49 protein-coding genes and 1 riboswitch (2 of these 50 running past the window's edge) are annotated in these 57,050 nt (G+C 74.0%); of the genes, 22 read left to right on the forward strand and 27 right to left on the reverse strand.

Translation table 11 applies throughout. The annotated features are described in order from the left end of the window. On the reverse strand, positions 1-237 hold the beginning of the coding sequence (locus tag Cch01nite_RS13515) for a DUF6036 family nucleotidyltransferase (RefSeq protein WP_203755610.1). It extends 330 nt beyond the left edge of the window; 237 of the gene's 567 nt are visible here — the first part of the coding sequence; its start codon is at positions 235-237; its stop codon lies off the left edge, out of view. Next, positions 237-755 carry a helix-turn-helix domain-containing protein gene (locus Cch01nite_RS13520; protein ID WP_239070511.1) on the reverse strand — a complete coding sequence of 173 codons (519 nt, stop codon included), beginning with the start codon at positions 753-755 and terminating at the stop codon, positions 237-239. The genes Cch01nite_RS13515 and Cch01nite_RS13520 overlap by 1 nt, the downstream gene beginning before the upstream one ends. A gap of 113 nt (positions 756-868) precedes the next feature. On the opposite strand from Cch01nite_RS13520, the gene Cch01nite_RS13525 reads away from it, so the two are divergent. Beyond that, positions 869-1,471, forward strand: coding sequence for a hypothetical protein (locus Cch01nite_RS13525; protein WP_203755626.1), 603 nt, complete (start codon positions 869-871; stop codon positions 1,469-1,471). A 20-nt stretch (positions 1,472-1,491) separates the two neighbouring features. On the opposite strand, the gene Cch01nite_RS13530 is transcribed toward Cch01nite_RS13525, so the two are convergent. Further along, positions 1,492-3,372: a M48 family metallopeptidase gene (locus Cch01nite_RS13530; RefSeq protein ID WP_203755629.1), complete on the reverse strand. Its 1,881-nt coding sequence runs from the start codon at positions 3,370-3,372 to the stop codon at positions 1,492-1,494. A gap of 258 nt (positions 3,373-3,630) precedes the next feature. Here Cch01nite_RS13530 and Cch01nite_RS13535 point away from each other — a divergent pair, with 258 nt between their 5' ends. The 3 genes from Cch01nite_RS13535 to Cch01nite_RS13545 are packed head-to-tail and all read left to right on the forward strand — an operon-like array spanning position 3,631 to position 7,677. Then, a complete protein-coding gene (locus Cch01nite_RS13535; RefSeq protein ID WP_203755632.1) occupies positions 3,631-4,728 on the forward strand; it encodes a hypothetical protein in 1,098 nt (365 codons plus the stop codon). A 16-nt stretch (positions 4,729-4,744) separates the two neighbouring features. Next, a complete protein-coding gene (locus Cch01nite_RS13540; RefSeq protein ID WP_203755635.1) occupies positions 4,745-7,132 on the forward strand; it encodes a glycoside hydrolase domain-containing protein in 2,388 nt (795 codons plus the stop codon). Continuing rightward, positions 7,129-7,677 (forward strand): hypothetical protein, encoded by a 549-nt coding sequence (locus Cch01nite_RS13545; RefSeq protein WP_203755637.1) that lies wholly within the window; start codon positions 7,129-7,131, stop codon positions 7,675-7,677. The genes Cch01nite_RS13540 and Cch01nite_RS13545 overlap by 4 nt, the downstream gene beginning before the upstream one ends. Here the strand turns inward: Cch01nite_RS13545 and Cch01nite_RS13550 are convergent. Beyond that, the gene (locus Cch01nite_RS13550; protein ID WP_203755639.1) at positions 7,674-8,261 is read right to left on the reverse strand and encodes an HdeD family acid-resistance protein; all 588 of its coding nucleotides are present in this window, start codon (positions 8,259-8,261) and stop codon (positions 7,674-7,676) included. The genes Cch01nite_RS13545 and Cch01nite_RS13550 overlap by 4 nt on opposite strands. Positions 8,262-8,487: 226 nt before the next feature. Between Cch01nite_RS13550 and Cch01nite_RS13555 the strand changes: the two genes are divergently transcribed. Beyond that, positions 8,488-11,049, forward strand: a complete 2,562-nt coding sequence (locus tag Cch01nite_RS13555) for a flippase-like domain-containing protein (protein WP_203755649.1) — start codon at positions 8,488-8,490, stop codon at positions 11,047-11,049. Between the two features lie 80 nt (positions 11,050-11,129). On the opposite strand, the gene Cch01nite_RS13560 is transcribed toward Cch01nite_RS13555, so the two are convergent. The 8 genes from Cch01nite_RS13560 to Cch01nite_RS13595 form a co-directional block, all read right to left on the reverse strand. Further along, positions 11,130-11,507, reverse strand: a complete 378-nt coding sequence (locus tag Cch01nite_RS13560) for an SHOCT domain-containing protein (protein ID WP_203755652.1) — start codon at positions 11,505-11,507, stop codon at positions 11,130-11,132. A gap of 138 nt (positions 11,508-11,645) precedes the next feature. After that, on the reverse strand, positions 11,646-12,260 hold the full coding sequence (locus Cch01nite_RS13565; protein ID WP_203755655.1) for an RICIN domain-containing protein: 615 nt from the start codon (positions 12,258-12,260) through the stop codon (positions 11,646-11,648). A 300-nt stretch (positions 12,261-12,560) separates the two neighbouring features. Then, entirely contained in the window at positions 12,561-12,707 is a 147-nt protein-coding gene (locus Cch01nite_RS13570) for a hypothetical protein (protein ID WP_203755657.1), read from the reverse strand. Positions 12,708-12,724: 17 nt separating this feature from the next. Continuing rightward, a riboswitch (cyclic di-GMP riboswitch) is annotated at positions 12,725-12,799 on the reverse strand. A 254-nt stretch (positions 12,800-13,053) separates the two neighbouring features. Further along, on the reverse strand, positions 13,054-13,572 hold the full coding sequence (locus Cch01nite_RS13575; protein WP_203755659.1) for a GyrI-like domain-containing protein: 519 nt from the start codon (positions 13,570-13,572) through the stop codon (positions 13,054-13,056). A gap of 136 nt (positions 13,573-13,708) precedes the next feature. Beyond that, complete coding sequence (locus Cch01nite_RS13580) at positions 13,709-13,879, reverse strand: CsbD family protein (protein ID WP_203755661.1); 171 nt, start codon at positions 13,877-13,879, stop codon at positions 13,709-13,711. A 106-nt stretch (positions 13,880-13,985) separates the two neighbouring features. Continuing rightward, positions 13,986-14,408 carry an SRPBCC family protein gene (locus tag Cch01nite_RS13585; RefSeq protein ID WP_203755663.1) on the reverse strand — a complete coding sequence of 141 codons (423 nt, stop codon included), beginning with the start codon at positions 14,406-14,408 and terminating at the stop codon, positions 13,986-13,988. Positions 14,409-14,490: 82 nt separating this feature from the next. Next, a complete protein-coding gene (locus tag Cch01nite_RS13590) occupies positions 14,491-15,441 on the reverse strand; it encodes an RDD family protein (protein ID WP_203755665.1) in 951 nt (316 codons plus the stop codon). Between the two features lie 54 nt (positions 15,442-15,495). Further along, complete coding sequence (locus Cch01nite_RS13595; RefSeq protein ID WP_203755667.1) at positions 15,496-16,128, reverse strand: TetR/AcrR family transcriptional regulator; 633 nt, start codon at positions 16,126-16,128, stop codon at positions 15,496-15,498. A 99-nt stretch (positions 16,129-16,227) separates the two neighbouring features. Between Cch01nite_RS13595 and Cch01nite_RS13600 the strand changes: the two genes are divergently transcribed. After that, positions 16,228-17,316 carry an epoxide hydrolase family protein gene (locus Cch01nite_RS13600; protein ID WP_203755669.1) on the forward strand — a complete coding sequence of 363 codons (1,089 nt, stop codon included), beginning with the start codon at positions 16,228-16,230 and terminating at the stop codon, positions 17,314-17,316. Between the two features lie 18 nt (positions 17,317-17,334). Here the strand turns inward: Cch01nite_RS13600 and Cch01nite_RS13605 are convergent, their stop codons facing one another. Next, positions 17,335-17,913 (reverse strand): 1-acyl-sn-glycerol-3-phosphate acyltransferase, encoded by a 579-nt coding sequence (locus Cch01nite_RS13605; RefSeq protein WP_203755671.1) that lies wholly within the window; start codon positions 17,911-17,913, stop codon positions 17,335-17,337. Between the two features lie 140 nt (positions 17,914-18,053). Here Cch01nite_RS13605 and Cch01nite_RS13610 point away from each other — a divergent pair, with 140 nt between their 5' ends. Continuing rightward, positions 18,054-18,638 (forward strand): DinB family protein, encoded by a 585-nt coding sequence (locus Cch01nite_RS13610; RefSeq protein WP_203755673.1) that lies wholly within the window; start codon positions 18,054-18,056, stop codon positions 18,636-18,638. Between the two features lie 105 nt (positions 18,639-18,743). Here Cch01nite_RS13610 and Cch01nite_RS13615 read toward each other — a convergent pair whose 3' ends face one another. The 4 genes from Cch01nite_RS13615 to Cch01nite_RS13630 form a co-directional block, all read right to left on the reverse strand. Next, positions 18,744-21,032, reverse strand: a complete 2,289-nt coding sequence (locus Cch01nite_RS13615; RefSeq protein WP_239070515.1) for a beta-xylosidase/alpha-l-arabinosidase — start codon at positions 21,030-21,032, stop codon at positions 18,744-18,746. A gap of 84 nt (positions 21,033-21,116) precedes the next feature. Continuing rightward, positions 21,117-22,019 carry a carbohydrate ABC transporter permease gene (locus Cch01nite_RS13620; protein ID WP_203755676.1) on the reverse strand — a complete coding sequence of 301 codons (903 nt, stop codon included), beginning with the start codon at positions 22,017-22,019 and terminating at the stop codon, positions 21,117-21,119. Continuing rightward, a complete protein-coding gene (locus tag Cch01nite_RS13625) occupies positions 22,016-23,047 on the reverse strand; it encodes a carbohydrate ABC transporter permease (RefSeq protein ID WP_239070518.1) in 1,032 nt (343 codons plus the stop codon). Before Cch01nite_RS13625 ends, Cch01nite_RS13620 begins: the two co-directional genes overlap by 4 nt. A gap of 5 nt (positions 23,048-23,052) precedes the next feature. Further along, positions 23,053-24,366: an ABC transporter substrate-binding protein gene (locus Cch01nite_RS13630; protein WP_203755686.1), complete on the reverse strand. Its 1,314-nt coding sequence runs from the start codon at positions 24,364-24,366 to the stop codon at positions 23,053-23,055. Between the two features lie 141 nt (positions 24,367-24,507). Here Cch01nite_RS13630 and Cch01nite_RS13635 point away from each other — a divergent pair, with 141 nt between their 5' ends. After that, positions 24,508-25,494, forward strand: a complete 987-nt coding sequence (locus tag Cch01nite_RS13635; protein ID WP_203756242.1) for a LacI family DNA-binding transcriptional regulator — start codon at positions 24,508-24,510, stop codon at positions 25,492-25,494. A 54-nt stretch (positions 25,495-25,548) separates the two neighbouring features. Here Cch01nite_RS13635 and Cch01nite_RS13640 read toward each other — a convergent pair whose 3' ends face one another. The 8 genes from Cch01nite_RS13640 to Cch01nite_RS13675 all read right to left on the reverse strand — a co-directional run bounded on the left by Cch01nite_RS13640 (position 25,549) and on the right by Cch01nite_RS13675 (position 35,047). Then, positions 25,549-26,811, reverse strand: a complete 1,263-nt coding sequence (locus tag Cch01nite_RS13640) for an NAD(P)/FAD-dependent oxidoreductase (protein ID WP_203755701.1) — start codon at positions 26,809-26,811, stop codon at positions 25,549-25,551. Continuing rightward, positions 26,808-27,866 (reverse strand): semialdehyde dehydrogenase, encoded by a 1,059-nt coding sequence (locus Cch01nite_RS13645; protein WP_203755705.1) that lies wholly within the window; start codon positions 27,864-27,866, stop codon positions 26,808-26,810. The genes Cch01nite_RS13640 and Cch01nite_RS13645 overlap by 4 nt, the downstream gene beginning before the upstream one ends. Positions 27,867-27,970: 104 nt before the next feature. Then, positions 27,971-28,837: an NAD-dependent epimerase/dehydratase family protein gene (locus tag Cch01nite_RS13650; protein WP_203755708.1), complete on the reverse strand. Its 867-nt coding sequence runs from the start codon at positions 28,835-28,837 to the stop codon at positions 27,971-27,973. Positions 28,838-28,854: 17 nt separating this feature from the next. Further along, positions 28,855-29,835 (reverse strand): aldo/keto reductase, encoded by a 981-nt coding sequence (locus tag Cch01nite_RS13655; protein ID WP_239070521.1) that lies wholly within the window; start codon positions 29,833-29,835, stop codon positions 28,855-28,857. A 72-nt stretch (positions 29,836-29,907) separates the two neighbouring features. After that, on the reverse strand, positions 29,908-31,977 hold the full coding sequence (locus Cch01nite_RS13660; protein ID WP_203755710.1) for a penicillin-binding transpeptidase domain-containing protein: 2,070 nt from the start codon (positions 31,975-31,977) through the stop codon (positions 29,908-29,910). Between the two features lie 227 nt (positions 31,978-32,204). After that, positions 32,205-33,515, reverse strand: coding sequence for an FAD-binding oxidoreductase (locus Cch01nite_RS13665; protein ID WP_203755713.1), 1,311 nt, complete (start codon positions 33,513-33,515; stop codon positions 32,205-32,207). A 75-nt stretch (positions 33,516-33,590) separates the two neighbouring features. Continuing rightward, a complete protein-coding gene (locus Cch01nite_RS13670) occupies positions 33,591-34,136 on the reverse strand; it encodes a TetR/AcrR family transcriptional regulator (protein ID WP_203755716.1) in 546 nt (181 codons plus the stop codon). Beyond that, complete coding sequence (locus Cch01nite_RS13675; protein WP_203755720.1) at positions 34,133-35,047, reverse strand: SDR family oxidoreductase; 915 nt, start codon at positions 35,045-35,047, stop codon at positions 34,133-34,135. Before Cch01nite_RS13675 ends, Cch01nite_RS13670 begins: the two co-directional genes overlap by 4 nt. 155 nt (positions 35,048-35,202) lie before the next feature. On the opposite strand from Cch01nite_RS13675, the gene Cch01nite_RS13680 reads away from it, so the two are divergent. Continuing rightward, complete coding sequence (locus Cch01nite_RS13680; RefSeq protein ID WP_203755723.1) at positions 35,203-36,342, forward strand: epoxide hydrolase family protein; 1,140 nt, start codon at positions 35,203-35,205, stop codon at positions 36,340-36,342. Here Cch01nite_RS13680 and Cch01nite_RS13685 read toward each other — a convergent pair. Then, positions 36,329-36,646 (reverse strand): PAAR domain-containing protein, encoded by a 318-nt coding sequence (locus Cch01nite_RS13685; RefSeq protein ID WP_203755726.1) that lies wholly within the window; start codon positions 36,644-36,646, stop codon positions 36,329-36,331. The genes Cch01nite_RS13680 and Cch01nite_RS13685 overlap by 14 nt on opposite strands. 13 nt (positions 36,647-36,659) lie before the next feature. Continuing rightward, complete coding sequence (locus Cch01nite_RS13690) at positions 36,660-37,991, reverse strand: COG1470 family protein (RefSeq protein ID WP_203755729.1); 1,332 nt, start codon at positions 37,989-37,991, stop codon at positions 36,660-36,662. Between the two features lie 169 nt (positions 37,992-38,160). Between Cch01nite_RS13690 and Cch01nite_RS13695 the strand changes: the two genes are divergently transcribed. From Cch01nite_RS13695 to Cch01nite_RS13755, 13 genes are all read left to right on the forward strand, one after another. Next, positions 38,161-38,784: a response regulator transcription factor gene (locus Cch01nite_RS13695; RefSeq protein WP_203755732.1), complete on the forward strand. Its 624-nt coding sequence runs from the start codon at positions 38,161-38,163 to the stop codon at positions 38,782-38,784. Positions 38,785-38,950: 166 nt separating this feature from the next. Beyond that, positions 38,951-42,394, forward strand: a complete 3,444-nt coding sequence (locus tag Cch01nite_RS13700; RefSeq protein WP_203755735.1) for a DUF11 domain-containing protein — start codon at positions 38,951-38,953, stop codon at positions 42,392-42,394. Positions 42,395-42,591: 197 nt separating this feature from the next. Further along, positions 42,592-45,963: a DUF11 domain-containing protein gene (locus tag Cch01nite_RS13705; RefSeq protein WP_203755738.1), complete on the forward strand. Its 3,372-nt coding sequence runs from the start codon at positions 42,592-42,594 to the stop codon at positions 45,961-45,963. A gap of 4 nt (positions 45,964-45,967) precedes the next feature. Next, positions 45,968-46,651: a Pvc16 family protein gene (locus Cch01nite_RS13710; RefSeq protein WP_203755740.1), complete on the forward strand. Its 684-nt coding sequence runs from the start codon at positions 45,968-45,970 to the stop codon at positions 46,649-46,651. After that, a complete protein-coding gene (locus Cch01nite_RS13715; RefSeq protein ID WP_203755745.1) occupies positions 46,648-48,714 on the forward strand; it encodes an ATP-binding protein in 2,067 nt (688 codons plus the stop codon). The genes Cch01nite_RS13710 and Cch01nite_RS13715 overlap by 4 nt, the downstream gene beginning before the upstream one ends. 17 nt (positions 48,715-48,731) lie before the next feature. Beyond that, a complete protein-coding gene (locus tag Cch01nite_RS13720; RefSeq protein ID WP_203755747.1) occupies positions 48,732-49,310 on the forward strand; it encodes a GNAT family N-acetyltransferase in 579 nt (192 codons plus the stop codon). Between the two features lie 12 nt (positions 49,311-49,322). Further along, positions 49,323-49,862: an isochorismatase family protein gene (locus Cch01nite_RS13725; protein ID WP_203755759.1), complete on the forward strand. Its 540-nt coding sequence runs from the start codon at positions 49,323-49,325 to the stop codon at positions 49,860-49,862. Between the two features lie 119 nt (positions 49,863-49,981). Continuing rightward, a complete protein-coding gene (locus Cch01nite_RS13730) occupies positions 49,982-50,704 on the forward strand; it encodes an eCIS core domain-containing protein (protein WP_203755762.1) in 723 nt (240 codons plus the stop codon). A gap of 301 nt (positions 50,705-51,005) precedes the next feature. Then, positions 51,006-52,562 (forward strand): phage tail sheath family protein, encoded by a 1,557-nt coding sequence (locus tag Cch01nite_RS13735; protein ID WP_203755765.1) that lies wholly within the window; start codon positions 51,006-51,008, stop codon positions 52,560-52,562. 26 nt (positions 52,563-52,588) lie between these two features. Continuing rightward, the gene (locus tag Cch01nite_RS13740; protein ID WP_203755768.1) at positions 52,589-53,038 is read left to right on the forward strand and encodes a phage tail protein; all 450 of its coding nucleotides are present in this window, start codon (positions 52,589-52,591) and stop codon (positions 53,036-53,038) included. Then, positions 53,038-53,496: a hypothetical protein gene (locus tag Cch01nite_RS13745; RefSeq protein WP_203755770.1), complete on the forward strand. Its 459-nt coding sequence runs from the start codon at positions 53,038-53,040 to the stop codon at positions 53,494-53,496. The genes Cch01nite_RS13740 and Cch01nite_RS13745 overlap by 1 nt, the downstream gene beginning before the upstream one ends. Next, positions 53,493-53,651 (forward strand): DUF6760 family protein, encoded by a 159-nt coding sequence (locus Cch01nite_RS13750; RefSeq protein ID WP_203755772.1) that lies wholly within the window; start codon positions 53,493-53,495, stop codon positions 53,649-53,651. Before Cch01nite_RS13745 ends, Cch01nite_RS13750 begins: the two co-directional genes overlap by 4 nt. 1 nt (position 53,652) lies before the next feature. Continuing rightward, positions 53,653-57,050: the 5' portion of a hypothetical protein gene (locus Cch01nite_RS13755; protein WP_203755783.1), read on the forward strand. It continues 304 nt past the right edge of the window; only the first 3,398 of its 3,702 coding nucleotides appear in the window; its start codon is at positions 53,653-53,655; its stop codon lies off the right edge, out of view.

A 57,050-nucleotide genomic window follows, 5' to 3' on the forward strand; every position in this document is an offset into this window, starting at 1 on the left:
CTCGAACGGCGAGAACTCCCCCGCCACTCCCTCGATCAGGTCGGCCAGCCGCACCGTCTCGTCGTTGTCGTCAGCGATGGGGAGAATGTCGATCTCGACCGACATCGTCGCCTGCGCGGGGAGCTCCTCCTCGCGGAACGTCCCGAGGATCGACTGCGAGCCGACGACGATGACCTCCGGCCGGCCGATGATCTGGCAGGCGGTCCGAATCGCGTGCTCGAGCTGGTCGCGCCGCATCAGGCCACTTCCGCAAGGATCTTGAGTCGATCCCCCTGCGGCAGGAGGCCCCCCATCGGTGAGACCTCCCGCATCTCGATGGAGTCGCGGTCGAGCCCGGTCATCACGCGCTTCATGCCGAGCACGTCGCGCTCGCCCACGAGCGAGACCCATCGCTGCAGGTTCCGTTCGTGCGGTTGCCCGGTGATGCCGTCGCGCATGCGCTGCAGGTTGCGCTCGACGACGGGAAGCCAGACCGGGAGCGTCTCACGCGACAACAGGCCCGACAGCCTGCGGTGGAGCAGCCACGACCGGCGTTCGGAACGCGTCAGGTCCGGCTCGACCGGCCGGCGAACGACCTCGAGCCGGTATCCCATGCACGACAGCAGCCTGTCGAGCTGTTCGTCGCTGAGCTCGACCCGGCCGGAGAGGAACTGGCTGATGCTGGGCTGGTGCACCCCGCTGATCCGGGACAGCTCCGACTGGGTGATGCCCGTGGAACGCATCACCCGGCCCAGCAGCTCACCGCGATCCTTCACGTGACGACGATAGCACTGGTTGCTATATCGCCGCATCGGTCCCCGACAAGCGGCGCGAGTTGGTGCACCTGTCGTAGCGCTGCCTCCGACCGTCCGACCGTAGTCTCGGCGTCGTGCACGAGGTCCCGCCGCGGCTGCCCTGGCAGATCCCCGTGCGCTCCGACGAGCTGGTCGCCTCCGCTCTCGTGCAGGCCGACCCCGCGACGCTCGGCTCCCGCGAGCCGCGCCGCAACGGGCTGCCCGACGCGGTCGTCGCGGAGCGGCACCGCACCCTGCGGGCGCTCGTGCGGGCCCGAGCAGCCGCCGAACCGGACGTCCTCGCCCGGCTGGACGACCTCGAGCGCCGCGGCCCCGACACCTCGTGGACCGTCTGGCAGACCAGCCTGGCGCTCGTCCACGCCGACGACGACGCCGCCGTGGTCGACGCGGCCCTGCAGACGTGGGAGGCGCTCGGGTCGAACGCGTACGCCCTGCAGTTCAAGGACCGGCCGGGCACGTACCGGGGGTTCGTCGAAGGACGAGCGTGGTCGGGCATCTCCGTCCTCGGGGGCGTCGCGATCCTCCTGGCCGGCGCCGAGGCCGACGACCGCTACGGCATCCCGTGGTGGCTCGCCCTCCCGGTCGTGGTCGGCTGGGGAACGCTGGTCTGGACGGTCTTCCGGGCCACCTACCGCAGGCGCGAGCGCCTCGCCGGCACGGAGCTGCCCCACTTCTAGCGGTCTCGCGCTCGACGGTCCTAGGCCGGGACGTCGGCGTCCAGGGACGCCGACCGGGCGGACGACAGCAGCGCGCCGATCAGCGCGTCGTCGCTGTCCTTCGTCAGCCGGTCGCCGGACCACCGCTCCTTGAGCGTGAGGGTCGTCCCGTCGTGCAGGGTGACGGTCACCTTCACCGGGGTGCGCTTGTGCACCTCCGCGGCGGCGACGTCCTCGAAGGAGACGAACCGGTGCCGCGCGGCGAGCTCCACGGCCGGCACGCGCGCCAGCAGCACGAGCCGCTCCTTGCCGCCGTCCGTGTTCTTCGTGCTGGGCACGACGACGAGGCCGTTGTCCAGGACCAGCACCTCCGCCGGCTTCCCGTCGACGTCGACCGTCGCGAGCCCGCCGATCACGTCGCCGCCGTGCGCGGTCGCGGCCTGCGACACCTGCCCGGCGCGGTCGACGTCGATGCCCAGCCCGGCGAGCGCGGCCCGTGCCGCCGGCACCGAGCCGGGGACGGCCGCGAGCGCGACGACGCCGTCGAGCGCGAGCGGCTCCCCGTCCCGCCCGACGAGCACCGCCGGCCCGGACCACGAGTGGCGCCACGTCCCGACCCCCGCCTGGACGGCCGCCGAGCCGATCACGACACCGAGCGTGAGGCCGGCGGGGGTGTCCCCGTCCTCGTCCGGACCGGCCGCGGGGTCGAACCCGAGGCCCCGCAGGACGAGGTCGAGGCGGCCGGCGGCGACCAGGTCGAGCACGGTGGCCAGCGTCGCGCGGGGCTGCCCGGCCACGCGGGCGGCGACGCGGTAGACGGAGTCCGCCGTCCGCTGCGACGACTGCGCGCGCGACGTCGCGGTGAACGCCTCCCAGTCGAGCCGCACCCGGTCGCCGAACGCGACGACCTGCTCGGCGAGGGCCGCCGCGGCGTTGTCGAACCCGGGCACCAGGCCCGTCGCCGGGCGGGTGTCACGCGCGACGGCCACGTCCGGCATCCGCTCCATCGCGGCGACCCGGGCGGCGATCGACGGGTGGCTGTCCCACCGGGACTGCTCGGCGGGCGGGGCGTCGAGCCGCATCGTCTGGAGCTCGTCGCCGCGGGCCGCGAGCAGCAGGCCGAAGCCGCCGAAGAACCCGGCGGCCGTCGGTGCGTACCCGGCCTCCCAGCCGGCGTCGAGGTACGCCCCGCCGTAGAACCCCCACGCGCGGTCGATCAGCGGCAGCTCGCGCAGCGTCCCCTGGGCGACCGGGCGACCCGCGACACGCACCGACAGCTCGTCGGCCTCCAGCTCCTGGCGGCGGCTCACCGTCGCGGACGCGAGCAGGTACAGCCGCGCGTACCCCTGCAGGAGCCAGCCGACGACGTTCCCGGACAGCTGCTCGATCGTCGCGCCGATCGCCGCCCGGCCGCGGTACGTCAGGGGGCCGAGGCGGGTGTGGCTGTTCGAGTAGTGGCCGAGCTCGTGCGCGAGGACCGACCGCAGCTGCGACACGTCGAGCGCCTGCATCAGCGGCACCCCGAGATAGAGGCGACGACGGCCGCCGACGAGCCCGAGCATGCGGGCGTCCTCCGAGACCGCCGCGTTGACCTCGGGCACCAGCCGGATCTCGTCGGGCACCCGGGTCTGCGCGAGCACGGCGAGCTCGTCGACCACGGCCCACAGCGCGGGTGCGTTCGCCCGCGAGACCTGCAGCCCGGGCTCGGCCTGCGGCCGGGCCCGCGCGACCTTGACGAGCGCCACGACGACGGCGACGGCCGCCGCGAGCGCGAGGAACGCGAGCTTCGCCCCGCCGGACCCGGAACCCGCCCGGAACGCCAGCACCGACAGCCACCCGAGCCCGGCGATCAGCCCGAACGCCACCACGTAGAACCCTGCGAGCAGGAGCAGCGACACCGCTGCCCGGACCGTCGTCGTCATCGCCCATCCTCCGCGCCGCACCCTGCGCGCGCCGCTCGCGCGAGGACCGTGCGCGGAGCCTACTGAGACGCGGCCGCCCGCAGGACGGAAATCGGCCCCGGACCGGACGGTTCGCCCGCGGCCGCCGACGGAGATGTGTTTCCGCACGTCGAACGGGTCCTGCGCTGTCCGACTCTTCGGTATGTTTCGGGCGGCCGGGGGCGTCGGACGTGTCCGTGGCTGCCCCGGAAGGCCACCGACACGAGGGTGAGGCGATCCATGACGGCCGGTGCAGGACGCAGGCAGGGCCCGACGCGCAGGACGGTGCTGTCGACGGCGCTCGCGGGTGTGGCGGGGGCGCTGCTGTCCTCCCCGGCCGGCGCGGCTCCCCGGCCTCCGGGCCTCGGGCCGATCGGCCTGCCGGGTCGCCTCGAGCTCACGCCGCTCGAGCACGCGGACCTGCAGACGTACGCCGCCGACTGGTCGGTGCGCCACGTCCTCGACCTGCCGTTCGCGGTGCGGGTCGCCGGCTTCGTCTCGGGCCCCGGGCCGATCAGCGTCACCCTCGGGTTCGACCCCCGCGTGCTGGAGGCCACGCCCGTCGCGCAGGTCGCGTCCGGCGGGGTCACGTGGGTCGCGACGACGACCGCGGTCCGCTCCCGCGCGGACGGCACCGCGACGGTGTCGTTCGACGTGGTCCGCCCGGAGGGCCTGCCCCGTCGGCGGCTCGACGCGTCGGTGGTGCTGCCGCTGCGCCGGCTCGACCTGTACCCCGCGGAGAACATCGGCGCCCCCCTCCCGCTGTCCGTGCAGATCGACCGCCCGGGCCGGCTCGAGCGCCGGCTCCTGTCCTGGTCGGTCGCGTCGCAGACCCTGCCCGCGGCGCCGTGGGGGGCGGAGGTGAGCGCAGCGTGGGCGTCGGGCACGGTCGCCGTCGACGGCAAGGAGGCGGGCTACCGCACCCCGGTCGCGATGCGCATCCGCAGCATGGGCCCGCAGCCGGTGCCCGCGGGCGCTCTCGTGGTCGTCGACCTCGACGGCCGCGTCGTCACGGACGTGGCCGTGCGCAGCGCGACCGTCGACGGCGTCGCCGTCGAGGCGGTCCCCGCGACGGACCTGTCGCGCGACACCGACCTGCTGCGCGGCACGTGGGCGCTCCCGGTCGCGGTGCCCGCCGGGTCCGTGATGAGCCTGCAGCTCGACGCCGCACCCGTCGACGGGGCACCCCGCGTCGAGGGCCTCCGGCTCGGCGCGGCGGCCCTGGTCGCGCCCGCCGGCGACGAGCGGCAGGTCCGCACCACCGGCAGGTACACGGCCGTGGACCTCACCACCGCGGGCACTCCGACGACCGACGGCGTGGCCGTCGGCTCCATCTGACGAAGGGTTCGAACGGGTGGATTCCCAGGTCATGATCGTCCAGAAGTGGCTCAACCAGACCTACGGGGCTGTCTCGGGCTTCCCGACGGTCGAGGAGGACGGCCGCACCGGGTGGAAGACGATGTTCGCGCTGACCCGGGCCCTGCAGGTCGAGCTCGGCATCACGGCGCTGTCCGACGCCTTCGGTCCCACGACGACCTCGCGCTTCGAGAGCCAGGTCGGGACGATCACGAAGGACACGACGCAGACGAGGGTCAAGCAGATCCTCATGGCGTCGCTGTGGTGCAAGGGGTACTACGGCGGTGACGTGAAGACCGGCGAGTACACCGACGACATCGCCGCCACGTGCAGCAACGTCAAGCGGGACATGGGGTTCGGGGCGTCGCCGACGCCCGGGATCACGGTCAAGCTCATGAAGAGCCTCCTGACGATGGACGCGTACAAGCTCGTCCCGGGCGGCGACTCGTCGATCCGCGCGGCGCAGCAGTGGCTCAACGGCATCTACATCGGCCGCAAGGACTTCTCGCTCGTCGCGTGCGACGGGATCTTCGCGCGAGACGTCCAGAAGGGCCTGATGCTCGCGATCCAGTACGAGCTCGGCATGGCGGACGGCGTCGCGAACGGCACGTACGGGCCGGCGACGCAGTCCGGCCTCAAGGAGCGCGCGACGGTCCAGGTCGGCGACGTCGACTCCACCCGACGGTTCGTGCGCCTGTTCCAGTGCGCGCTCACGTTCAACAAGCGGCCGGTGCCGCTCGACGGCCAGTTCGGCGCGGGCACCAAGTCGGCAGTGCTGGAGTTCCAGGCCTTCGTCGAGCTGCCGCTCACCGGCCGCGGCGACTACGCCACGTGGGCGTCCCTGCTCGTCAGCACGGGCGACCCCGACAGGCCGGGTGCGGCGTGCGACACGAACGTGCCGCTCACGACGCTGAACGTCTCCGCCGTGAAGGACGCGGGCTACAAGGTCGTCGGCCGGTACCTCAACGGGGTCACGAAGCGGATCCAGGCGCCGGAGATCGAGCTCATCCACGACATGGGCCTGTCGTTCTTCCCCATCTTCCAGGAGTACAACAACGACCCGAAGTACTTCACGGAGGACATCGGGTTCCGGCACGGCTGGTCCGCGGTGCTCCGCGCGCGTCAGCTCGGCATCAAGCCGGGCGCCATCATCTACTTCTCCGTCGACTTCGACGCGACCGCCGGCGACATCGACACGCTGATCATCCCGTGGTTCGAGCAGGTGCGGTCGGGCGTCGACCGGGCGCGCGAGGGCGAGTTCCGGGTCGGCGTCTACGGCCCGCGCTACGTCTGCCAGCGCGTGTGCGACGCCGGCCTCGCCGTCAGCTCGTTCGTCGGCGGCATGTCGCGCGGTTGGAGCGGCAACCTCGGGTACGCGCTCCCGACCACCTGGGCCTACGACCAGATCCAGGGCCTCACCCTGGGGTCGGGCACCTCGTCGATCCTCATCGACAAGAACGTCCTGTCGCCGCGCGCGGAGCCCCTGTCCGCGAACGACGTCCTGCCGACGCCCATCGTGTCGAAGGTCGAGGGCGGCGTCGGGGTCCGGGTGGCCGACGAGCTGTTCTGGCAGCTCACCGAGCTGTCCTACCTCGCCGAGGTCGCCGTCGAGCACACCGTCACGGAGCTGCTCCTGCGGCCGTACCGCCACGACCTCGTGCTGCACTACCTGCAGCGCGACCGGTACTGGGGCCCCGACTGGAAGGGGGTCACCCCGCTGCCCGAGTACATGAACTCGGAGCTCCTCGAGCTCGGCTCCGCGAGGTCGAACTTCCTCGAGCTCGCGTCCCCGACCCCGCCGAACGCCCTGTACGAGGGAGACCTCGCGCACTTCGCGGCGACCACCCGCGCGTACCTGATGTGGGGTGAGGGCGTCCCGCACGACACCGTCAACCTCGGCGACCTCAGCGGCTGGGGCCTCGACCTGGCGACGTTCTGGGCGCAGTACGTCGTGGCGCGCAACGCCGGGGAGCTGGACCTCGAGCAGTACCTCGCGGAGCGGCTCTGCACCTCGGTGGAGAGCCTGTTCTCCCGGGAGGACCTGGTCGCCGACATCGACGCCTACCTCGCCTACCGGCGGCTCGGCGACCGGGACGTCAGCGACGTCATCCGCGAGATCCTCGTCGAGTGCGACGCCGACCCGACGTGGCGGTACCGCCACTTCTGGGAGGACCGGTTCGGAAGCGACCGCGACGCGCTCCACGGCGCCATGCGGCACATCTTCGATGCCGTCCCGCTGAGCCTCGCGACGTACTGGAAGATGGACTTCCAGCGTCCGCCCGGTGAGCCCGACCACCAGGCGCTCGTGCCTCAGGACGAGCTCGACCGCGAGTTCGGGCTCCTCGCGGACGCGTTCGAGCGGGTGGTCAGAGGTCTGGACGTGTGACGAACGCCGACGCCGAGCGCCCGGCGGGCCGGACGTGGCCGCCGGCCGGGCTCGTGCTCGTGTGGCTGGTGTGCGCCGCCGTGCAGACCACGGCGGCGCTCGTCTGGCTGCCGCGCGCCGCGGTGTGCCGGCCGGCGGGCAGCGGGGGCGCCTCGAGCGCGTTCGTGACCCTCGCCCTGGTCCCGGTCACGGTGCTGCTGGCCGCTGCGTGGGCCGCGGCACGCGCCGCCGACCGGCCCGGAGCCGCGGGCTGGTCGGCGGTCCTCACGACCCTCGCCGCCTTCGGCCTCACGCTCCAGCTCGCGGTGAGCGCGTGGCTCCTCGCCCTGCTGCCGGACGACTCGACGACCGGCGGGCAGGCCGCGACGCTGCTGGCGGCGTGCGCGGCGCCGACGGTCACGGTGCTCGTCGTGTCCGTCGTGCTCCGGGTCCGGTCCGCCGTCGGGCGGGGAGACCGGCGTCGGGACGCGTGGACGGCCGCCGGGTGCGCGCTGGCCGTGCAGGGGTGCGCGCTCGTCGTCGCGGCGGTGCTGCGGGGCTGCTAGATCGTCGCGGACCCCCGGCCCACGGCCCGGGAGAACGCGCGGGTCGCGAAGCCGCTCACCACGAGCAGCACGCCCGCGACGAACGCGAACAGCCCGAAGATCACCATGACCACGGCGACGGTCTCCTGCGGGTTGACGAGCATCAGCAGGCCGATGAGGAAGGCCACGAGCCCGGAGGCCAGCACCCAGAACCAGCCGATGTCGCGCGCCCGGTACAGGGTCGCGGCGGCGATGACGCCGAGGACGCCGATGACGAGCACCCAGATCGCGATCAGGTAGAAGATCGTCTTCGCCGTCTGCGGCGCCCAGACGATGGCGACCAGTCCGAACACGACGCTGACCAGGCCGAGCACGGCCCACCAGATGCCGCCCTCCTCGTGCCGGTTCGAGAACCACTGCGCGAGGGTGAGGATGCCGTCGACGACCGCGAAGATGCCGAAGACCCACACGAGCGCGATGGCGGTGTCGAACGGGTGGGCGAGCATGAGGAACCCGACGACCAGCAGGAGGATCCCGCGGACCACCGGGAGCCACCAGATCCCGCGCAGCCGGGCGTCGACGTCGGTGCCGAGCTCGTCGGTCATCGGACCTCCTCAGGGCGTCACGCCCGGCGGAACCCCGGGCGGGACCCGCCCGCCTGCCACGGTGCTCCTCGTCGCCACGCTAGCGCTCGGGACCAGCACGGACACCCGCAGGCGCGTCGGCTCGGGGCGGTGACGCGGAGCGTGCCGCGGACTGTGACGCGATCGCGACCGTCGACCGCGCCGTATCGCCCGGGCACGCACGACCCGGTTGCCTAGACTCGCCCGTATGTCCGCGCCGACGCCTGCTCGTCGCGCGGCCGCGGACCCCGCGGTCGCGGACGGGTCCGACGTCCCGGTCGAGCCCGGCCCGGAGCCGGAGGCACCCGAGGACGCGGTCAGGATCGACGACGTCCCGGCGGTCCGGGTCCACCACCCGAGCGACCTCATCGGCATGGTCGTCGCGGCCGTCGGTGTGGTGCTGGTGATGGTCCTCGCGACGTACGCGCAGCACACGACGGCGGGCGTCGCCGAGGACGTGCAGGGGTTCGCGACGCTGCTGCAGCGGATCCTGTTCATCCCGGTGCAGGTGCTCGAACGGCTCGTCACGCTGGCCGTGCCGCTGCTCGTGTTCGGCGAGCTCGCGATCCGCCGGCTCGGCCGGCAGGTGCTCGAGGGGCTGATCGCGGCGACAGCCGCCCTCGTCGTCAACTACCTGCTGTACGTGCTCGTGCAGCAGGTTGGGTCGGACGACCTGGTGCACGGGCTGTCGATCCGGCACGGCGGCGACTGGGTCCTGACCGTCCCCGGGTACCTCGCGATGCTCGCGGCGCTCCTGACGGTCGTGGGCCCGCGGGACCGCCGCCGCACGGTGATGTGGTCGTGGAACCTCGTGTGGGTCGTCGTCGGCGTGCTGGCGATCACGGCGCGGGTGTCGTTGCCCGGGCTGCTGATCGCGCTGCTCGCCGGCCGGGTCGTCGGGCAGGCCGTCCGGTACGTGTCCGGGGTGCAGTCCGAGCGCGCGTACGGCACGAGCCTCGTCGCCGGCGTGCGCCGCGCGGGCTTCGAGCCGGTGCTGCTGCAGCGCGTGCCCGACGAGACCACGCAGGCCGAGGCGGAGCGGCTGGTCCGCGCGGGTGGCCGGCCGCCGGAGCTGCACGGCGACCCCGAGTCGCGCGCGCTGAACCGCTCGACGCGTCACCGCGTCTACCAGATGACGACGGCCACGGGCGAGGAGCTCGACCTCGTCGTCATCGACCGCGACCGGCAGGTGGTCGGCTCGCTCGCGCGGCTGTGGCGCTCGATCCGGATGCGCGGGCTGGAGGGCCGGTCGGTCGTGCCGCTGCGGCAGGCCACCGAGCGGGCCGCCCTGCTGTCGTACGCCGCCCGTGCCGCGGGCGTGCGCACGCCGAAGCTGCTGAGCATCGCCGAGGCCGACGAGTCGATGCTGCTGGTGCAGGAGCGTCCGGGGAACGCGCTGCCGCTCGCCGACATCCCGGCCGAGCGCCTCTCCGACCGCGTGCTGCGGGAGGTCTGGGCGCAGCTGCAGCTCGCGCACGACGCCGGCATCGCCCACCGGGCGCTGACCAGCGACGTCGTGCTGGTCGACGCCGTCGTCGGGCAGCCCATGGTGTGGCTGACGGGATGGGAGCAGGGCGACGTCGCGTCGTCCGACCTGGCCCGCCGCATGGACGTCACGCAGCTCGTCGCGCTCCTCGCGCTGCGGGTCGGCGCCACCCGCGCGCTGGAGTCCGCGGTGGCCGTCCTGCCCGATGCCGACATCGCCGCGATCGGTCCGCTCCTGCAGACGATGACGCTGCCCCGCGAGACCCGCGACGAGATGCGCGCCCACAAGCCCGTGCTCGCCGAGCTGCGCTCCGCGCTCGTCGCCCGGATGCCCGAGGCGGACGTGGAGCCGCAGCAGCTCGTCCGGTTCGGGGCGCGCACCGTCATCACGATCGGGCTCACGGTCGTGGCGGTGTTCGTCATCCTCACGAGCATCAACGTCGAGCAGATCGAGGCGGCGCTCGCGGAGGGCGACTGGCGCTGGTCGGCCCTGTCGTTCGCGCTCGGGCTGTCGACCTTCGTCGGGGCCGCGGTCGCGTTCGTCGCGTTCTCCCCCGTCAAGCTGTCCCTGTGGCGCGCGACGCTGGTGCAGGCCGCCGCGACGTTCGTCGCGCTCGCCGCCCCGGCCGGCATCGGACCCGCCGCGCTCAACCTGCGCATGCTGACCCGGCGCGGCGTCAGCACGAGCCTGTCGGCCGCGACCGTCGCGCTCGTGCAGGTCAGCCAGTTCGTCGTGACGCTGGGCCTGCTGCTCGTGCTGTCGCTGCTGTCCGGCACGTCGGAGTCGCCGCTGCCGGTCGACCCCGTGGTGCTGCTGGTCATCGGCATCGTCGCCGCACTCGTCGCGGCGTCGCTGCTGATCCCGAAGGTCCGGCAGTGGGTGCTGTCCAAGACGCTCCCGACGCTGCAGCAGATGTGGCCGCGGCTCATCGAGGTGCTCGGCCAGCCGTGGCGCCTGGCGCTCGCCGTCGGGGGGAACCTCGCGATGACCCTCGGGTACATCTTCGCGTTCGAGGCCGCCATGCAAGCACTGGGCCAGAGCGCGAGCCTCGTGCAGGTCGCGCTCGTCTACCTGACGGGCAACACCACCGGGGCGATGGTGCCGACGCCCGGCGGGATGGGCGCGATCGAGGTGGCGCTCGGCGCGTCGCTGTCGAGCTTCACGAGCATCAACGCCGGTGTGGCGTTCTCCGTCGTGCTCCTCTTCCGCGCGCTGACGTACTGGCTGCGCATCCCGTTCGGGTGGGCCGCGATGCGCTACCTGCAGAAGCAGGGCGACCTCTGACCCTGCCCGCGGACGGGCCCTGACACGACTCCGGGTCGGCGCGTCGTGGACGGACCGACCCGGAGGCACGGACGGACGGGTCAGGCGAGGGCCTTGGCCTTGAGCTGGTCGAACTCGGCCTGGTCGATCACACCGGCGTCCAGCAGCGCCTTGGCGTCGCTGATGTGCTCCGCGGGCGACTTGCCGGCCACCTCGCGGATGTACGTGTCGGTGTCGGCCTTGGCCTGCTTCACGGCGTGGAGCTGGCGGTCCGCCATCCCGTTGCCGCGCGCGATCACGTACACGAGCGCCGTGATGAACGGGAAGACGATGAGGAAAACGATCCAGACGGCCTTCCACCACCCGCTGAGGGCTCGGTCACGGAAGAGGTCGGTGAGGATCTGGAACAGGATCACGAGATAAGCGAAGAACACGAACCACCAGATCAGCAGCCAGAACCAACTCCAGAAGCTGTCCATGCGACCTTCTCTCGGTTGCGAGCCGCCCCGAGTGGCGAGCCCGGTGATTCGGAGGCTAACCGAGAACCGTACGAACGGCGCAAGGGGGACGCACCGGATGGTGCCCGGCGCCGCGGGGTGCGGCGCCGGGCCCACCTGTCAGTAGAACGCCTGGTTGCCGCCGCCCTTGCAGCCCCAGAGCTGGAGCAGGACGCCGTCCGTCGTGCCCTGTCCCTGGACGTCGAGGCACTGGTTGGTGTTGACCAGCCGCCACTGGTACCCGTCCGCCGTCCCACCCGGTGTCTTGACCGTGCCCAGGTAGTCCTGGTCCCAGAGCTGGTAGGTGTCGCTCGTGCTGCACGTCTTCTGCTTCACGAGGGTGCCGTTGGCGGTCGCGCCCCACGCGCGCAGGCACTTGCCGGAGTAGTAGTTGCGCCACAGGTACGAGACGGAGCCGTCGGCCCACGTCTTCTTGTGGAGACACCACTTCTGGCTGTCCCCGTCGTACCAGTGCCAGATGTGCGCCTGGGTGCCGTCGGCGGTCGACGGCCCCTTGATGTCGATGACCATGCGGTGCTCGGCGGCCCGGCCGGCGGCGGCGGCGCCCCACCAGTGGGCCTGGTCGCCGACGTTCCAGTCGGAACCGAACTTGGCGCTGCAGATGCTGGCGGCCTGTGCCGAGCTCGCCGTGACCGCGACCGGGACCGTGAGGCCGGCCAGTGCGACCACCACCGCGAGGAGGCTCCGCAGGAGGGAGCCGTGCAGAGTTTTCATCCGTCACCCCTTGTGCTTCGTCGCGGCCGCCGAGCTGCGGTCCCGTCCGACGTCGGGGACGCTAGCCACGGCTGCCGGGAGCCCGGCCGGGAATGCCGCCCCGGTTCCGTCCCGGATGCGTCCCGCGGGCGCTGACCTGCGACGACGCAGACTCCTCGTCGCGGGGGTCTCGGCGTCCGCGGCGCCGGCTCGACCTGGCCCGACCTGGCCCGACCTGGCCCGACCTGGTCAGACATGCGAGAACGCCGGCCCCCGACAGCGGGGACCGGCGTTCTGCGGTGCTGGTGGGTGCTGCTGTCCTCAGGCGGCGAGGTGCTCGCGCTGCGCCGGCACGAGGTCCGAGACGCTGCGGTGCGCCGCGAGCTGCGCCCAGGCCTGCAGGCGCGCCGTCGGGAGGACGAAGGGGGTGTTCGGGGTGGGGTCGACGGAGAAGCCGCGCTGGTCCATGAGACCGTCCTGTCCTGTTCGGTAGCCCGGCTGACCCTGAGGGCCCCGTGGCTTTGCGTCCCCTCCTCGCGGAGGGTTTGCCGTTTCGCTGACAGAGCCGACATTAGAGCAAGATGAGACAGCGCGGAAGCGGTTCACCGTGACAAAGTCGGACATCCGTCCACTTTCACCCGCTCGGGCGGATGGCGCCCGTGTCCTGGGGGTATGCGCGAACTGCCCGATCATGGTCGCGGTCCCACCTGCGACGTCGCTCCTCGCGTGCAGGTGTCGACACTCGACCCCCCGATCGGATGTCACCCGGACGGCCCATCGCCCGGTGAAGCGTGTCACGCCCGCCGGTCCGGGCTCAGGCGCTCGGGGGGTCCGCCAGCCGGAACGCGAGCTGCGTCTCCCACCGGGACATGTCCGGCTCGACGCGGGGGTCGGTCAGCAGCAGCTCGAGCCGGCACCCCCACGCGTCGCCCTGCGGGGTGTCGCGCCGGTCCCACACCCAGCCGTGCCCGTCGCCGTACGCCAGCAGGTCCGCGGTCACCTGGACGAGCTCGTCCGGGTGACCCACATGGGTCGTCACCGCGTACGTGCCTGCCGGGAGGACGCCCGGCGTCACGTCGCCGTCGGGGTGCGCGAGCCGCTCGTCGACGGGCACCCCCGCCTCGACCAGCAGCTCCCGCTCCATGTCGATCACGTGGTACCGGAAGAACGGCGGACCGGCCGGCGCGAGCGAGTGCGCGTCGAGCCACCCGAGCACGTCGGGCAGGCGGTCGGCGACCAGGTGGAACGTCGTCATCGTCACCGGCCGGCGGATGCCGACGTACGTCACCTCCGGACGCGCGACGAGCACGGGTACCGACACGGCCCGGTCCATGACGCCTCCTGTCGACGTGGCGTGCCCCAGCGCCGGGCATCGGCCCCGTCGAACGCTACGGGGACCGCCGCCCACGCACCAGGGACACGCGACGGCCCCCGCCTTCCGACGGGGGCCGTCACCTGCGCTGCAGCTGCTACTTGAGGGCGTCCTTGACGTCCTCGCCCGCCTGCTTGAGGTTCGCCTTGGCCTGGTCCACCTTGCCCTCGGCCTCGAGGCGCTCGTCGTCCGTCGCCTTGCCGACGCCCTCCTTGACCTTGCCCTTCGCCTCTTCCGCGGCGTTCGAGATCTTGTCGTCGAGACCCATGTGTCGCACCTTCCGACCGTGTCGAGGGGCCGCTGTTCGACCCGCACCAGTTCGTCTCGACGTTATGTCGGGCCCGCGCAGGTCGCATCCGGAGGTCCCTCGACGGTCAGCCGGTCACGGCCTCCGCCAGCGCCCCGAGCATCTGCTGGTACATGCCCGACGAGTGCTCCGCCTCCTCCGGCGAGGCCGCGTTGTCCTGCACGAGCGTGACGGTCGTGCCGTCGTCGTGCTCGTCCAGCGTGAACGTCAGGTGGTGGTAGCTCTCGGGGACGTCGGGCCGGCCGCCGAGCGGCGAGAAGTGGCTGTAGCGCAGCAGCCGGGGCCGGTCGACCTCCTCGACGGTGCCGTGGTCGCGGAAGTGCTTGCCCTGGAACTCGCCCTCGAACACGATCGGGGTGCCCACCTCGTACGTGCTGGTGATCGTCGCGCCGAGGAAGAACCGGGCGTCCGGGTCGACGAGCGTCCGCCAGATCTCGTCGGCCCCCGCCGCGATCGTCGTCCGCGCGCGGGCCACGTAGGTCTCGGTCATGGTGTCCTCCGTCCGGACGTGGCCGGCGCCGGCTGCGCGCGGCTTCCGTGCGACGGTAGCCACGCGACCGCGCCGCCGCCCGTCAGCCGAGGACGTGGTGGACCGTGCAGACCTGGACGGTGGCGCCGTCGGGCGTCGTGACCTCGGCCCGCCACGTCCAGTCCGACCCGTCACGAGCGAGCTCCCCGGGCGGGATGCTCACCGTCCAGGTCCCCTCGGCCTCCCCGGCGTCGTCGGCCACCCCGTCCACCGTGGTGGTGTGGTTCGTCTCGGAGCCGTCGTCGGCGGTGATCCTCGAGGCCAGCTCCGTGCCGTCGGGCGGGACGGTGCCGGGCGGGTAGGTCCAGGTCGCCGTGAGGTCGTCCGTCGGGCTGCCGGCCCGCGTCACCCCGAGGCGAGTGGTCGACGACGTCGACGGGACGCGCAGGTCCACCCGGGACCCGTCCGACGCGGTGCACGGGAACGTCGACCCGCCGGAGTACGACGTCGACCCGCCGGTGGAGAGGCCGACGGCGATCGTGCACAGCGCGGCGGCCGCGGCCGTCCAGGCGTCGACGCCGCCGACGCGCGGCCCCGGGCGCCCGAGCACGACGTCGGTGCCGGCGGCGCTGTCCGCGATGGTGCGGCGGCGCTCGTGCCACAGCGGGCGGAGATAGCCGATCCAGCAGATGGCGTCGACGATGTGCGCGACCTCGCGGCCCAGGGTCCGCAGGACGCCGATGGGCCGGCCGGTCACCTCGTGGACGACGCGGATCCCGGCGACCCGCTTCCCGGGGGTCGCGCCGGTGAACGCCTGCAGCGCGAGCAGCACGGCGCCGGCGACGAGCACCTCACGCCCGGGAGGCGTGGCACCGGCCGCACCGGACGAGCCCCACCACGCGATCCCGTGCAGGTAGCCCTCCACGACGAACGCCGTGCCCGTGAGGATCGCCGAGTCCAGGAGTGCCGCGACGACCCGGCGGGTCCACGACGCGAACTGCGGGACGTCGACACCCGTCAGGAGGTCGCCCGGCGGCTCGTCGAGGATCGTCACGGCGGAATCGTGACAGGTCGGACCGGGTCGGCGGGCCGGAACGGGGGTCCCGGATCAGCGGCGCGGGACCCACCGGGCGCCGAGCTCCGCACCGGTCGGCGCCGGGCCGGGCAGCGTGCCGGTGGCCGCCTGGGGGCGCAGGGCGTCGAGCAGCAGCGTGAGGTAGCGGTCGCGCAGGACGGCGGTGCGGGCGGGGTCGTCGAGCCGGACGGCGGTGACCTGCTCGAAGACCATCGCGAGGTCGGTCGTCTCGAGGTCCGCGCGCACGGCGCCTGCGTCCTGCGCGCGGCGGAAGATCGCGTCGCCCCGGGCGGTCGCCTCGGCGGAGAGCTCGCCGAGCTCGGGCGTGGGCGTGAACGTGCCGGCGAGGTGGACGGTGAGCGAGTGCACGTCCTGGGCGATGACGCCGCGGACGAACGCGTCGAGCTGCGCGGCGGGGTCGTCGAGGCGCTCGGCCTCGTCGGCGGCCTGGATGAACCGGCGCAGGCCGTCGGCGCACAGCGTGGCGAGGAGGTCCTCCTTGCCGGCGTAGCGGCGGTAGAGGGCGCTGACGCCGACGCCGGCCTCCTGCGCGACGGCGGCGATCGGGGCGTCGGGGGTGCGCATGAACACGGTGCGGGCGGCCTCGAGGATCACCTCGTCGTTGCGGGCGGCCTGCGCGCGGCGGCCGCTGAGGGGCGTCGTCATGGGATCGACCGTACCACTGGACCGGAATGCTTCGTTCCGTTAGTCTGGACGTGTCGCGGAACGATGTGTTCCGTTCCGATTTGGTCGATGGAGGCTCCCATGTCCGGCACCGAGATCCGCCCCTTCCGCATCGACGTCCCGCAGGCCGAGCTCGACGACGTCGCCGACCGGCTCGCCCGCACCCGGTGGACCGACGAGATCCCCGGCTCCGGCTCCACCTACGGCGTGCCCGTCGGGCAGGTCCGCGCGTGGGCCGACCACTGGCAGCACCGGTTCGACTGGCGCGCGCTCGAGGCCCGCCTCAACGCGTACCCGCAGTTCACGACCGAGATCGACGGCCAGCAGATCCACTTCCTGCACGTCCGCGCGCCGCAGCCGTCGGGCACCGCCCTGATCCTCACCCACGGCTGGCCGGGATCCGTCGTCGAGTACCTCGACGTGATCTCGCCGCTCACGGCCGCCGGGTACGACCTGGTGATCCCGTCGCTGCCCGGCTTCGGGTTCTCCGGCCCGACGACCGAGGCCGGCTGGGACGTCCACCGCACCGCGCGCGCCTGGGTCGAGCTCATGCACCGCCTCGGGTACGAGCGGTACGGCGCCGTCGGCAACGACGGCGGCTCGATGATCTCCCCCGAGGTCGGTCGGCTCGACCCGGAGCACGTCGTCGGCGTGCACGTCACGCAGCTGTTCTCGTTCCCGTCCGGCGACCCCGCCGAGCTCGCCGACCTCACCGCCGACGAGCAGGCCGCGATCGAGCACCTGCAGTGGTTCTGGGAGAACCTCGGCGCGTTCAACGTGATGCTGTCCCAGTCGCCGCAGACCGTCGCGCACGCGCTCGCCGACTCCCCCGCCGGTCTGCTCGGCTGGAACGGGCAGCTCCTCGTCGGGCTCGACGACGACTTCGTCGTCGCCAACGCCGCCGTCTACTGGTTCACCCGCACCACTGGCTCGTCGGTGCGGTTCTACCGCGAGATGGCGCACTCGACGACGCACCCGTCGGGGCCGACGACCGTCCCGACCGCCCTCGCCGGGTCGACCAACGACTTCCTCTCGATCCGCCGCTTCGTCGACCGGGACCACGCGAACGTCGTCCGCTGGAACGTCTACGACACCCCCGGCCACTACGCCGCCCACCAGGCGCCCGACGTGCTCGCCGGCGACGTCGTGGAGTTCTTCGCGGGTCTCTGAGGCCCGTGCGAGGGGCTCTCAGTCGCCCGGGAGCTCCTCGCGCAGCCGCGGCTCGGTCCGGCGGGACGGCACCGCACCGGCCTTGTCGGCGTAGAACGCCCGGATGACGTCCATGTCCGCCGACACGTCGCCGGTGAGCCGGATCGTCGGGCCGAGGCCCGTCGTCCTCGTCGTCCGGTCCACGTACCCGAGCGTCACCGGCAGGTCGCACGCCCGCGCGATCCGGTAGAAGCCCGACTTCCAGCCGTGCCCGGACCGGGTGCCCTCGGGCGTGACGACCAGGTAGAACCGCTCCCCCGCCGAGATCCGCGAGACGAGCTCGTCGACCAGCCCGGCCGGGTCGCGACGGTCCACCGGGATGCCGCCGAGCCCCCGCATCAGCGGGCCCGCGATGCCCTTGAACAACGTGTGCTTGCCGAGCCACCGGAACCGCAGGTCGCCCTCGCCGCCGATCGCGAGCATCAGCACGAAGTCCCAGTTCGACGTGTGCGGGGCGCCGATGAGGATGCCGGCGCCGTCCTGCGGCAGCCGCTCGGTGACGAGGTTCCACCGGCTCAGGCGCCAGTAGGCGCGGGCGGCGGTGCGGCGCAGGCTCATCGGTCGATCACCGCGTGACCGTAACGGGTCGCGGGCCTCCCGGTCGCCTCCCACGCTCTGCGGCGCGTCACGCCGGCCGAGGCGTGGGACGACGATCTCGACGGGCGACGTGTCGGAGGCGTGCGGCAGAGTGGCTCGTCATGGACGAGAAGGAGACGCTCCACCAGTACCTCCGGATCCGCCGCGACGACCTGCTGCGCAAGCTCGACGGGCTCGGCGAGTACGACGTGCGGCGCCCGATGACCCCCACGGGCACCAACCTGCTCGGGCTCGTCAAGCATGTCGCGAGCGTCCAGGTCGGCTACTTCGGCGAGACGTTCGGCCGCCCGTCGGACGTCGTGCTGCCGTGGCAGGTCGAGGGCGGCGATCCCGACGGCGACATGTGGGTGACGGCCGCGGAGACGCGCGACGACGTCCTCGACCTGTGGCGCCGCTCGTGCGAGCACAGCGACGCGACGATCGACGCCCTGCCGCTCGACGCCGTCGGGCACGTCGCCTGGTGGCCGCCCGAGCGCGAGCAGGTGACGCTCCACCAGATCCTCGTGCACATGGTCGTCGAGGTCGCCCGGCACGCGGGCCACGCGGACATCGTGCGGGAGAGCATCGACGGGTCGGTCGGGAACGGCCCCGGGGACCCGAACATCCCGGGCAGGACCGCCGACGACTGGGCGGCCTACTGCGCCCGGATCGACGCCGCCGCACGGGAGGCGGCCGGAGCCGCATGACGACCGAGGGCGGCTGACCCGGATGGGCTGACCCGCCCGGTCAGCCCATCCGGACCACCCCCGGTCGGCTCGTCCGGCCAGCCCGCCGGACGAGCACGCGGGGCCTCAGGCGGGCAGGACCTCCGCACGGGACCAGCGCGCGTCGGCGGTGGTCACGTGGTGGACGTCGCCCACGACGGTGACGGCGGCCTCGGTCTCGCGCGTGGAGCACGACGGGCCGACCCAGAGCTCGACCCTGCCCGGCTCGACGACCCGCGCGAGGTCACGGTCGGCGAAGGCGAGACGCGTCGTCGGGACCGTGAGCTCGACGACGGCGCTCTGCCCGGGCTCGAGGTGCACGCGGCGGTAGGCGAGGAGCTGCGCGACGGGACGCGTGACGGACCCGACGACGTCCCGGCCGTAGAGCTGGACGACGTCGGCGCCGGCGCGCTCACCGGTGTTGGTGACGGTCACGCGGGCCACGACCTCGCCGTCCGACGGCACCTCGGGCGCCGCCGTCAGGTCGGTGTGCGTGAACGTCGTGTACGACAGGCCGTGGCCGAACGGGAGCGCGGGCGTGCTGCGCAGGTTCGTGACGTCGCCGTCGCCGCCGAGCTGCGGGTGCAGGTACGAGAACGGCTGCGCACCGGCCGAGCGCGGCATGCTGACCGGCAGGCGGCCCGACGGGTTGACCCGGCCGCTGAGCACACCGGCGATCGCGGTGCCGCCCTCCTCGCCCGGGAAGAACGCCTGCACGACGGCAGCGCACCGGTCGAGCGCCCAGTCGACGGCGTACGGGCGGCCCGTGAGCAGCACCAGCACCACGGGGGTGCCGGTGGCGAGCACGGCCTCGACCAGCTCGCGCTGCACGCCCGGCAGCTCCAGGTCGTCCCGGTCGCAGCCCTCGCCGACGGTGCCGCGGCCGAACAGCCCGGCGTGGTCACCGACCACGAGCACGGCCACCTCGGCGTCGGTGGCCGCCGCGACGGCCGCGTCGAAGCCGCTGCGGTCGTCGTCGTCCACCGCGCAGCCGGGCGCGAACACGAGCTCGGCGCCGGACAGCTCGGCCGCGAGGGCCTGCCGCACGGTGGGGACGTCGATGCCGCTGTCCACGCCCGGGTGGTGCGCGAGGACGTGGTTCACGAACGAGTAGCAGCCGAACAGGGCGGCCTCACGGTCGGCGTTCGGGCCGATCACGGCGATCGTCGAGGGTCCGGCGGCCAGCGGGAGCGTGCCGTCGTTCGACAGCAGCACCACGGACTCCTCCGCGAGCCGTGCCGCGATGCGGCGGTGCTCGGGACCGTCCAGGTCGACCTCGGTCGGCGGCTCGTCGTCGAACGTCGCGTCGAGCAGGCCGAGCTGCTGCTTCTGCGTGAGGGCGCGCAGCACGGCCCGGTCGACGAGCGCCTCGTCGACCTTCCCGGCGCGGATCGCGTCCGCGAGCGGCGAGAGGAACGCGTCGCCCGTCGGGAGCTCGATGTCGACACCGGCCGCGAGGGCCAGACCGGCCGCCTCGCCGAGGTCGCTCGCGATGCCGTGCAGGATCTGCAGGAACGCGACCCCGAAGTAGTCGGCGACGACCGGACCCTCGAAGCCCCACCGGTCGCGCAGGACGCCGGTGATGAAGCGGGGGTCGGCCGCGACCGGCACACCGTCGATCTCGTTGTACGACGACATGACCGACGCCGCCTGGCCGTCGAGCAGCGCCATCTCGAACGGGACGAGCAGCACGTCCTCGACCTCGCGCGGCCCGGCGTGCACCGGCGCGAAGTTCCGCCCCGACTGCGACGCCGAGTACCCGACGAAGTGCTTCAGCGTCGCGTGCACGCCGGCCGACTGCAGGCCGCGCACGTACGACGTGCCGAGTGTGCCGACCACGTACGGGTCCTCCGCGATGCACTCGTCGACCCGGCCCCAGCGGGGATCGCGGATGACGTCGAGCACCGGGGCGAGGCCCTGGTGGATGCCGAGCTGGCGCATCGAGCCACCGATCACGGCGCCCATCTCCGTCACGAGCTCCGGGTCGAACGACGCGCCCCACGCCAGCGGCGTCGGGAACGTCGCCGCCCGCCACGCGGAGAGCCCCGTGAGGCACTCCTCGTGGACGAGCGCCGGGATCCCGAGCCGCGTCTCGCGGACCAGCTTGCGCTGCTGCTCCCACAGCGTCCGTGCACGCTCGACGGCGTCGACCGGACGCGTGCCGTACACGCGGGTCAGGTGCCCGAGGCCGTGCAGCGTCGCGGTGTCCAGCCCCTGCTCGACGGTGAACTCGCCCTGCAGGGGGGCGACGGTCTCGCCGTCGCCCTTCTCCCAGAACCCGACGAGCTGGGCCAGCTTCTCCTCGAGCGTCATGCGCTCGAGGAGCAGCCGCGGCCGGTCGGCCACGTGGTCAGGGGAAAGCTGGAGATCCGTCACGGATCGACTCCTTGTGAGCACTGGTGGGGCACGTGCGCGCGCGACGATCGGCCGCGCGCCGCACGGAAGAGGGCGTGGCGGGCGTCAGCCCTTGACGGCGCCCTGAAGGCCGTTGACGATCTGCTTCTGCATCGCGAGGAAGAAGATCAGCGCCGGGATCATCGCCAGCGACGTGAACGCGAAGACGCCCGCGATGTCGGAGGAGTGCTCCGAGGAGAAGTCGGCCACGCCGAGCGGGAGCGTCTTCATCTTGTCCTGCAGCAGGAGCAGCGGGAGCAGGTACGCGTTCCACGAGCCGACGAACGCCAGCACGCCGACGGTGACCATGCCCGGCTTCGACAGCGGCAGCAGGATCCGCCAGAAGAACCCGATGCGGGACGCGCCGTCGAGCAGCGCGGCCTCCTCCAGCTCGTTCGGCAGCGCCTGCAGGAAGGGCCGCAGGATCACGACCGTCACCGGCAGCGCGAACGCCGCCTGCGGGAGCGCCACCCCCCACCAGGTGTTCCCGAGGTGGAGCTCCTTGGTGATGAGGATGAACAGCGGGATGATCGCGACCGTCGCGGGGAAGAGCAGGCCCATCACGAAGACGAGGAAGATCTGCTCGCGACCCTTGAACCGGTAGCGGGCCAGCGGGTACGCCGCCATGATCCCGAACACGACCACGATCGTCGTGGTGATGATGGCGATGGCCGCGGAGTTGCCCGCGTACCGCCAGAAGCTCGGGTTGGTCAGGACGCCGACGTAGTTCTTGAGCACCCACGGGTCGGGCAGGGCCGCGGGGTCCTCGGCGAGCTGCCCGTTGGTGCGGAAGCCGCTGAGGATGCCGTACAGCACGGGACCGAGCGTCAGCGCGATCACCACGAGGGCGATGCCCCAGACCAGCGGGTTGCCACCCTCGAGGGAGGTCTTCTTCTTGTGGAAGCCCTGCTCCTTCGCCGTCATGGCGACGTGCGGCGGCTTCGACGGCGACACGGTTCCGGCGCTCATCGCTTCTTCCTTCCAGGAGCGGAGGTCAGGTTGTCGCGGCTCAGGATGAAGCGCTGGTAGAGCAGTGCCGCGACGAGCGAGACGACGAAGAGGATCACGGACGCCGCCGACGCGATGCCGTAGTTGGACCGCTTCGTGCCCTCGATGATGAGGAACGTCGCCATCGTGTTCGTGGAGTTGGCCGGGCCGCCGCCGGTGAGGATCCAGACCATGTCGAACAGCTGCAGCGAGCCGATCATCGACAGGAAGGCCCAGGTGCGGATCGTGGGGCCGAGCAGCGGGATCGTGATCCGGCGCTGCACCTGCCACCAGCTCGCGCCGTCGATCTGCGCGGCCTCGTAGAGCTCCTCGGGCACACTCTGGAGGCCGGCGAGGAAGAGGATGATCGCCAGGCCCAGGTACTTCCAGGTCAGGACGAAGATGACGGTGGCGAGGGCCCACTTCGGGTCGCCCAGGAAGCCTTGCGCGGGGCCGTGCAGCCCGACGGTCGCCAGGATCGTGTCGACCACGCCGTACTTCGGCTGCAGCAGCTGGAACCAGATGACGCTCGCGATGACCTCGGCCAGCACGTACGGCACGAAGATGATGGTCCGGAGCGCGCTCTGACCCTTCATCTTGCGGTTGAGCAGGAGCGCGATCGCCAGACCCAGCGGGAGCTGGATGAGGATGGAGGCGATCGCGATGATGATGTTGTGCTTGAACGCGTCGATGAAGACGTCGTTCTGCAGGACGCTGACGTAGTTCTTCAGGCCGACGAAGTCGACCAGCGGGCCGTAGCCCTTCCACCGGTACACGGAGAACTGGACGGCCTTGATGATGGGCCAGACCACGAAGAACAGGAACAGCAGGAGTGCGGGCGCCGTGAAGAAGAGGATCTCCAGGCGCTTGCGGACGGCCGGGCCCATCCCACGGCGTCCGCCCGCGGCCGGGGCCGCCGGCCGCGCGTGAGCGCGACCGGCGACCTCGACCAGGGTGGACGTCGCAGGCGAGGCGGAGGCGCCCACGGGGGCGTTCGCTTCGTCTGCCACGTCGATCACTTCTCCGAGTCAGCCGCGGCCTGGGTGGCGTCGACGATGTCCTGCGGGGACGCCTGACCGGCGAACAGCAGGGCGATCTCGTCGTTCATGGCGCCACCGACGGACGCACCGAACGCCGTGTCGAAGTACAGCTGGACGTACGGGGCCGCGTCGCGGACCTTGAGCAGGCTGGCCAGCGCCGGGTCCTTGACGTACTGCGACGCCGTCGGGTTGGTCGGCAGACCCATGTCCTGCTCCGCGAAGCCCTGCTGGACCTTGTCGGACAGCAGGTAGTTCACGAAGTCGACAGCAGCGTCGGGCGCGTCGTTCGACACGGCCCACGCGTCGCCGCCACCGAGAGCAGCCGTGGCCTCACCCTTGTCGCCGGGGAACGTCGGGAACGGGAACCAGCCGGTGTTCTCGCCGAGGCCCTTGCCGTCCTCGGTGAGGCCCTGCATGACGCCGGGCTCCCAGTGGCCCTGGAGCTCGGTCGCGACCTTGCCGGTGGCCAGGAGGCCCGAGGCGGAGGTGGCGCCGGTCTGGGCCGGGGTGGAGAGGAAGCCGGAGTTGAACGGCTCGGCCTTGAGGATCGTCTGGAGGTTCTCGCCCGCCTTGACGAAGCACGGGTCGGAGAAGTCGAGCGTCTTGACCGACTCCTGCAGCGTCGACTCGGAGCACGCGCGCAGGGCCGTGTAGTACCAGTAGTGCGCGGCGGGCCACTTGTCACCGGCGCCGACGGAGATCGGCTCGAAGCCGGCCGACGCGCCGGTCGTCTTCAGCTTGGCGATGTCCGCGGCGAAGTCCTCCCACGTGGCGGGGGGCTCGGTGATGCCGGCCTGCGCCCAGAGCGCCTTGTTGTACCAGAAGCCGACGACGCCGAGGGAGAACGGCAGACCGTAGGTCTTGCCGTCGACCTGCCAGCCCGCGACCGAGCCACCGATCTTGTCGATGGACTCCTTCGCCGACTCGGAGATGTCCTTGGTGATGCCCGCGGCGACGTGGTCCTTCAGCTCGCCGCCACCACGCTCCATGTAGATGTCGGGCGTGTCGCCGGACTGGAACGCGGCCTCGAGCTTCGTGACCATGTCCTCGTGCTGCATCGCGGAGATCTCGATGTGCACGCCGGGGTTGTCGGCCTCGAAGTCCTTCGCGACCTGCTCGTAGTAGCCCTTGCCGGGGTCGGTGTTGCTGTTGTGCCACCAGGTGATCGTCGTCTCGCCACCGCTGGTCGAGTCGTCGTTGCCTTCGGCGTCGCCGCCGGAGCTGCACGCTCCGAGCAGTGCGAGGCTCATGCCCAGCGCCAGGGCGCCAAGGACAGGTGTCCTCTTCATCTTCGAACTCCTCGTCGTCACTGAGAGGGATGGACGCGGCAAGAGTTGCAGCCAGTTGGTCGCATGTCAAAAACGTTATCGAGAACGTTATCGAACCGTTGCGTTATGCTCACCGGCGTGGAGCCGATCCCCCGCGTGAAGATGGCCGACGTCGCCCAGATCGCCGGTGTCTCCGTCGCGACCGTGTCGAAGGTCGTCAACGGACGCTACGGCGTTGCCCAGAGCACCCTCACGCGCGTGCAGGAAGTCATCGACCAGCTCGGCTACGAGACGAGCCTCGGTGCCCGTAGCCTGCGCAGCTACCGCACGAACGTGCTCGGCATCCTCGTCGCGGAGTTCGAGCCGTACAGCACCGAGCTCCTCAAGGGCGCCTCCGGCGCGGTCGGCCCGACGGGGTACGAGCTGCTCGCCTACTCGGGCGGCGGCGCGGGCGGCGCGGACGTCGGCTGGGAGCGGCGGTACCTCTCGCGGCTGTCCGGCACGCTCATCGACGGCGCGGTCATCGTCACTCCGACGGTCGTCGAGGCAGTGCCCGGCGTCCCCGTCGTGGCCGTCGACCCGCACACCGGCCCGTCCGGCTTCCCGACGGTCGACGCCGACAGCTTCGGCGGCGCCGTGCTCGCCACCGAGCACCTCCTGCGCCTCGGGCACCGGCGGATCGGCTTCCTCGGCGGACGCCCCGACCTCGAGTCCGCGACGCTGCGCGAGTCCGGGTTCCGGCACGCGATGGCCGCCGCCGGGGTGACGGTCGACGAGGCGCTCGTCCTCGTCGGCGGCTACCGGCCCGAGACCGCGGACCAGCCCGCCCACCAGCTGCTCTCGGAGCCCGAGCCGCCCACCGCCGTGTTCGCCGCGAACGACCTCTCCGCGATCCGCGTCATGGAGGTCGCCCGCTCGCTCGGGCTCCGCGTGCCCGAGGACCTCTCGGTCATCGGCTTCGACAACGTCCCCGAGTCCGCCATGGCGACACCGCCGCTCACCACGATCAGCCAGCCGCTGCAGCAGATGGGCGCCGAGGCCCTGCGCATGCTCGTCGACCTCATCGACGGCAAGGAGCGCTCGACCCACAGCCGGCTGCCGACCGCGCTCGTCGAGCGCTCGTCGTGCGCACCGCCGCGCACCCGCTGACCCCAGCCCCATCCACCCAGGGTCGGTGAGAACCCTGTGCGCGCGCGACCCCCGCTACGCCCGGACGACGTCGGCACGGTGCCGGCCGCCGCGCACGGCCCTGCCCGACCCCGCGCGCACGAGCGCGAACGGGATCCGCACGGCACGCGACCGTGACGGCATGAACCGCAGGAAGAACCCGAGCCGCAGCAGCCACGCGACCCACCCGGTGATCGGCACCCCGTACAGGTCGGCGACGCCGCGGCCCGTGCCGAACGACGCGGCCGCGCCCAGGCCGAGGTAGCGGAACGGCCGACCGGGCCGCCCGCGCAGGGTGTGCGCGACGTTGCGGCCCACCTGGTCGCCCGCCTTGATCGCCCACAGCGCGTTCGCCGGGACGGGCGTCCCGGAGCGGGGGTGCAGGACGGCGGCGGCGTCGCCCGCGGCCCACACGTTCGACGCGCCGCGGGCAGCGACCGGGGTGACCCGCAGGTCCCGCTGGGTGAGGATCCGGCCCCGGGCGTCACGGGCCAGCGGCTCCAGGCCGGGCAGCGGCACCGGGCGCTGGCCGGTCGTCGCCAGGACGGTGCCCGCGGGGATGCGCGTGCCGTCCGACAGCGTCACCGCGTGCGCGTCGGCGGCCACCACGCGCGTGCCCGTGCGGACGTCGACCGCGAGCCGGGCGAGCTCCGCGACGCAGCGGGCCGCCAGCCGCGGCTGCTCGTCGTGCAACGCCGGGACCACCCGGTCACCGCCGTGGACCAGCACGACGGACGGTGGCGGGGTCGGCCCGACCCGGTCCGCGAGCGCGGCGGCGAGCTCGACGCCGGCCAGGCCGCCGCCGACGACGACCACCGGCCGCCCGTCGTCACCGGCGGCCGCGGCCTGCTCGGCGAGCGCCCGCAGCCCGCCCGGGCGGCGCAGCGTGACGCCCCGGTCGGCGAGCCCCTCGACGTCGTCCAGCGGTTCGGCGGCGCCGGTGCCGACGACGAGGGCGTCGTACCGGACGGTCGCCTCGGCGGACCCGTCGGCGGGCGCGTACGTGACGGCCTGCCGGTGCAGGTCGACGTGCCGGACCCGGGCGTGCAGCACCCGCGCGTACGGCATGGCCTCGACGAGCGGCGTCTGCGTCAGGTGCGCGGGCAGCCGGCCGGCGGCGACCTCGCCCGTGAACCCGTGGAAGTTGTGCACGTCGTCGGCGCTGACCACGACGATCTCGACGTCACCGCGGCGGACCCGTCGGCGCAGCCGCCGGACGATCGCGCCGTACGCGTGCAGGGTCACGTACCCGCCACCGAGCAGGACGACCCGCCTCGGCGTGCCGGCCGCGACGCTCACCGCGCACCCGCGACGACAGCCGCGCGCTCCTCGAGCGGCCGGCCGAACGACGTGGCCGGGGCCGCCGCGAACCCGTGCCGGGCGAACCGCCCCGCGAGGTGACGCACGTGGTCGACCTGGTCCGGTGTCGGGACCCCCAGGGAGAAGTGGCCTTGATGGCCGTCCAGACCGAGGAGCGCGGTCTCCGCGAAGCACGCGTACGCGCGACCCTGCGGCAGCCCGATGTTCCCGCCGCGCAGCCGCATGTCGGGCACCGCGACGACACCGCCGTCGACGACGGTCACGTCGGGCCGTTCGTCGAGCAGCTTCGGTGAGGTGTTGCGCGGCTGGGTCGCGTCCAGGACCAGCGCGCCGGGAGCGAGGTGCTCGGCGCGCAGCAGGGCGTCGGCGGACGCGGTGAGCAGGACGACGACGTCGCAGCCGCGCACGTCGTGCAGGTCCGTCGACACGGCGGTCGGGACACGCCGGTGCGTCTCGGCGGCGAGGGTGCCGAGCTTCGCGGCCCCGCGGGCGACCAGCAGCAGCTCGTCGGCGGCCCGCGAACGCGCCAGCAGACGGACGAGCGCGGTGCCGACGCTGCCCGTCGCACCGACGACCGCGACCCGTCGCCGGCCCGCGTCGCCGAGCAGGGTGAGGAGCTGGTCCTCGACGACGGCCGCCGTGAACGCGTTGCCGTTCGTGACGCCCACGTCGGTCCGGTCCCGCAGCGTGACGCCGCCCGCGGTCACGGTCGCCGTCAGCGCGCCCAGCCCGACGACCCCCGCGCCGAGCCGCGCCGCGTGGTCGATCGCCCGGCCCACCCGGGCCCGCCCCTCGTGCGGCTCCCCGAGCAGGTGCCGCGCCCCGAACGGCACGAGCACCACGTGCCCGACCGGCTCCGGACCCTCGTCGGGCAGGTGCACGCGGGCCATCGAGAACGGCGGGAGCGGCAGCCACCGCACGGCCCGCTCGACGACACCCTCCGGCAGCCGGCCGAGCGGCCGCCACACCCGCGCGAGGTCCTCGGCGATGCGGGCGCGCGGATGGACGAGGAAGGCGAAGGGGAGGGCGCTCATGAGGGCTCCAGGCGGGAGTCGGCTGCGTGCGTCCCCTGGCGGGTCGCACCCCTCAGGTGGCCTGACCTGGGCTCCTGATACCGCCCGGACCGGGTGAGGTGCCGTCAGACCTCGGCGCCCGGCAGGCGCGAGCGCCACGTGTGCGTCGGCTCGTAGCCGAGCAGTCGGCGGGCCTTGTCGATGCCGAGCAGCGTCTCGCGGCCCTCGATCGCCCGGCGGACCGGCACGTCCGGGAAGTGCTCCGCGACGAGGTCCGCCGACGGGGTGTCGAGCACCGTGTCCGGTGCCGCGATGATGAACGCCTCGAACCCCGTCAGGTCGCTCTCCAGGGCCAGCCGCACCGCCTGCGCACCGTCGCGGGCGTCGATGTAGCCCCACAGGTTCCAGATCCGGTCCTGCGCCGTGAACTGCGGGAACGCCCGGTAGTCCTCGTCGACCATGACGTTCGAGAACCGCAGCCCGATAAGCTTCGCCTGCGGGTCCCAGCGCGTGAAGTGCCGCGCCATCTCCTCCTCGACGGCCTTGCCCAGCGAGTACGTGCTCTCGGGGCGGACCGCGTACTCCTCGTCGACCGGGACGTACGGCGGCGGCGTCTCGAACGGCAGGCCCAGCACCGTCTCGCTCGACGCCCACACGACGTTGCGGATGCCCGCCCGCCGGGCCGCGCTGAACACGTGGTGCGTCGCGACCACGTTGTTCGCGAACGTCGCCCCGCTCGGCCGCAGCCCCGGCGCCGGGATCGCCGCGAGGTGCACGACCGCGTCGACGCCGTCATACCGGTCGTCGATCCCGCTGAGCGCCTCCGTCACCTGCCCGAGGTCCGTGAGGTCCACGAGCGTGAACCGGGCCGGCTGACCCGGCGGCGGCGGGACCACGTCGACGTTCACGACGTCCCACCCGTGCTCCGCCAGGTGCTCGACGACCGCCCGACCCAGCTTCCCGCTGCCACCCGTCACCACGACACGACCCATGCCGTCGACCGTATCCCTCAGTCGGCGTCGAGCCAGACGCGCTCGGGCGGCAGCAGCGCCTCGAGCTCCGGCCAGATGGCGTCCGGCACGGCCGTCGTCGCCGCGTCCACCGTCTCGGCGACCCGCTGCGGCCGGCTCATCCCGACGATCGTCGACGCGACCCGCTCGTCGCGCAGCGAGAACTGCAGCGCCGCCGTCGCGATGTCCGTGCCGTACGCGGCGCACACGCGCCGCATCTGCTCCACCGCGCCGAGCACCTCGGGCGGTGCCGGCCGGTAGCCGTACGTCGTCGGGCCGCCGTCCTGGCTGGCCAGGATGCCGCCGCCGTACACCGCCGCGTTCAGCACGCCCATGCCCTGGCGCAGCGCCTCCTCGATGAGCGGGCCCGCGCTGCGGTCCAGCAGCGTCCAGCGGTTGTGCACCAGCAGCACGTCGAACACGCCCAGGTCCAGGTACTTCGCGATCTCCTGCACCCGGCCGCCCGCCAGGCCGATCTTCCCGACCTGACCCTCCTCGCGGAGCCGGACGAGCGCGTCGACCGCACCGCCCGGCGCGGACAGCTCGGCGAAGTCGAAGTTCTCCGGGTCGTGCAGGTGCACGAGCGGCAGGTGGTCGAGCCCGAGCCGCTCCCGGCTCTCCTCGACCGACGCACGGACCCGGTCCCCCGAGTAGTCGTCGCCCGACGGGTCGACCTTCGTCGCGAGCACCACGTCGTCCGGCAGGCCGCCGTGGCGGGCCAGTGCCGCACCGATCCGCCGCTCGCTCTCGCCGTCGCTGTACCCGTTCGACGTGTCGATGAACCGGATCGGGCTGTCGAGCGCCGCCAGCACCGTGTCGATGCCGTCCTCCGCCGGGGTGTCCCGTCCGAACAGGCGGGGCATGCTCCCGAGCGGCCCACCGCCCAGGCAGACGGCGGACACCTGCAGGCCGGTCCTGCCGAGCGGGCGGATCCACGCCTCCGTCATCGCGAGCTCCTTCGTCGTCAGGGTGTCGCCCATCCCATCACGGCCGCGGCCGGTGCCCGACGGCCCGGGCGCGCCGGACGTCGTCGCCCGGCACACGGCCGTGGCTCAGCCGGCCGCCCGCAGGAACTGCTCCAGCAGCGGACCCGCCGTCGTCGACCCGTAGTCGCCCACGTCGACGAACACCGCGACGGCGAGGTCGCCGTGCGTCGCGATCATCCACACGTGGTTCTGCAGGTTCCCGTCCTCGCCGAACTGCGCGGTGCCGGTCTTCGCGGCGACCTCCGGTGCGGGCACGTCCTGCAGGAACGTCGCGCCACCCTCCGTGACGACCGCGCGCATGAGCCCCTGCAGGGTCTGCGCCTCGGCCGTGGTGAGCGGGACGGCGGGACGCGGCGTGGCGCTCGGCGACGCCGACCCCTCGCCGCCCTCGCTCGCGGACGGGGTCGCACCGCCGGACGACGTCGCGCCCTCCGCGGGCGTGACGAGGTGCGGCGTGACGGTGTGCCCGGCCCCGACCGACGCCGCGACGGTCGCCATGCCGAGCGGCGACGCGAGGATCCGGCCCTGGCCGATCATCGACGCCGCGTGGTCCGTGCCGTCCGAGTCGGCCGGCACGGCGCCCAGGAACGCGGCGAAGCCGAGGTCGGCGTCGGGCACGAGGCCGAGCGAGCCGGCCGCGTCGATCAGCGCGTTCTGGTCGGCCTTGTCCCGGGAACCGATGAACGCCGTGTTGCACGAGTTCGCGAACGCGGTCCGCAGCGGCACGTCGCCGAGCTTGTCGGCCGGGTAGCCGGGGAAGTTCTGGAACACGCGGCCGTCGACCGTCGTGGTCGCCGGGCACGAGACGGTGCTGTCCGCGGTCAGGCCGCCGCGCAGCAGGGCCAGCGTCGTCGCGACCTTGAACGTCGAGCCCGGCGCGAACTGGCCGAGCGTCGCCGTCGACTGACCCTCACCACCCGGTCCGCTCGCCGCCGCGACGACGTCACCCGTCGACGGGCGGACCGCCACGATCGCGCTCGCGGGCCCGACCCCCGCGAGGATGTCCTCGGCGGCCTGCTGGAGGTTCGGGTCGAGCGTCGTCGCCAGCGGGGTGCCCGCCACGGGCTCCTTGCTGAACAGCTCCCGCTTCGCCGCGCCGTCGGCCGAGACCGCGTTCACCGTGATGCCCGGCACCCCGCGCAGCTGGGCGTCGAACTGACGCTGCAGCCCGCTCAGGCCCGCCGTGTCGCCGGCCGCGATCGCGCCCTCGGACTTCTCGACGATCTCGGCCGTCGCAGGGCCGACGGTGCCGAGGATCGGACGGGCGAACACGCGGGTCGGCGCGAGCGGCAGCGTGTCCGACACGGCGCTCACGCCGACCGCCGTGGTGAGCGCGGGGATGTCGTAGGCGGGGTCGCCCTGACGCACCGTGATGGCCTCGACGAACGCCTTCGGCCCCGCCGCCGCCACCTTCGCGGCGTACTCGTCCGCGTCGATGCCGAGACCCACGGCGAGCCACCGGGCTGCGGCGTCCTGGCCGGCCGCGTCCGTGTGGGTCTTGTCGACACCGAGGTGCCACACGGGGCGCGGCTCGACGATCGGGACGCCTCCCGCGCCGAGCACGTTGGCCCGCTCCGCGCGGACCCGGGTCGTGGTGAGCTTCTCGCCGGCCACGAGGTCGGGCGCGAGCAGCGCCGGGGACCAGGTCACCCGCCAGACGGACTCGTCCTCGGCGTCGCGCGTGAGGTGCGCGGTCGTCGTGTACGTCCAGTCGTCGTCCGTGTCGTCGACGTCCCAGGTGAAGGCGAACTTGGCCGTCGCGGTGTCGGGGTCGTCCTTCGGGCTCGCGGCGGACGTGAAGGTGACCTTCGGCTCGAGCGGGTCGAGGCCCTCGTAGGCCGCGGTGCGCGCGTCGGCCGCCGCGGCGGCGTCGCCCGAGCCGTCCGCGAACTCGACGGCCGTGAAGCTGCCCGACGTGAGCGCGGCCGCCAGCGTCTTCGCGGCGGCGTCCGGGCCCGGCGGCTTCGACGAGCACGCCGCGAGCCCCGCGGCGGCGAGCACGCCGACGGTCCCGACCGCGACGAACCGTCGCCAGCCGGGCCGGGCTGCCGGGCCACGTGCGGGGAGCACGACACCGGCGCGGACCTGCGGTACGACGTGACCCCGGGCTCCGGGGCGACGGCTTGCGAACGTCATCATGTCCTTTCGTGCCCGGCCCTCGTCGGCCGGGGATGCCCCACCGCGACGCACGTGGTCGCGCAGGACGGGCGAACGCATCGTGTCGTGACGACCGACGTCGGCGCGACCCGATTCCACCGCCCCGGTCGGCAGCCAGGGCACCTCGTGAGCGTGCCAGGAACCGTCGCCGCCCGTGGGCGGTACGGGAAAGCCTTCACCCTTCCTCCCCACGGCGCCCGGGGCGGTCAGAGCACCCCGTCCGGGTCGTACGTGCGGCGGACCTCGTCGAGCCGTGCGCTCGTCGCCGCCGACCAGCGCGGCGGCCCGAGACCGCCGCCGAAGTTCGGGTTCAGCTCGTCCGCGACCCACGGCGACAGGTCGTCGACCAGCGACCTGCCCACCGCAGGGAGGTCGTCGAACGTCGACGGGTCGAGGGCGACGAGCGAGAACGTGAACCCGGCGCCGCGCCCCGACACCGCCGACCCGCCCGGGACGTCGACCTCCGTCGCCCCCGCGACGTGGCGGAGCTCCACGGCGACGAACGGGTGGTCCGCGTCCGGTCCGACCCGGTCGAGCCAGACCGACGCGAGGTCGTCGTCCGCGTGCGACAGCAGCCCGCCACCCGCCCAGCTCGGCCCGGGCTCCGTCGGGTTGGCGTGGATCCGTGCCACCTGGCCGAGCGGCAGAGGGCCGAGGCCGTCGAGCAGCACGGGGGCAAGGGCCCGCAGCGGCGCGGCGACCCGCTCACCCGTCGCGGCGTCCCCGGGCCGCGTGACCCGCAGGCCGAGCGCCGTGCGTCCCCGCAGCGGGGGCGGCACGGCGTCGAGCGGCGGGAACCGGACGACGACCGCGCTCGTGGTGGTCGCCGGGTCCGCGGTGGCCGTCCACGCGATCCAGCCGCGCAGCGCCGCCTCGACGTGCTCCTTGTCGAAGAAGAGCGACCCTGCGTACAGCTCGGGCACCTCCGCGAGCCGGACCCGCAGCCCTGTCACGATCCCGAGCCCCCACTTTCCGCCGCGCAGGGCCCAGAACAGGTCCGGGTGGTGCTCCTCGCTCGCCTCGACGACCTCGCCCGCCCCGGTGACGACCGTGACGGACACCAGGTGGTCCGAGCTGAACCCGTGGCTGCGCGCGAACGGTCCGAGCCCGCCCCCGAGCAGGAACCCGACGACCCCGACCGTCGGCGCCGACCCCGCGACCGGGGCCAGCCCGGACGGCGCGGCCGCCGCGACGACGTCGCCCCACCGGGCGCCCGCGCCGACCGTCGCGACCCTGGTGGCGGCATCGACCTCGACGCCGCCGAGCCGCCGCGTGCTCACCAGGACGCCGGAGCGCGCGGGAGGTCCGCCGTGCCCGGTCGCGTGCGCGGCAACGTGCAGGCCGTGCGCCCGGGCGTGGTGGACCGCCGCCACGACGTCCTGCACGCTCGTCGCCCCGACGACGACGTCGGGGTGGTGGCCCAGGGTGGTGGAGAACGACGCGACCTCGTCGTCGTAGCCGTCGTCGGACGGCGTCAGGACGGGGCCGGTGACGTGCTGCTGCAGCGCGTGCGGCATGGGACGACCTCCTCGGGACCGGGGCTCGTGGGGCTGCTGCAGCAGACTCCCACCGACCACTGACGTCCCGCGCCGTCAGCCCTCGACGAGCCTGCGCACCGCGGCGTGCAGGTCGTCACGGACCGCGCCCTGCGCGACCCCCGGCACGAGCAGCAGGCCGTGCACGAGGCCCAGCACCTGCGTGAGCACCCGCTCGGCGGACGCGCCGGTGACGCCGGGACGGCGGTCGAGCGCCGCCTGCAGCGCCTCGACCTTCGCCGTCGTCGCGTGCTGCCACTCGGGCAGGCCGGCGAGCACCCCCGGTCGCTCGAGCGTGTGCCACAGCAGCAGCCGGACCAGCTCGGGGTGCGCGAGGTTGAAGTCGAGCAGCCGGACGGCGTACCCCGGCAGGTCGTCCGCGTCGAACGGGACGGCGTCGACGAACTGGTCGATGCGGTTCTCCACGACCGCGTCGAACAGGGCGTCCTTGCTGGTGAAGTACGCGTAGAGGCGCTGCTTGTTGGCGGCCGCCCGCTCCGCGATCCGGTCGACGCGGGCACCGGCGAGACCTCGCTCGGCGAACTCGTCCGCGGCCGCCGCGAGGATCCGTGCCGGCGTCGACCCGGGCTCGGGACCGCTCATGCCGGCAGCGCGGTGCCGGTCAGGTCCTGCGCGACCGCCCACAGCCGGGCCGCGGTCGCGCCGTCCCGCATCCGCCGGTTGAGGTGCACCGGGCCCGGGTCGCCGACGAGCCCCCACCGGCCCGTCGGGCCGTAGTACCCGCCCTGCGCGGCGAGCGGGCTCGTCGCGGCCAGCAGGATCGAGCCCGCACCCTCGGGCGGCAGCATCGACGGCATCACCGAGTCGCCCGAGAAGATCGACCGGCGGGGCGTGTCCCGGCCGAGCGACGCACCGGCGGTCTGCAGGTTCGTCCGCGTGAACCCCGGGTGCGCGGCGGTGCTGAGCAGCGGCCACCCGCGCTCGTCGGACACGCGCGCCAGGTGCCGTGCGAGGTGCAGGTCGGCGAGCTTCGACTGGCCGTACGCCCGCCACGGCCGGTAGCCGCGGGTCCACTGCAGGTCGTCGAACCGGATGCGGGCCCAGCTCGCGACACCGCTGCTCATCGTCGCGACGCGGGGCTCGGGCGCGGCGAGCAGCAGCGGCAGCAGCAGGTTCGTGAGCGCGAGCGGTCCCAGGAAGTTGGTGCCCATCTGCAGCTCGAACCCGTCGGCCGTCTCGAACCGGGTGGGCGGGACCATCACGCCCGCGTTGTTCACGAGCACGTCGAGCCGGTCGAGGTCGGCCGTCAGGGTGTCGGCGAAGTGGCGGACGGAGGCGAGGTCGGCGAGGTCGACCACCCGGACCTCCACGTCCGCGCCCGGGTGGGCCGCGCGGATCTCGGCGAGCGCCTTCTCGCCCTTCTCGGCGTTCCGGACGGCGAGGACGACACGGGCGCCGGCGGCGGCGAGCTGCTCGGCCGCGGCCCGGCCGGTGCCGCTGTTCGCGCCCGTGACGACGAACGTGCGGCCGTGCTGCTCCGGGACGGCGTACATGACGGCTCCTTCGAACAACCAACTGGTTAGTTGGCAGGATCCCTCCGCATCCGTCGCCCGTCAACACCGCATCGCCCTCGGGACGACAGGCGCGCTGTGGGCGGGGCTCGGGAGACTGTCCGGGAGCACGGACCGCAGCGCATCGGAGGGCGAGCGTGGAGCCGTTCACCGTCGAGATCGACGAGGAGGCGCTCGCCGACCTGCGCGACCGCCTGCGCCGCACCCGGTGGTCCCGGACCGTCCCGGGCACCGGATGGTCCCGGGGCGTGCCCGTCGACGTCCTGCGGGACCTCGTCGGGCACTGGCTCACCGGCTACGACTGGCAGCGCCTGCGCCGGCGGCTCGGCGAGGTGCCGCACCTCGTCACGACCGTCGACGGCCAACGGATCCACCTCGTCCACGCGCGCTCGCCGGAACCGGCCGCGCTCCCCCTGCTCCTCACCCACGGCTGGCCCGGCTCGGTGCTCGACCACCTGCACCTCGTCGGACCGCTCACCGACCCGGCCCGCCACGGCGGCGACCCCGCCGACGCCTTCCACGTCGTCGCGCCCTCGCTGCCGGGCTTCGGGTTCTCGACCCCGCTCGCGGGCCCCGGCTGGGACCACCACCGGATCGCGCGCGCCTGGCCGGAGCTGATGACCCGTCTCGGGTACGCACGGTTCGGGGTGGTGGGCGGCGACACGGGATCGGTCGTCTCACCGCTCGTCGGGCGGATCGCGCCGGACCGCGTCGTCGGGGTCCACCTCCACGGCAACCTCGACGTCCCCAGGCACGCGCCCGACGAGTCGCCCGCCGAGAGCGCCCGGGTCGACGCCGGCCGGCAGCGCGCGCGGACCGACGGCGGCTACGCGGCCCTGCAGCAGACGCGCCCCCACACGCTCGGGCACGCGCTCGCGGACTCCCCCGCCGGGCAGCTGGCCTGGGTGCTCGACAAGCTGCACGACTGGACGGACCCGGCCCACCCGCCGTTCGGCGGCGTCGACCTCGACGACGTCCTGGACCTCGTCGTGCTGTTCTGGGTCACCGGGACGGCCGCGACGTCGGCCAACCTGTACTACGAGAACCGGGTCGCGGCACCGCCTCCGGGTGCCCCGGGCGTCGTGCCCACGGCCGTCGCCCTGTTCCCGACGGACCCGCCCACACGCAGCGCCGCCGGCCGCCAGCACCACCTCGTCCGCTGGACCGAGCTGCCGCGCGGCGGCCACTTCGCAGCGCTGGAGGCCCCCGACCTGCTGGTCGACGACCTCCGGGCCTTCTACCGCCCCCTGCGAGACGAGCGGGTCAGCCGCCGATGATGACCGTCGGGCAGCCCGGGCCCGGCACGATCGGGGTGCCGTGCATGCTCAGGTCGGCCAGCCGGGCGGCCGGGAAGTTGCCGATCAGCACCGTCAGGCTGCCCATCGCGATCCCGTTCGGTGCGGGCGAGACGCACGGGATCCCGCCGGGGATGTTGTTCGCGACGGCGGCCGGCTGACCGCCGATGAGCACCGTCATGACCGCCGCCGCGGGCGTGATGGGCCCGCCCACGTGCGGCTTCGGTCCGTCGAACAGCGGGCACAGGGCGGTGTCACCCACCCGCAGCGCCGGTCCCATCGGCATCGCGTCGGACCCGTCAGGGGGTCGCCGGCGGGACCGGGACGACGAGCGTGCCGCTGAAGACGAGCGCGTCGTTGCAGGCCGCCGGCTTCGGGGTGCCGTCCGGTGGTGTCCCGATGGTCCGGCAGTTCACCGTCACCCGGAACGTGGCGTCGCCCGGCACCGTGATGGGCGTCTGGAAGTGGTAGTCGTTGTCGCGGAAGTTCTCGAGCGCGACCTGGAGCAGCGTCGTCGCCGTCCCGCCGCCGGCGGGCACGACCGCGAGCGTCATCGTGCCGAAGTCGCCCTGCGGGTTGTTGAGCACCAGGTCCGTGATGCGCAGCGTCTGGTCCGTCGGCACCGGGAACGTCGCGTCGTCCGACGCGCCCTCCGCCAGGCCCGTCACGGAGAGCCGCTGCAGCGTCGGCGTGAACAGCTCCGTCGGCGTCACCGGCAGGTTCTTCGTGAGGTCCTCGACCTTCGCGGTCTGCTCCTGCGCGGCGGCCGCCGCCTGGGCCGCCTGCGCGGACCCCGCCTGGGCGTCGGTGGCCGACTTCTGCGCGGCCGCGGCCGCCTCGTTGGCCTGCGCGACCTCGTCCTCGACGGACGACTTCGCGGCCGACGCGATCACCGGCTTCAGCAGCGTGAACCACAGCAGCGCCAGCAGCGCCAGGAGGGCGAGCAGCGCGAGGAGGGCCTTGAAGAACCACTTCGGGATGATCGACGTCTGCACGTGCGCGCCGTCGAGCAGCACCGGCGTCGTGTTCTCCGCGGCGGCGGTCACCGTGAACGGGTGCGTCACGTCCGGACCGCGCCACAGGCTCTTCGCCGGCTTGACCTTGACGTCGGCGAACGCCGCCTCGCCGGGACCCACGGTCAGCAGCTGCGGGTTGATCCGGTAGTCGAGGGTGTTCTGCTCGTCGGCCGCCTGCAGCGTCACCGTGACGGGCACGTTGCCACGGTTGTCGAACGCGACCCGGTGCTTCGCGCCACGCCGCCCGTGCGACGTGCGGGGCAGCAGCTCGGCGGTCGTGTCGAGGAACGGCAGCACCTCGACGACACCCTCGGGGATCACGGTCTCGTCGACGTGCTCGAACGGGACGACGCGGATGCCGTAGTCCAGCGGGCCGGCCGGCACCGTCGCGGAACGCGGGGGTGCGAACCGGATCGTCGCCGTCGTGGACGTGTCCGGGTAGAGCCCGTCGATCACTGCGGGCTCGATCGTCGTCCACGCCGCGGGCACCCCGAGCACCTCGATCCGGTAGCCCTCCACCGTCGTGCCCGTGTTACGGATGTGCAGCGGCACGACCGCCTCGGTCCCGGGGGAGAGCTCCACCCGGGGCGAGTCCAGCTTGGCCGTCGTCGTCATGCAGGCGACCGTACGGCTCGACGCCCGGCAGGACGACGGTCCCCCGGGCGGGCCGAACGGGCAGCGGTGCTGCCCGTTGAGTCGATGTTGACTGCACGATCAGTGCGCCCCTGCACGCTGTCCGGACGAGCATCCGGGGGGGCCGGATGCCAGGAGCAGGGGGCACATCATGGAACGAGTGGCGGTGTGGGTGAGCGCACGGGACCCGATCTCGGAGGCAGGCGTGGTCAGCGCGCTGCGGCCGCGGCCGGAGGTCCGGGTCCTGGGGCACGACGAGGCGGAGGCCTCCCAGGTGGCGGTCGTCGTCGCGGACGCGGTCGACGACGACGCGCTGCGGCTCGTGCGGATGGTCCGAAGGCAGACGCCGAGCCAGGCGGTCCTCGTGGCCGGCCGGCTCGAGGACGGCGACGTGGTGACGGCCGTCGAGGCGGGCGTCCTCGGGCTCGTGCGGCGCAGCGAGGCGACGCCCGACCGGCTCGTCCGGGTGATCTGCGGGGCAGCGACCGGTGAGGGCAGCGTGCCGCCCGACCTGCTGGGGCGGCTCCTCGACCAGGTGGGGACCCTCCAGCGACAGGTCCTGCGGCCGCGTGGGCTGACGTTCACCGGCCTGGCGTCCCGCGAGATCGAGGTGCTCCGGCTCATCGCCGACGGCTACGACACGTCCGAGATCGCCCGGGAGCTCGCCTACTCGGAGCGGACCGTGAAGAACGTGCTGCACGACGTGACGACGCGCCTGCAGCTGCGCAACCGGTCGCACGCCGTGGCGTACGCGCTGCGGGAAGGACTCATCTAGTCGACCTGCCGATGTCCGTGACGGGCCGCTGCGCACTCCTCCTTGCAGTGCCCGTCCGGGCACCGGTGCCGTGCCCGTCGGACCCGCCGTGTCCCGGCGGGTCGACCGGCGGTCGCGGGACCGCTCGCGACCGCTCGGTCGCGGGCCGGTCAGGGGGAGGTTCGTGATGGCTGGAGCGCGAGCGTGGGCCGCGGGCCTCGTCGCCGGGACGTTGCTGGTGTCCGGGGCGGCGGGCGCGTCGGCCGCGGGTCCGCTCGGTGGTGCGGTCGTGGCGGCGCTGCCGGTGCCCGTCGCCGCGGCGCCGCGGGTGGGGTTCACCGACCGCACGGACGAGCTGCGCGAGGTGCACCTCGACTGGCAGGACGTGATCATCAACCTGGCCGGGGGCACCCCGGCCGGGCCCGCGCCGGTCGGCGAGGGGCTGGTGGGCGAGGTCCTCGGGGAAGGCACGACCGGCGGCGGCATCCTCGGCGGCGGCACGACCGGCGCGGCCACCCTCGGCGGCGGCACGACCGGCGGCAGCACGACCGGCGGCGGCACCCCGCTGGCCGTCCTGGCCGCCCCCGTCATGCCGCCGGTGTTCTTCGACCCGACCCCCGAGGACACCCCGTACGTCGACGGTCACCGCCACGACGGCGAGGCGACCGCGCACACCGTCGTCGGCGACGAGAACCCCACCGACGTCGCGGCCGACCTCACCTGGGTCAGCACGGCCGCGCAGGACGACCCCGCCGCGCCCACCGGCCCGGAGGACCCCGGCGAGGTGTACTACCGGGACCTCACCGCCCAGAGCGCCGCCGACGCCCGGGTCACGTGCGACCCCGCGACCGAGGTGCACCCGTCGGTCTCCCCCGACGGCACCCGCATCGCGTACGCGACGAACGCGCACGGGACCTGGGACATCGCCGTCGCGCCCGTCAGCACGGACAGCACCTGCCCGAAGGCGGAGCCGACGTGGGTGACGCACGGCGAGGGCGACAGCACGTGGCCCGCCTGGCTCGACGACGGCACGCTCGTGTTCTCCAGCACCCGGGACGACGAGCTCGGCGACCTGTTCGTCGCCGCGGCCGACGGCACGGGGTCGGCGTCCCCCCTCACCGACGGCCCGGGGTCCGCCGACACGCAGCCCGACGTCCGCGCGACGGCGACGGGATGGCTGGTCGCCTTCACGACGACGCGGTACCGGCCGGACGGCTCGATCGGGCTCCTGGGGCTCACCCGGGACCTCAAGCCCGACCCGGCGGTGGGTCCCGACGGCCTGCGCGACCCGTTCGCCGACGCCGTCCTCGGGACCCCGCAAGGGTCGGAGCCGGTGTGGAGCCTGCCCGGCTCGCCGTGGGCCGTCGCGTTCACCTCGACGTGGTCCGACCCGTCCGGCGACATCATGGTCGCTGCCTTCACCCCGGACGCGGCCGCGCTCGTCGACTACACCACGGTCGCCGGCACCTTCCGGCGCGCCGAGTCGCACCCGACCTGGCTGTCCTTCACCGACACGGGGTCCGCCCAGGACGTCCGGCTCGTGTACACCTCCGAGGTCGGGACGCCAGACGTGAGCGATGCGGTCGCGGACGACGGGTCGGACATCCGTGAGATCTCCCGGTCGGCGCTGCCGCTCGACCCGGACGACCTCACGCCCTCCACCGACCTGAGCCAGGCGGGCCTCGACTACTCCCCCGACGGCCAGTACGTCGTCTACAGCGTGCAGCGCGGCGCCCAGGACGGCACCGGCTGGGCGCTGCAGATCGCCCGCGCCGACACGCTCGAGGTCGTCGAGAGCTTCGAGTACGACCGGGTCGGGCCGGACATCGACCTCAACCCCACGTGGTCCCCCGACGGGTCGACGATCGCCTTCGTCCGGCGGCCCTGGGTGCAGGTCGCCACCGGCGGCTTCCACGCCCAGGCGCAGATCGTCACCGTGGACGCGACCGACCCGACCGAGCCGAGGATGCGCAAGGTCCTCGAGATCACGCCTGAGCCGGCCGCGTCCCCGTACACGGACCTCGACCCGTCGTGGTTCCCGGACAGCGAGCGGCTCGCGTTCTCACGCGCGTCAGGCGACACGGACGACCTCGACCTGCGGTCCATCTGGACGATCAACACCCGCACGCTGACCTCCGAGCAGATCCGGTTCTGCAGCAGCACCACGACCTGCCGGTTCACGGTTCCCCTGCGCGGTCGGGCGCCGGCGGTCTCCCCCGACGGCACGCAGATCGCCGTCGCGTCGCTGCTGCTCGACGCGGACGGTGCGGATCCGCTGGACATCGCGACGCCCGGGAACATCGGGATCGTCGACATCGACGAGACCACAGACGGGATCGCGGTGACCGGCACGTCCGCGCTGACCGGCTTCCGCCCGGACGGCTCCGCCACCGACAGCCGCCGGGTGGTCGCGACGGCGGACCAGCCGGACTGGTCGCCCGACGGCGCGGAGATCGCGTTCTCCGGCTCCCCGGCGACCGGGCCCGAGGCGCGCGGCATCTGGGCGGTGTCGCCCGAGGGGACAGGTCTGCGTCGCATCGTGGACCGTCCCGGTCCGCAGCGCAGCCCTGCCTACCAGCCGTTCACGGACATGGTGCTGACCATGTCGGCCTCCCCACCGACAGGGGGTGGCGCGACCGTCACGGCCGTCGCGACCAACGCCGGCCCCGGGCTCGTGCGCTCCGCGACCGTGTCCGTCGAGCTGCCCCCCGGCCTCACGTCGCCGGGCGCCACGGGATGCACCGTGGCGGCCGCGGTGCTGACGTGCGCGGTGGACGCGCCGATGAGCACGGGCGACACGGCGTCGTTCGAGATCCCCGTGACCGGGATCGACGGAGCCGCGACGACGACCGTCACCGGGGTCGTCACGACCCCCACACCGGAGCGCGTGGTCACGAACAACTCCGCGAGCGTCGAGCTGGGCGTGGCCGGCGGTGTCGGCGTCACGGTGTCGATCGAGTCGCCCGGGATCGTCTACACCGGCGGGCAGCCCCTGCGCGCGACGTACACGGTGCGCAACGCCGGCGGCCTGCCCGCGCAGGCCGTCACCCTGACCACCGGGTTCGGCGCACCGCTCGTCCCCGTCCCGGCGGGCGGCCCGTCGTGCCTGGACGCCGCGGGCACCTGCGCCCTGGGCACGCTGGCCCCGGGGGCCGCGCTCGTGCTCACCGCGAGCGTCGGACCGCCGCCGTCCCCGCCGCTGCCGGCGCTGTCGACGCCGACGCCCGCGCTCACGGCGCCCGTCACGGGCGCGGTCGCCACCACGTCGCCCGACCCGAACCCCGCCGACGACGTCGCGAGCGCGAACCTCGAGGTCCGGCAGCCCAGCGTCGTCCTGACGCCCGCGACCGCCCGGCCCGGCGAGGTCGTCTTCGCCGTCGGCCAGGACTTCCCGCCCGGCGCACCGGTGCAGCTGAGCTGGTCCCAGGGCCTCATGAGCGTGGCCAGCGACCCGGACTCCGGCACGGGCACCTGGTCGCAGGCCGTCGTGCTCCTCGACGACACCCTGCTCAGCGCCCGCCTGCTGCAGGTCGAGGACCGCAGCGCCACGCCCGCGTACGGCCCGGCACGCGCCCGGCTGCTCGTCGTCCCCACGTCCGTCGACGCGCCGACGTTCCTGTTCCGGAAGTGAGCACGGGAGGCGTCGCCGGCGGTCCGGCGGCGGCCTCCCGCACGATGCGGGCGTCGGTGGTCGACCCACCCCTGGCGTGCCCTTTCGGGCGACGGGCGGTGCCCCATCGTCTGGCCGCCGTCGCCTCCGGCGCCCGGCCCGGCCAGGGCACGGTGAGCGGACGGGGGCGACGGGCGCCCGCGGGAGGAGGCGTGCCGGTGGAACGGGTGCGCACGTGGGTCGCCGGCGCCGTCGTCGGTCTCCTGCTGCTGCCGGGTGCGGGCACCGCCTCGGCCGGTCCCGTCCCCGCCGCGTCGCTCGCCGCGGCCCTCCCGACACCGACGGCCGCACAGCCTCGTCTCGGCTTCGTCGACACGTCGGACGAGCTCCGGCGCCTCAACCTCTCGACGGACGGCGGCGGCATCGGCATCGCGGCGGCCGGGGCGCAGCCCGAGGCGGCCGCCGGCACGGGCTCCCCGGCCGTGCTCGCCGCGGCCACCCAGCCGGACCTCGGCACCGTGCCGCCGATCTTCGCCTTCCCCGACCGCCAGGACTTCTCGGTCCGCGACGGGCACCGCGTGGACGGCCAGGCGCACGTGACGACCCTGTCGGACTCGGACTCGCTCGTCGCGTGGGTGAGCACGCAGGACGTCGAGGAGCCCGACCCGGGCGGTGCCGCCGCGGCGGCCGCCGCCGGCCCGGACGAGACCGACGTGCGGACCCGGTTCGGCGACGTCTACGTGAACACGATCTTCAGCGGCACCCCCGGTCCGGACATCCGCATCACGTGCGACGCCGCCCAGGAGGTGCACCCGGTGGTCTCCCCCGGAGGTCACCACGTGGCGTACGCGTCGAACGCGAGCGGCCGGTGGGTCGTCATGGTCGCGGAGGTCCCGCCGGCGGGCGACGGGTCGTGCGAGGCGGCGGCACCGGAGGCGGTGACGGCGGACGACGTCGACAGCACGTGGCCGACGTGGCTGGACGACGGCCACCTCATCGTGTCGCAGACCAACGCCGACGCGCCGCTCGGTGCGCTGTACCGGATCGACCTCGGGGCCACGCGCCTCGACCCCGTCCAGCTCACGTCGGGGGACGTCGGCAGCACGCAGCCGGACGTCCGGTCCACCGGGAAGGCGGAGGCGTTCCTCCTCGCGTACACGACCACGGCGTACCGGCCGGACGGGTCGATCCAGTTCATGCAGCTCGACGACGACGGCCGGCCGGTCCAGCGGGTCGACGGCGAGGGCGAGCCGATGTTCGACCCCGACGGGAACCCGCTGTACACGATCGACCCGTACCAGGGTGCGGAGAGCTCCCGGGTCCAGGGGTCCGAACCCGCGTGGGCGCCGGGCAGCGCGTTCGACCTGCTGTTCACGTCGACGCAGGACGACCCGGCCGGCGGCGTCTGGGTCGGGGTGTGGGACACCGGCAACCCGCCGCAGTTCCAGGGTGAGCGGTCGCTGGTCGACGTCGTCGGCGTCACCGAGTCCCACCCGACGTGGATCCTCGACTACGACGAGGGCGAGTCGAGCACGGACTTCGCGGACCTGGCGTACACGTCGGAGGTGGTCTCCGCCGACGTGACCGACGTGGTCGCGGACGACGGCTCCGACGTGCGGCCCGTCTCCGCGGAGGGCTTCTTCCCGTCGGGCGACACCCTGTCGTCGTTCGCGGAGGCCGGGGCGGGCGTGCACTACTCGCCGGACGGGACGCAGGTCGCGTACAGCACCCCCGTCGGCGGCGAGGGCGACACCGGCATGGCGCTGACGCTGGCACGGGCCGACGACCTCACCGACGTGCCGTTCGACTACGACCGGGACGACGACGACATCGACGTGGACCCGGTCTGGTCGCCGGACGGGACGAGCATCGTGTTCGTCCGGGCGGCCTCGGACGGCGACGGCGGGCACCAGCCGCCGCACCTGTGGCTCGTGAGCGTGAAGCCCGACGGCACGTTCGGCGAGACGAGGCAGCTCACGCAGAGCGAGGCGGTCGCCTCACGCTGGGACACCGGCCCGACCTGGTCGCCCGACGGCACGCACGTCGCCTTCTCGCGGATCAGCCGGTTCGGCTCGGACAACCCGACGGCGTCGGAGATCTGGGCCGTTGACGTGGCGACCGGGGAGGCCACCCAGGTCATCCTCTCGGAGTGCGGGTGCGGCGGCCTGGCGGTGTTCGGCCGGTCCCCGTCGTGGTCGCCGGACGGCACGCAGCTCGCGATCGCGGACCTGGTCACCGACATCCCCGCCGACTCGGACCTCGCGATCGACGCGCGCGGGGCGATCGGCCTGGTCACGCTCGCACCCGGCGACGTGACCCGCGTGGTCGCGGTCGCGCCCCTGACGGGGTTCGACCGGGACGGGAACCCGACGGCAGCCCGGCTGCTGGTCGACCCGTCCGACGACCCGGAGTGGTCCCCCGACGGCACGGAGATCACGTTCTCGGGGTCGCCCGCGGGCCAGGCGCGGCTGCGCGCGATCTGGGGGGTGACGCCGGACGCCGCGACGGTGCGCGAGGTCGTCGACCTGTCCGGGCCGCAGCGTGCCCCCGCCTACCAGCCGTTCACCGACCTCGTGCTCACCATGTCGGCGGGACCGGTGGCCGGCGGGGCCGCGACGGTCACCGCGACGGTGTCGAACACGGGCCCGGCGCTCGTCCGCGACGGCACCGTGACCGTCGAGCTCCCGGCCGGGCTGACGACTCCCGGAGCGCCGGGGTGCACGCAGTCGGCGGCGCTCGTCACGTGCGCGCTGACCGACCCGCTGCCCGCCGGCCAGACCGTGGCGTTCGCGATCCCCGTGCAGGGCATCAGCGACACCACCAGGTCCACCATCCCCGGGACGGTGCAGACCGGCACGCCCGAGCGGGTCGTCACGAACAACACGGCGTCCGTCGACGTGGGCGGCGCAGGCGGGGTCGGCGTCACGCTCGCACTGTCGTCGCCCGTCGCGTTCGTCGGCGGCCGGCCCGTCACGGCGACGTTCACGGTCCGCAACGCGGGCGCCCTGCCCGCGCAGGACGTGGCCCTGGCGACGACGTACCCCGGGATCGTCACGGTCGCCCCGAGCGGCGGCGCGCCGTGCCTCGTCGCGGCGGGCGTGTGCCCGATCGGGACGCTGGCCGGCGGTGCCGCGGTGGTGCTGACGGCCACGCTGGACCCGACGATCGCGTTCACCGGGCCGCCGCAGACCGGTCCCGTGACGGGCACGGTGACGACCACGTCGCCCGACCCGGGGACCGGGGACAACACCGCGACCGCGACCCTCGAGGTGCGCCAGCCCGTCGTGGTGCTCGCCCCGGCGGTGGCCCGGCCCAACGAGGTCGTGTTCGCCGTCGGGCACGACTTCCCGCCGGGTGAGGACGTGGACCTCGGCTGGTCGTCGGGCCTGCTGAGCGTCCGGAACCCGGTCGTCGTCCGCCCGGACGGCTCGTGGTCGCAGTCGATCCTCATCATCCGCGACACCCTCCTGACGCGCCGGGACCTGCGGGTCACCGACGGCCAGCCCTCCCCCACGTTCGGCGACGTGCAGGCGCCGCTGCTCGTGGTCCCCACATCCGTGGACGCACCGACGTTCCTGTTCCGGAAGTGATCCGATGATCGGTCAGGTGGACGAGGCGATCCGAGCGCTCGTGCGCGAGGCGGTGGGCAGCACCGACGTCGAGGTCGTGCTCGACGCGCCGACGAAGGACTGGGCGGCCCGGCGCAACGCGCCGACGGTCGACGTGTACCTGTACGACCTGCGCGAGGACCTGCGCCGCCGCACCCGCGGGTTCCTGGAGAACCGGGTCGAGGGGAAGGTCGTCGACCGGTTCCAGCCGCCGCGGCACTTCCGCCTGTCGTACCTGGTGACGGCGTGGACGCAGCGGCCCGAGGACGAGCACCGGCTGCTCGACTCGGTGCTGCGCCACCTGCTGCGGTTCGACGCGCTGCCCGAGCACGTGCTCGAGGAACCGCTGCGGTCCGCCGGCGCCCGGGTGCCGCTGTTCGTGGGGCTGCCGCCGCCCGAGGACCGCGGGTTCGCGGACGTGTGGACCGCCATGGGCGGGGAGCTGAAGCCGTCGATCGACGTCGTCGTCGACACCCCGGTCATGACCGACGTCAGCGCCTACGTCGGGCCTCCCGTCCTGGAGCCGCTCGTCATCGACGTGGCCGACCGGCACGGCGGCGCGAGCGACGTCGGGGTGCAGGCGCACGAGCCTCCGCCGCCGCGGGGTCCGGAGGCGGCGGGCGCCCGCAAGGGCACCCGGCCCGCGTCCCGGGCGAGGACACGACGGTGAGCGGGACGACGCTCGACGACGGGCGCCGCGTCGACCCGAGCACCGCGCACCTGCTCGGCCGGCTCGCGGTCGTCGAGGAGCGGGTCCGGCTGCTCGTCGCACGCCGCCGGGCCGACGACCCGCAGCCCGACGACCCGTTCCGCGGGCTGTACCTCAGCGACGAGACCGTGGACCGCCTGCTCGCCGGCCCGGCGGCGGAGACGGAGCCCGACGCGGTCGCGGGGCGGACGGCGGACGTGGAGGCCGTCGCGACGCAGGCGGAGGACCTCGGTGCGCGGCTGCGGCTGCGGGACCTCGCCCGCGAGTTCGCGCTCGAGCCGCTCGACGTGGAGCTCCTGCTCGTCGCCCTGGCGCCGGAGGTCGACTCCCGGTTCGAGCAGCTCTTCGGGTACCTGAACGACGACGTCACCCGGCGCCGCCCGTCGGTCGCGGTGGCCCTCGCGCTGTGCGGGGTCCCGCTCGGGTCGGCGGCCGGCCGGCACCGGCTGGAGCACGGCCCGCTCGTCACGGCCGGCCTCCTGGTGCTGGAGGACCCCGACCGTCCGCTCCCCGGCCGGCCGCTGCGCGTGCCCGACCGGGTCGTCGGGCACCTGCTCGGCGACGACGCACCCGACCCGGCGCTCGCGCCCGTGCTCGTCGACGTCGAGGACGTCGCGTGGGGCGACCCGACGCGCCTGGCGGGCGCCCTGCGCAGCGGTGCGCGGCTCGTGTACCTGCGCGAGCCGCCGACGGGCTCCGGGCGGGTGCTCGCGGTGCGGGCGCTGCGCGCGGTCGACCGGCCCGTGCTGGTGCTCGACGCCGCCGCGCTCGCCACCGCGTACGACCCGTCGGGGCTGTCGGCGACGGTCGTCCGGGAGGCGCGGCTGACGGGGGCGGGGATCGTCGTGTCCGGCGTCGAGGGGCTCATGGAGCGGCCGCTGGCGCTGCGCGGCGTGCTCGACGGCGGCCCGCCGGTGCTCGTCGTCGGGCGCAGCACCTGGGACCCGGGCTGGAGCGAGTGGCCGCCGCTCCTGTTCGACGTGCCGGCGAGCACCGTCCTGGAGCGCAACGCCCTGTGGGCGTCCTCGCTCGGCGAGCACGGCATCGACGCCGCCGCCGCGACCGCCCCGTTCCGGCTGCGGCCCGAGCAGGTCACCCGTGCCGCGCGCGCCGCGAAGCAGCAGGCCACGCTCGACGGCGGCCTGACGGTGGACCACGTGCGGGTCGGCGCCCGCTCGGAGAACGGCACCGCGCTCGAACGTCTCGCGCGCCGCATCGAACCGGGCGTCGGCTGGCCGGACCTGGTGCTGCCCGACCCGGTGCTGACCGCGCTGCGGGAGATCTCGACGCGGGCCCGGCACCGCGAGCAGGTGCTCGGCGACTGGCGGATGCGGCCCGGCGGCGGCCGCGGGCACGGCGTCTCGGCGCTGTTCGCGGGCGACTCCGGGACCGGCAAGACGATGTCCGCGGAGGTCGTCGCGCACGACCTCGGGCTCGAGTTGTACGTCGTGGATCTCGCCACCGTCGTCGACAAGTACATCGGCGAGACCGAGAAGAACCTCGAACGGATCTTCGCGGGCGCGGCGGGCGTCAACGCGGTGCTGCTGTTCGACGAGGCCGACGCGGTGTTCGGCCGCCGCTCCGAGGTGAAGGACGCGCACGACCGGTACGCGAACATCGAGTCGGCCTATCTTCTGCAGCGGATGGAGTCGTTCGACGGGCTCGCGATCCTCGCGACGAACCTGCGCGCCAACATCGACGACGCGTTCATCCGCCGGCTCGACGTGGTCGTCGACTTCCCCGTGCCCGACGCCGGTCAGCGGGCCGCGCTGTGGGACCGGTGCCTCGGCCGGCGCGTCCCGCGCGTCGGCGACCTGGACCTCGCGTTCTGCGGCGAGGCGTTCGAGCTGGCCGGCGGTGCGATCCGGTCCGCCGCCGTGACCGCCGCCTACCTCGCGGCCGACGACGGCGGGGCAGTCGCGATGCGGCACGTCGTCACCGCCGTCTACCGGGAGTACCGCAAGCTCGGGCGGCTCACGCTGGAGAGCGAGTTCGGGCCGTACTGGGCGCTGATGGGCACGTGAGGCCCGACACTGGCTCCATGCCGCAGGACCTCAGCCCCGTTCCCTGGCCCGTGCGCACCGCCCGCCTGACCGTGCGCCCTGCGACCGTCGACGACGTCGAGAGCATCTGGCAGATCCGCCGGCGCCCGGCCGTCAACGAGTGGCTCGGCCACGACTTCAGCGACCACGACACCTGCGTCGAGCGGCTCCTCGACCCGGACCGCCTGGCCACCACCCTCGTGATCGAGCTCGACGGCCGCGTGGTCGGCGACCTGATGCTGCTCGTCGAGGACGGGTGGGCGCAGAGCGACGTCGCCGACCGGGCGCACCTCGTCCAGGCGACGCTCGGGTGGGTGCTCGACCCGGACCACGGCGGCCAGGGGTACGCGACCGAGGCCGTCGCCGAGGTGGTCCGGATCTGCTTCGAGGACCTCGGTCTGCGGCGGGTGCGAGCGGTGTGCTTCGCCGACAACGTGCCGTCGTGGCGGCTCATGGAAAGGCTCGGGATGCGCCGCGAGGAGCACAGCCGGAGGGACTCGTTCCACCGCACGAAGGGCTGGGTCGACGGGATGACCTACGCGCTGCTCGCCGACGAGTGGCGTGCACTGCGGGCCTGAGACCTTGGCAGGATGCTGCCTGTGACCTCCGTACTCGTCGTGGTGGATCTGCAGGTCGGTGTCGTCCGGGACGCGTGGGACGCCGACGGCGTCCTCGCCCGGACCGTCGCGCTCGTCGAACGGGCCCGCGCCGAGGGGACGCCCGTCGTCTGGGTGCAGGACGAGCAGGACTTCCCCCGCGGCAGCGACGACTGGCAGCTCGCCCCGGTGCTGGAGCCGCACGACGACGAGGAGCGGATCCTCAAGGCGTACCGCGACGCGTTCGCCGGGACCGACCTCGCGGACGTGCTCGCCGAGCTCCGGGCGACCCGGCTCGTGATCGCCGGGGCGCAGTCCGACTTCTGCGTCCGCACCCTCGGCCAGAGCGCCGCCGCCCTCGGGTTCGACGTGACGCTCGTCGGGGACTGCCACACCACCTGGGGCGGCGAGCACGCCGGTGCGCCGGTGACCGGGGAGCAGATCGTCGCGCAGGTCAACGCGTACTTCGTCGGCCTGCGCTACCCCGGCCAGACGTTCACCGTCGAGGGCCACGGGACCGTCCCGCTCGCCTGACCGGACCGCCGTGCCTCATCGGGCCTGCCGGTTGCCCGATCGGGAATCCCCGCCGCACCTGTCGCCGACGGCCGGACAGTGGCACGGTCGTGAGGGACGACCGTCGAGAGGGGCCGACGATGCACAGCCACGACCACCTGGAGCAGGCCGACAGCAGCCTGCGACCCAAGGCGTCCCGCGTCGACGAGGAGCGGACGGCGCCGACCGTCGCCCGCGCACTCGCCGACCGGCGCCCCGACATGCTCGGGTCCGCGGGGATGACGTTCCTGCAACGGACCGCGGGCAACGCGTCCACCACCGGGCTCGTCGAGGAGGAGCGCTCGCCGGTGCTCGACGTCCTGTCGTCGGGCGGCGGACGTCCGCTCGACGCGGACACGCGCACCGACATGGAGGCGCGGCTCGGCGCCGACTTCGGCGACGTCCGGGTGCACTCCGACTCGCGGGCGTCCGACTCCGCGAAGGCCGTCGGCGCGCACGCGTACACCGTCGGGTCGGACGTGGTGCTCGGCCGGGACGTGGACACGTCGTCGAGCGCCGGGAAGACGACGCTCGCGCACGAGCTCACCCACGTCGTCCAGCAGCGCAGCGGCCCCGTGGACGGCACGCCTGCGGGCGGCGGCATCCAGGTGTCCGACCCCGGCGACCGCTTCGAGCGGGCGGCCCAGGCGAACGCCGAGCGCGTCATGGCCGGACCGGCACCCACCACGCAGCGGGCGTCCGCCGAGGGCACGAGCGCGCTCGCGACCCCGTCGGTGCAGCGCGACGAGCTCGACAGCGAGGCCCCGGGAGGCTCGTCCGTGCAGCGCGAGGGCGAGGAGCCCGAGGAGGAGCCCGAGGCCTGACCCGCCTCGCGAAGGACCCGGCCGACCCCTGTGCGGCCGGGTCCTTCGTGCGTCCGGGCGCGGGTCCCGGCGCGGGTCCCGGCGCAGGTCCCGGCGCAGGTCCCGGCGCAGGTCCCGGCGCAGGTCCCGGCGCAGGTCCGGGCACCGGTCCGGGCACGGTCCGACGTGACCCCGGCGGGGGCACGATCCGACGCCCGATCGGGCAACCACCACGGCCCTCGCGGGCGTCCGGGGGGACGCCCCCCGCCCACGCGCACGGCAGCACTCTGAATCCACGACTCCCTGTGCCCAAGGAGGGGACATGCCGACCTATCTGTCGCCCGGCGTCTACGTCGAGGAGGTGGAGGCGGGTGCTCGACCGATCGAGGGGGTCGGCACGTCCGTCGCCGCGTTCGTCGGCATGGCCGCCAAGGGGCCGTTCAACCAGCCGACGCTGGTGTCGAACTGGACCCAGTTCTCCGAGACGTTCGGGGACTTCCTCCCCGACGCGTACCTCGCCCACTCCGTCTACGGGTACTTCCTGAACGGCGGGAACAACGCGTACATCGTGCGCATCGGCTCCGACGCCGAGCCCGACGAGCCCGTCACGCGGGCGACGCCCAAGGCCCTGCCCGCCGGTGCGCAGGCCGTGATCGGCGCGTACCGCGTGCTGGCCCACGAGAGGGCTCCGAAGACGAAGCAGATCAGCATCGAGGTGGCCGACGCCGGCGGGGAGAACCCGCCCGACGACCAGTTCAAGCTGATCATCAAGCTCGACGGCAAGGACACCGAGACGTACGACAACGTCACGACGAAGCGCGGCGACAACAACGTCGTCACGAAGCTCGCCGAGTCGAAGCTCGTCACGATCGAGGAGCTGGCCTCGGGCAGCGCGCTCGCGAAGCCCGACAAGGGCTCCGCCGAGCTCACGATCCCGCCGCCCGAGCCCGAGGTCCCCGAGACGTCCGACCTGGGCGCCGACGACTACATCGGCGACGCCGCCGACCGCACCGGCTTCAGCGGCCTCGAGGCCATCGACGAGGTCACGATCGTCTCGGTCCCGGACCTCGTCGCCGCGCTGGAGCAGGGCGCGATCGACCTCGAGACGTACCAGGCGGTGCAGCTCGCCGTCATCGCGCACTGCGAGCTCATGGGCAACCGGCTCGCGATCCTCGACCCGCCGCCGGGGCTCAACCCGCAGCAGATCAAGGACTGGCGGGTCAACACGGCCGGCTACGACTCGAAGTACGCGACGCTCTACTGGCCGTACATCAAGGTGTTCGACCCGTCGACGGGCTCCAACCGGTTCGTCCCGCCGTCGGGCCACATGGCCGGCATCTGGGCGCGCAACGACGACGAGCGTGGCGTGCACAAGGCTCCCGCCAACGAGGTGGTCCGCGGGGCGATCACCCTGCAGACGCAGATCACCAAGGCCGAGCACGAGCTGCTCAACCCGGTCGGCATCAACGCGATCCGCACGTTCCCCGGCCGCGGGGTCCGCGTGTGGGGCGCCCGGACCCTGTCGTCCGACCCGGCCTGGCGGTACGTCAACGTGCGGCGACTCTTCAACTACCTGGAGGAGTCGATCCTCACGGGCACCCAGTGGGTCGTGTTCGAGCCGAACGACGACGCGCTGTGGGCCCGGATCCGCCGGACCATCTCCGCGTTCCTGGTCAACGAGTGGCGCAAGGGGGCGTTGTTCGGGCTCAGTCCCGACGAGGCGTTCTTCGTCCAGTGCGACCGGGAGACCAACCCCGCCGAGGCCATCGACGCCGGCCAGGTCACCTGTCGTATCGGGGTCGCGCCGGTGAAGCCCGCCGAGTTCGTGATCTTCCAGCTGTCGCAGTTCTCCGGCGGCACCAGCCTCGCGTCCGAGTGACGCCCCCACCCGAAAGAAGGTGAGTCATGGCACTCGCAGATGCGTTGGACCTCGCCACCGCGTACGCGTTCAGCGTGAAGATCGACGGGATCCAGATCCCGCACGTCATGGAGGTCAGCGGCCTCAAGGCCGAGGTCGACAAGGTGACGTACCAGCAGCAGACGCAGGACGGGAAGTTCGTCACCCGGCAGATGATGGGCCGCCAGAAGGCCGGCGAGTTCAAGGTCAAGCGTGGCCTCACGGACTCCACGACCGTCACGGACTGGCTCAAGGCCGTGTTCGCCGGTGACATCAAGGGCGCCCGCAAGACCGCCGAGGTGGCGATCTACACGTCCGACAACCAGCTCCTCAAGCGGATGAACTTCCGCAACGTGTGGGTCAAGGACGTCGAGCTGGGCGGCACCCTCAAGGCCGGGTCCACCGAGCCGCTGTCCGAGTCGTTCACGGTCTGCTGGGACGAGATGGAGTTCGCCTGATGCGACGGACCGTCCCGGTCGCGCTCGGGGAGCCCGAGGTCGACGACGACGTGCAGGTCACGTCGTCGTCGCCCTCGAGGCGCCCTCAGCTGCGCACCGAGTTCGACTTCCAGCTGCCCCGCGGGTACCTGGACGGCGACGGCGTGCTGCACCGGTCCGGGACGATGCGGCTCGCCACCGCACGAGACGAGCTGCTCCCGCTGTACGACGCGCGCGTGCAGGAGAACCCCGCGTTCACCACGGTGGTGCTCCTGAGCCGCGTCATCACGTCGCTCGGCACGCTGCCGGGCATCACGTCGAACGTCGTCGAGAACATGTTCGCGTCCGACGTCGCGTTCCTGCAGGACCTGTACCGGCGCATCAACGCCGAGGGTCACACCCGGGCGGCCGTGGTCTGCCCGTCCTGCGAGCACCGCTTCGAGGTCGACATCTCGGGTGGGCGCCTGGGGGAATCGTGACGTACGCGCCCGAGCGGATCCACGAGGAGGTCGCGTACGTCGCCTACCACTTCCACTGGGCGCTGGACGACATCCTCGACCTCGAGCACCCCCAACGACTGCAGTACGTGCGGGAGATCGCCGCGATCAACCGGCGCATGAGCGAGGAGCGCTGACGTGCGGTGGCCCTGGCAGCGGGGGGACGGCGGGAACGGCGGTGCTGACGAAGGCACCGGGAACCCGACGGCACGCCGCGCTGGTTCGCAGGGGTCGGGGGGTGGCGGTCAGGTCGTCGCCCCCGGTCCCGCTGCTCCCGCTGCGCCTTCCCCGCCGTCCGAGTCGCGCGCCGGGTGGGCGTTCCTCCCGCCGCTGCAGCGCACGATCCACCCCGTCGAGCTGACCAGCCGGCCCACCGCGTTCCTCGCCGACCTGCCCACCCGGCAGGGGGTGGCCTTCACGTCCGGGATGTCGCACGTCGTCGACTCCCGGGCGCCGTCCGGCGTCGTCGCCTCCGAGGACGACGGCGGCGCGGCACCCGTGCAGCGGTCCGCCGACGTCGACCTGTCCGTGCTGGCGCCCGTCCCGCACACCGAGCCGCCCGCCCGCCGCGCCGCGGGCGGCACCGGGTCGCTCCAGCGGCTCGCCGAGGCGCCCGCCGGGGTCCGCCCCGTGCGGGCCGTCGCCGTGGAGCCCGATCCGTCGTGGGCACCGCCCGTCGGGGTGCAGCCCACCCTCCAGCCGGCCGCAGAACCGCACGTCGAGGTGCCGCCGGCCGCGAGCGCCGCGTCGGAGCCCGGTTCCCCGGGGGACGGTGGGGCCGTCGCGGGATCGGTGTCCTCGCACGGGTCAGCCGTGGGGGCGTCAGGGACAGATCCGTCAGCGTCGGGCTCGTCCGCTTCCGGTGCCTCCGGCGGCGGACCCGTGGTGGCTCGTGCTGCGCTCGACGGGGCGCCGGCAGACATCGACCTGACTCTCGCGCCAGGACCCACGGCGGTCCCGGGCGCCGCCGACACCGGCCCGGGCGCCGCGACGTCGAGCTCCGCAGGCCCGGGCCCGGCCCCGTCGGGCGCGGCCTCGTCGGGCGCAGCTTCGTCGGGCGCAGTCCCGTCAGGTGCGGCCCCGTCGGGCGCGTCCTCGTCGGGCGGCGCAGCCTCGTCGGGCGGGTCCTCGTCGGGTGCGGCCCCCGTCGTCGCACGCAGCACCGACTCGTCGGTCGGCACGGACCTCCCGCTCGCCGCCGACCCTGCCGCCGGCCGGCGGTCCGGGGCGCCGGGCGACGGCCCCTCCTCGGCGTCGAGCGCGGTGGTGCCGGGTGGGGCGGCGTCGGGGACGACGCCGTCGTCGGTCCCCGCGGCCGGGCCGGTCGTCTCGCGCGCCGCCGTCGGGCGCCCCGCCGACGACCCCGCCGGTGCGGCCGCGCCGAGCCCCGCCACGTCGACCGCCTCCCCCGCCGCGGGCCCGGTCGTGTCGCGCTCCGCCGACGCGTCGGCGGCCGGCCCGGCGCACCCCGTGGCACCCCCGTCGGCACCCGGCGCGTCTACTCCCGACCTCGTCGTGCTCAGGTCCGTCGAGCCCGGTGCCGCTGCACCCGCGGCCGGTCCGGGCCCTGCCTCCGCAGTCCCGCTCCCCGGCACGGTCGAGCCGGGCCCGACGGGCTCAGGGGCTGCCGGGTCCGGTTCCCCCCTGCCCGGCTCGTCGACGTCCGGGCCGGCCGGCACCGGTGCGCTCCCGTCCGGCCCGGTCCCGGTGATCGATCCCGACCTGTCGCCGGTCGGTCCGTCCCCCACGGACCCGCTCCCGTCCGGCCCGCTCCTGTCGAGCCACCTCCCGTCAGGTCCGCTCCTGCCCGGAGCGGACGACGCAGCTCCGGGCGTCCCGGCCACCGGCGGCATCGTCTCCCGGGCGGTCGACGATGCCGCCGGCTCGTCGGACCTTCCCGTGGTGTCCCGCTCGATCGAGGCGCCGCCGGCCGCGACGGGCGTCCCCGGGCTGTCCGCCACGTCGTCGCCGTCGGCAGCAGGGCCCGCCGGGACCGGCGCGGTCGACCGGCCCGACCGACCGTCCGCCGGGCCGGAGGGATCGACGCCGATCCTCGGCCGAGGCGCAGGCGCGGGGGCCGCCGGGCTCCCCGGTGTGCAGAGGCTCGCCGACGGGTCGGCCGGTGGGCCTGCGCGGGCCGGTGACGTCCCGGCTGTGCAGAGGCTCGCCGACGAGCCGCTTCCCCTGGTCCCGCCTGCGGCCGGGTCGTCGGCCGGGTCGTCGGCCGGGTCGTCGGCCGATGCTGCCGCGGGCGGCGCGTCGGGCGTCTCGGCCGGGGCGAGCCTCGACGACGGGGCGGACGGGTGGTCGGGCGGCGCGTCGAGCGGCGGCAGCGCCTCGTCTGCCGCCTCGGGTGCGTCCGACGCGCCCGGGAGCTGGTCGGCTGACGGGTGGTCCGCGCCCGACGAGTGGCTGGGGTCGGCGACGCCGGACGGTGTCACGTCGGACGGCTCGGCGACCTACGTCCCCGTCGCCCCGACCGACCTGCCGGTGACGACGGGCGTCACGACCCCGACGGGCCCCACCGCGACGACGACGCCGTCACCCACCTTGAGCCTCAGCAGGTCCGCGACCTCCGCCGACGCCCCAGTGAGCCAGGCACCGACCGGCCAGGCGAGCGGCCCGACCGGCGCCGACGCGGCGGTCACCGGCCCGGCCCGCCCGGCGACCGTGCAGCGTCGCATCGGGCTCGGCGCCCCGCTGACCAGCACGGACCTGCCGACCCGTCACCCGCCCACGTCGACATCGACCGGCACGCCCATCGGCACGTCCACCGGCACGTCCACCGGTACGACGCCCTCCGCCCCGGGCACGCCGGGCTCCCTGACCCTCCCGCCCGCACCTGCCGCCGGCACGTCGCCGACCACGCCCGTCGTCGCTCGCACGATCCAGGGCGGGTCGACGCCGGGATCCGCGACCGTCCCCGGAACGGGCACACCCCCGCGCGACCTCTCGGCGCCGGGCCCGGACCTGGGTGTCGTCCAGCGCGCCCCGGCCGTCGCCGCCCCAGCGGCTGCCGGTCCGGCGGCTGCCGGTCCGGCCGTGGGTGCCGGCGACGCGTGGTCGCACACCGCACCGGTCGCCGAGCTCCCGGTCGTCGCGACGGGCCCGAGCACGGACGCCACGTCGGCCGGGGACGTCACCCCCGGCCCGGGGACCCCGGCGGTCCAGCGCCGGCTGTCGGGGTCGGCCGCGCCTCGGACGGCGTCACCGGGCGGGCTGCTCGCCGACCACCGCGACCTGCTCACGGTCGCCCGCACCCCGCTGACGGGCGCGTCGGCGCGGGCCGTCCAGCTCATGCCGCTGCTCGCCGACGCACCGAGCGTCCCGCTCCTGCAGCGCGACTCCCCGCTCGGCGCCCACCGGCCGGGCCCGGCGCCGACCGTCGTCGCCATGACGCACGTCGACCCCGTCGTCGCGCCCGTGACGGCACCGGCCCGACCGCTCGCACCGACGGCGCCGCCCGCCCCCGCGACGGCCGTCCTGGCCGCCCCCGGGGCCGGTCCACTCGCGGTGCAGCGCGCTGCGGACGCCGG

This window comes from Cellulomonas chitinilytica (assembly GCF_016862675.1).
Lineage (GTDB): Bacteria > Actinomycetota > Actinomycetes > Actinomycetales > Cellulomonadaceae > Cellulomonas > Cellulomonas chitinilytica.

Bases quoted from the DNA above. Each gene is read 5' to 3' on its own strand.
- Cch01nite_RS13630 (WP_203755686.1), bottom strand. From the start codon at position 24,366: ATGAAGAGGACACCTGTCCTTGGCGCCCTGGCGCTGGGCATGAGCCTC.
- Cch01nite_RS13560 (WP_203755652.1), bottom strand. From the start codon at position 11,507: ATGGACAGCTTCTGGAGTTGGTTCTGGCTGCTGATCTGGTGGTTCGTG.
- Cch01nite_RS13690 (WP_203755729.1), bottom strand. From the start codon at position 37,991: ATGACGACGACGGCCAAGCTGGACTCGCCCCGGGTGGAGCTCTCCCCC.
- Cch01nite_RS13570 (WP_203755657.1), bottom strand. From the start codon at position 12,707: ATGGACCAGCGCGGCTTCTCCGTCGACCCCACCCCGAACACCCCCTTC.
- Cch01nite_RS13675 (WP_203755720.1), bottom strand. From the start codon at position 35,047: ATGTACGCCGTCCCGGAGCAGCACGGCCGCACGTTCGTCGTCACGGGC.
- Cch01nite_RS13595 (WP_203755667.1), bottom strand. From the start codon at position 16,128: ATGACGACGCCCCTCAGCGGCCGCCGCGCGCAGGCCGCCCGCAACGAC.
- Cch01nite_RS13555 (WP_203755649.1), top strand. From the start codon at position 8,488: ATGTCCGCGCCGACGCCTGCTCGTCGCGCGGCCGCGGACCCCGCGGTC.
- Cch01nite_RS13650 (WP_203755708.1), bottom strand. From the start codon at position 28,837: ATGGGTCGTGTCGTGGTGACGGGTGGCAGCGGGAAGCTGGGTCGGGCG.
- Cch01nite_RS13710 (WP_203755740.1), top strand. From the start codon at position 45,968: ATGATCGGTCAGGTGGACGAGGCGATCCGAGCGCTCGTGCGCGAGGCG.
- Cch01nite_RS13565 (WP_203755655.1), bottom strand. From the start codon at position 12,260: ATGAAAACTCTGCACGGCTCCCTCCTGCGGAGCCTCCTCGCGGTGGTG.
- Cch01nite_RS13585 (WP_203755663.1), bottom strand. From the start codon at position 14,408: ATGACCGAGACCTACGTGGCCCGCGCGCGGACGACGATCGCGGCGGGG.
- Cch01nite_RS13665 (WP_203755713.1), bottom strand. From the start codon at position 33,515: ATGCCGCACGCGCTGCAGCAGCACGTCACCGGCCCCGTCCTGACGCCG.
- Cch01nite_RS13685 (WP_203755726.1), bottom strand. From the start codon at position 36,646: ATGCCGATGGGACCGGCGCTGCGGGTGGGTGACACCGCCCTGTGCCCG.
- Cch01nite_RS13730 (WP_203755762.1), top strand. From the start codon at position 49,982: ATGCACAGCCACGACCACCTGGAGCAGGCCGACAGCAGCCTGCGACCC.
- Cch01nite_RS13670 (WP_203755716.1), bottom strand. From the start codon at position 34,136: ATGAGCGGTCCCGAGCCCGGGTCGACGCCGGCACGGATCCTCGCGGCG.
- Cch01nite_RS13600 (WP_203755669.1), top strand. From the start codon at position 16,228: ATGTCCGGCACCGAGATCCGCCCCTTCCGCATCGACGTCCCGCAGGCC.
- Cch01nite_RS13620 (WP_203755676.1), bottom strand. From the start codon at position 22,019: ATGAGCGCCGGAACCGTGTCGCCGTCGAAGCCGCCGCACGTCGCCATG.
- Cch01nite_RS13725 (WP_203755759.1), top strand. From the start codon at position 49,323: ATGCTGCCTGTGACCTCCGTACTCGTCGTGGTGGATCTGCAGGTCGGT.
- Cch01nite_RS13745 (WP_203755770.1), top strand. From the start codon at position 53,038: ATGCGACGGACCGTCCCGGTCGCGCTCGGGGAGCCCGAGGTCGACGAC.
- Cch01nite_RS13645 (WP_203755705.1), bottom strand. From the start codon at position 27,866: ATGAGCGCCCTCCCCTTCGCCTTCCTCGTCCATCCGCGCGCCCGCATC.
- Cch01nite_RS13660 (WP_203755710.1), bottom strand. From the start codon at position 31,977: ATGACGTTCGCAAGCCGTCGCCCCGGAGCCCGGGGTCACGTCGTACCG.
- Cch01nite_RS13700 (WP_203755735.1), top strand. From the start codon at position 38,951: ATGGCTGGAGCGCGAGCGTGGGCCGCGGGCCTCGTCGCCGGGACGTTG.
- Cch01nite_RS13610 (WP_203755673.1), top strand. From the start codon at position 18,054: ATGGACGAGAAGGAGACGCTCCACCAGTACCTCCGGATCCGCCGCGAC.
- Cch01nite_RS13580 (WP_203755661.1), bottom strand. From the start codon at position 13,879: ATGGGTCTCGACGACAAGATCTCGAACGCCGCGGAAGAGGCGAAGGGC.
- Cch01nite_RS13655 (WP_239070521.1), bottom strand. From the start codon at position 29,835: ATGGGCGACACCCTGACGACGAAGGAGCTCGCGATGACGGAGGCGTGG.
- Cch01nite_RS13695 (WP_203755732.1), top strand. From the start codon at position 38,161: ATGGAACGAGTGGCGGTGTGGGTGAGCGCACGGGACCCGATCTCGGAG.
- Cch01nite_RS13740 (WP_203755768.1), top strand. From the start codon at position 52,589: ATGGCACTCGCAGATGCGTTGGACCTCGCCACCGCGTACGCGTTCAGC.
- Cch01nite_RS13550 (WP_203755639.1), bottom strand. From the start codon at position 8,261: ATGACCGACGAGCTCGGCACCGACGTCGACGCCCGGCTGCGCGGGATC.
- Cch01nite_RS13605 (WP_203755671.1), bottom strand. From the start codon at position 17,913: ATGAGCCTGCGCCGCACCGCCGCCCGCGCCTACTGGCGCCTGAGCCGG.
- Cch01nite_RS13535 (WP_203755632.1), top strand. From the start codon at position 3,631: ATGACGGCCGGTGCAGGACGCAGGCAGGGCCCGACGCGCAGGACGGTG.
- Cch01nite_RS13720 (WP_203755747.1), top strand. From the start codon at position 48,732: ATGCCGCAGGACCTCAGCCCCGTTCCCTGGCCCGTGCGCACCGCCCGC.
- Cch01nite_RS13530 (WP_203755629.1), bottom strand. From the start codon at position 3,372: ATGACGACGACGGTCCGGGCAGCGGTGTCGCTGCTCCTGCTCGCAGGG.
- Cch01nite_RS13575 (WP_203755659.1), bottom strand. From the start codon at position 13,572: ATGGACCGGGCCGTGTCGGTACCCGTGCTCGTCGCGCGTCCGGAGGTG.
- Cch01nite_RS13635 (WP_203756242.1), top strand. From the start codon at position 24,508: ATGGCCGACGTCGCCCAGATCGCCGGTGTCTCCGTCGCGACCGTGTCG.
- Cch01nite_RS13735 (WP_203755765.1), top strand. From the start codon at position 51,006: ATGCCGACCTATCTGTCGCCCGGCGTCTACGTCGAGGAGGTGGAGGCG.